Source organism: Streptomyces sp. NPDC028635 (assembly GCF_040637635.1).
Taxonomy (GTDB): Bacteria; Actinomycetota; Actinomycetes; order Streptomycetales; family Streptomycetaceae; genus Streptomyces.
Genome location: NZ_JBEZWX010000026.1, coordinates 7,728 through 63,597, shown reverse-complemented (window position 1 = coordinate 63,597; position 55,870 = coordinate 7,728). Strand labels below are relative to the sequence as shown.

50 protein-coding genes and 1 pseudogene (1 of these 51 running past the window's edge) are annotated in these 55,870 nt (G+C 72.3%); 21 read left to right on the top strand and 30 right to left on the bottom strand.

Annotated features, from left to right (window positions below):
- The 4 genes from AB0E88_RS24960 to AB0E88_RS24945 all read right to left on the bottom strand — a co-directional run.
- Window positions 1-864, bottom strand: partial view of an AAA family ATPase gene (locus tag AB0E88_RS24960; RefSeq protein ID WP_361634365.1) — the 5' portion only. The gene continues 420 nt to the left of window position 1, outside the view; only the first 864 of its 1,284 coding nucleotides appear in the window; the start codon lies at window positions 862-864; its stop codon lies off the left edge, out of view.
- A gap of 6 nt (window positions 865-870) precedes the next feature.
- Window positions 871-1,575, bottom strand: coding sequence for a Flp pilus assembly protein CpaB (gene cpaB, locus AB0E88_RS24955; RefSeq protein WP_361634362.1), 705 nt, complete (start codon window positions 1,573-1,575; stop codon window positions 871-873).
- A 355-nt stretch (window positions 1,576-1,930) separates the two neighbouring features.
- On the bottom strand, window positions 1,931-2,215 hold the full coding sequence (locus AB0E88_RS24950; protein WP_361634359.1) for a DUF3592 domain-containing protein: 285 nt from the start codon (window positions 2,213-2,215) through the stop codon (window positions 1,931-1,933).
- A gap of 191 nt (window positions 2,216-2,406) precedes the next feature.
- The gene (locus AB0E88_RS24945) at window positions 2,407-3,255 is read right to left on the bottom strand and encodes a hypothetical protein (protein WP_361634356.1); all 849 of its coding nucleotides are present in this window, start codon (window positions 3,253-3,255) and stop codon (window positions 2,407-2,409) included.
- Window positions 3,256-3,411: 156 nt separating this feature from the next.
- Between AB0E88_RS24945 and AB0E88_RS24940 the strand changes: the two genes are divergently transcribed.
- Window positions 3,412-5,106 carry a glycoside hydrolase family 18 protein gene (locus AB0E88_RS24940; RefSeq protein WP_361634353.1) on the top strand — a complete coding sequence of 565 codons (1,695 nt, stop codon included), beginning with the start codon at window positions 3,412-3,414 and terminating at the stop codon, window positions 5,104-5,106.
- 60 nt (window positions 5,107-5,166) lie between these two features.
- On the opposite strand, the gene AB0E88_RS24935 is transcribed toward AB0E88_RS24940, so the two are convergent.
- Window positions 5,167-5,838 carry a DUF4097 family beta strand repeat-containing protein gene (locus tag AB0E88_RS24935; protein WP_361634350.1) on the bottom strand — a complete coding sequence of 224 codons (672 nt, stop codon included), beginning with the start codon at window positions 5,836-5,838 and terminating at the stop codon, window positions 5,167-5,169.
- 222 nt (window positions 5,839-6,060) lie between these two features.
- Here AB0E88_RS24935 and AB0E88_RS24930 point away from each other — a divergent pair, with 222 nt between their 5' ends.
- The 3 genes from AB0E88_RS24930 to AB0E88_RS24920 all read left to right on the top strand — a co-directional run bounded on the left by AB0E88_RS24930 (window position 6,061) and on the right by AB0E88_RS24920 (window position 8,735).
- Complete coding sequence (locus AB0E88_RS24930) at window positions 6,061-6,780, top strand: helix-turn-helix domain-containing protein (RefSeq protein WP_361634347.1); 720 nt, start codon at window positions 6,061-6,063, stop codon at window positions 6,778-6,780.
- A gap of 90 nt (window positions 6,781-6,870) precedes the next feature.
- Window positions 6,871-7,377 (top strand): SigE family RNA polymerase sigma factor, encoded by a 507-nt coding sequence (locus tag AB0E88_RS24925; RefSeq protein ID WP_361634344.1) that lies wholly within the window; start codon window positions 6,871-6,873, stop codon window positions 7,375-7,377.
- A 95-nt stretch (window positions 7,378-7,472) separates the two neighbouring features.
- On the top strand, window positions 7,473-8,735 hold the full coding sequence (locus AB0E88_RS24920) for a hypothetical protein (protein ID WP_361634342.1): 1,263 nt from the start codon (window positions 7,473-7,475) through the stop codon (window positions 8,733-8,735).
- A 338-nt stretch (window positions 8,736-9,073) separates the two neighbouring features.
- Here AB0E88_RS24920 and AB0E88_RS24915 read toward each other — a convergent pair whose 3' ends face one another.
- From AB0E88_RS24915 to AB0E88_RS24895, 5 genes are all read right to left on the bottom strand, one after another.
- Window positions 9,074-9,715 carry a hypothetical protein gene (locus AB0E88_RS24915; RefSeq protein ID WP_361634339.1) on the bottom strand — a complete coding sequence of 214 codons (642 nt, stop codon included), beginning with the start codon at window positions 9,713-9,715 and terminating at the stop codon, window positions 9,074-9,076.
- Between the two features lie 54 nt (window positions 9,716-9,769).
- Window positions 9,770-11,311, bottom strand: a complete 1,542-nt coding sequence (locus AB0E88_RS24910) for an SLC13 family permease (RefSeq protein WP_361634336.1) — start codon at window positions 11,309-11,311, stop codon at window positions 9,770-9,772.
- Window positions 11,312-11,466: 155 nt separating this feature from the next.
- Window positions 11,467-11,877, bottom strand: a complete 411-nt coding sequence (locus AB0E88_RS24905) for a RidA family protein (protein WP_361634333.1) — start codon at window positions 11,875-11,877, stop codon at window positions 11,467-11,469.
- 16 nt (window positions 11,878-11,893) lie between these two features.
- Complete coding sequence (locus AB0E88_RS24900) at window positions 11,894-12,655, bottom strand: IclR family transcriptional regulator (RefSeq protein ID WP_361634330.1); 762 nt, start codon at window positions 12,653-12,655, stop codon at window positions 11,894-11,896.
- On the bottom strand, window positions 12,652-13,731 hold the full coding sequence (locus tag AB0E88_RS24895) for a sugar kinase (protein WP_361634327.1): 1,080 nt from the start codon (window positions 13,729-13,731) through the stop codon (window positions 12,652-12,654). The genes AB0E88_RS24900 and AB0E88_RS24895 overlap by 4 nt, the downstream gene beginning before the upstream one ends.
- Window positions 13,732-13,861: 130 nt before the next feature.
- On the opposite strand from AB0E88_RS24895, the gene AB0E88_RS24890 reads away from it, so the two are divergent.
- Both AB0E88_RS24890 and AB0E88_RS24885 read left to right on the top strand, forming a co-directional pair.
- Window positions 13,862-15,130, top strand: a complete 1,269-nt coding sequence (locus tag AB0E88_RS24890) for an amino acid deaminase (RefSeq protein ID WP_361634324.1) — start codon at window positions 13,862-13,864, stop codon at window positions 15,128-15,130.
- A gap of 10 nt (window positions 15,131-15,140) precedes the next feature.
- A complete protein-coding gene (locus AB0E88_RS24885; protein WP_361634321.1) occupies window positions 15,141-16,751 on the top strand; it encodes a D-aminoacylase in 1,611 nt (536 codons plus the stop codon).
- A gap of 22 nt (window positions 16,752-16,773) precedes the next feature.
- Here AB0E88_RS24885 and AB0E88_RS24880 read toward each other — a convergent pair whose 3' ends face one another.
- Window positions 16,774-17,613: a serine protease gene (locus AB0E88_RS24880; protein WP_361634318.1), complete on the bottom strand. Its 840-nt coding sequence runs from the start codon at window positions 17,611-17,613 to the stop codon at window positions 16,774-16,776.
- Window positions 17,614-17,902: 289 nt separating this feature from the next.
- Entirely contained in the window at window positions 17,903-18,970 is a 1,068-nt protein-coding gene (locus AB0E88_RS24875; protein WP_361634315.1) for a hypothetical protein, read from the bottom strand.
- Window positions 18,971-19,096: 126 nt separating this feature from the next.
- Between AB0E88_RS24875 and AB0E88_RS24870 the strand changes: the two genes are divergently transcribed.
- Both AB0E88_RS24870 and AB0E88_RS24865 read left to right on the top strand, forming a co-directional pair.
- On the top strand, window positions 19,097-20,308 hold the full coding sequence (locus tag AB0E88_RS24870; RefSeq protein WP_361634312.1) for a pyridoxal phosphate-dependent aminotransferase: 1,212 nt from the start codon (window positions 19,097-19,099) through the stop codon (window positions 20,306-20,308).
- Between the two features lie 99 nt (window positions 20,309-20,407).
- Window positions 20,408-20,839, top strand: coding sequence for a hypothetical protein (locus AB0E88_RS24865; protein WP_361634309.1), 432 nt, complete (start codon window positions 20,408-20,410; stop codon window positions 20,837-20,839).
- Window positions 20,840-21,226: 387 nt separating this feature from the next.
- Here the strand turns inward: AB0E88_RS24865 and AB0E88_RS24860 are convergent, their stop codons facing one another.
- A complete protein-coding gene (locus tag AB0E88_RS24860) occupies window positions 21,227-23,047 on the bottom strand; it encodes a phosphoenolpyruvate carboxykinase (GTP) (protein ID WP_361634306.1) in 1,821 nt (606 codons plus the stop codon).
- A 282-nt stretch (window positions 23,048-23,329) separates the two neighbouring features.
- Here AB0E88_RS24860 and AB0E88_RS24855 point away from each other — a divergent pair, with 282 nt between their 5' ends.
- The 3 genes from AB0E88_RS24855 to AB0E88_RS24845 all read left to right on the top strand — a co-directional run bounded on the left by AB0E88_RS24855 (window position 23,330) and on the right by AB0E88_RS24845 (window position 25,758).
- Entirely contained in the window at window positions 23,330-24,088 is a 759-nt protein-coding gene (locus AB0E88_RS24855) for a hemolysin III family protein (protein ID WP_361634303.1), read from the top strand.
- A gap of 62 nt (window positions 24,089-24,150) precedes the next feature.
- Window positions 24,151-24,789, top strand: coding sequence for a TetR family transcriptional regulator (locus AB0E88_RS24850; protein WP_361634300.1), 639 nt, complete (start codon window positions 24,151-24,153; stop codon window positions 24,787-24,789).
- Window positions 24,790-25,029: 240 nt separating this feature from the next.
- Window positions 25,030-25,758 (top strand): Mut7-C RNAse domain-containing protein, encoded by a 729-nt coding sequence (locus tag AB0E88_RS24845; RefSeq protein WP_361634297.1) that lies wholly within the window; start codon window positions 25,030-25,032, stop codon window positions 25,756-25,758.
- Between the two features lie 44 nt (window positions 25,759-25,802).
- Here AB0E88_RS24845 and AB0E88_RS24840 read toward each other — a convergent pair whose 3' ends face one another.
- Together AB0E88_RS24840 and AB0E88_RS24835 are read right to left on the bottom strand one after the other, a co-directional pair.
- Window positions 25,803-26,984 carry a glycosyltransferase family 2 protein gene (locus AB0E88_RS24840; RefSeq protein WP_361634294.1) on the bottom strand — a complete coding sequence of 394 codons (1,182 nt, stop codon included), beginning with the start codon at window positions 26,982-26,984 and terminating at the stop codon, window positions 25,803-25,805.
- A gap of 867 nt (window positions 26,985-27,851) precedes the next feature.
- A complete protein-coding gene (locus AB0E88_RS24835; RefSeq protein WP_361634291.1) occupies window positions 27,852-29,885 on the bottom strand; it encodes a thioredoxin domain-containing protein in 2,034 nt (677 codons plus the stop codon).
- A gap of 321 nt (window positions 29,886-30,206) precedes the next feature.
- Between AB0E88_RS24835 and AB0E88_RS24830 the strand changes: the two genes are divergently transcribed.
- Window positions 30,207-33,413 carry a tetratricopeptide repeat protein gene (locus AB0E88_RS24830; protein ID WP_361634288.1) on the top strand — a complete coding sequence of 1,069 codons (3,207 nt, stop codon included), beginning with the start codon at window positions 30,207-30,209 and terminating at the stop codon, window positions 33,411-33,413.
- Between the two features lie 118 nt (window positions 33,414-33,531).
- Here AB0E88_RS24830 and AB0E88_RS24825 read toward each other — a convergent pair whose 3' ends face one another.
- Complete coding sequence (locus tag AB0E88_RS24825) at window positions 33,532-33,789, bottom strand: hypothetical protein (RefSeq protein WP_361634285.1); 258 nt, start codon at window positions 33,787-33,789, stop codon at window positions 33,532-33,534.
- Window positions 33,782-34,642, bottom strand: a complete 861-nt coding sequence (mca, locus tag AB0E88_RS24820) for a mycothiol conjugate amidase Mca (RefSeq protein WP_361634460.1) — start codon at window positions 34,640-34,642, stop codon at window positions 33,782-33,784. The genes AB0E88_RS24825 and mca overlap by 8 nt, the downstream gene beginning before the upstream one ends.
- Window positions 34,643-34,898: 256 nt before the next feature.
- Between mca and AB0E88_RS24815 the strand changes: the two genes are divergently transcribed.
- Window positions 34,899-35,297 (top strand): DUF4307 domain-containing protein, encoded by a 399-nt coding sequence (locus AB0E88_RS24815; RefSeq protein WP_361634282.1) that lies wholly within the window; start codon window positions 34,899-34,901, stop codon window positions 35,295-35,297.
- Window positions 35,298-35,527: 230 nt separating this feature from the next.
- Window positions 35,528-36,025: a transcription elongation factor GreA gene (greA, locus tag AB0E88_RS24810; protein WP_361634279.1), complete on the top strand. Its 498-nt coding sequence runs from the start codon at window positions 35,528-35,530 to the stop codon at window positions 36,023-36,025.
- Between the two features lie 69 nt (window positions 36,026-36,094).
- Here greA and AB0E88_RS24805 read toward each other — a convergent pair whose 3' ends face one another.
- From AB0E88_RS24805 to ilvA, 3 genes are all read right to left on the bottom strand, one after another.
- The gene (locus tag AB0E88_RS24805; RefSeq protein WP_361634276.1) at window positions 36,095-36,952 is read right to left on the bottom strand and encodes an ABC transporter permease; all 858 of its coding nucleotides are present in this window, start codon (window positions 36,950-36,952) and stop codon (window positions 36,095-36,097) included.
- Window positions 36,949-37,926: an ATP-binding cassette domain-containing protein gene (locus tag AB0E88_RS24800; RefSeq protein WP_361634274.1), complete on the bottom strand. Its 978-nt coding sequence runs from the start codon at window positions 37,924-37,926 to the stop codon at window positions 36,949-36,951. Before AB0E88_RS24800 ends, AB0E88_RS24805 begins: the two co-directional genes overlap by 4 nt.
- A 195-nt stretch (window positions 37,927-38,121) precedes the next feature.
- On the bottom strand, window positions 38,122-39,351 hold the full coding sequence (gene ilvA / locus AB0E88_RS24795; protein WP_361634271.1) for a threonine ammonia-lyase: 1,230 nt from the start codon (window positions 39,349-39,351) through the stop codon (window positions 38,122-38,124).
- 163 nt (window positions 39,352-39,514) lie between these two features.
- Between ilvA and AB0E88_RS24790 the strand changes: the two genes are divergently transcribed.
- From AB0E88_RS24790 to AB0E88_RS24780, 3 genes are all read left to right on the top strand, one after another.
- Window positions 39,515-40,021, top strand: a complete 507-nt coding sequence (locus AB0E88_RS24790) for a MarR family transcriptional regulator (protein ID WP_361634268.1) — start codon at window positions 39,515-39,517, stop codon at window positions 40,019-40,021.
- Window positions 40,022-40,161: 140 nt separating this feature from the next.
- Window positions 40,162-40,668: a sigma factor-like helix-turn-helix DNA-binding protein gene (locus AB0E88_RS24785; protein ID WP_361634266.1), complete on the top strand. Its 507-nt coding sequence runs from the start codon at window positions 40,162-40,164 to the stop codon at window positions 40,666-40,668.
- A 13-nt stretch (window positions 40,669-40,681) separates the two neighbouring features.
- Window positions 40,682-40,930 carry a hypothetical protein gene (locus AB0E88_RS24780; RefSeq protein ID WP_361634263.1) on the top strand — a complete coding sequence of 83 codons (249 nt, stop codon included), beginning with the start codon at window positions 40,682-40,684 and terminating at the stop codon, window positions 40,928-40,930.
- 47 nt (window positions 40,931-40,977) lie between these two features.
- Here the strand turns inward: AB0E88_RS24780 and AB0E88_RS24775 are convergent, their stop codons facing one another.
- Window positions 40,978-42,132 (bottom strand): cystathionine gamma-synthase, encoded by a 1,155-nt coding sequence (locus AB0E88_RS24775; RefSeq protein WP_361634260.1) that lies wholly within the window; start codon window positions 42,130-42,132, stop codon window positions 40,978-40,980.
- Between the two features lie 131 nt (window positions 42,133-42,263).
- Between AB0E88_RS24775 and AB0E88_RS24770 the strand changes: the two genes are divergently transcribed.
- Window positions 42,264-43,382: a hypothetical protein gene (locus tag AB0E88_RS24770; RefSeq protein WP_361634257.1), complete on the top strand. Its 1,119-nt coding sequence runs from the start codon at window positions 42,264-42,266 to the stop codon at window positions 43,380-43,382.
- An 89-nt stretch (window positions 43,383-43,471) separates the two neighbouring features.
- Here AB0E88_RS24770 and msrA read toward each other — a convergent pair whose 3' ends face one another.
- Complete coding sequence (gene msrA / locus AB0E88_RS24765) at window positions 43,472-43,984, bottom strand: peptide-methionine (S)-S-oxide reductase MsrA (protein ID WP_361634254.1); 513 nt, start codon at window positions 43,982-43,984, stop codon at window positions 43,472-43,474.
- 61 nt (window positions 43,985-44,045) lie between these two features.
- Between msrA and AB0E88_RS24760 the strand changes: the two are divergent.
- Window positions 44,046-44,237, top strand: a pseudogene (locus AB0E88_RS24760) (hypothetical protein); the annotation flags it as partial.
- A gap of 6 nt (window positions 44,238-44,243) precedes the next feature.
- On the opposite strand, the gene AB0E88_RS24755 reads toward AB0E88_RS24760, so the two are convergent.
- Window positions 44,244-45,290, bottom strand: coding sequence for an NAD(P)-dependent alcohol dehydrogenase (locus AB0E88_RS24755; protein WP_361634251.1), 1,047 nt, complete (start codon window positions 45,288-45,290; stop codon window positions 44,244-44,246).
- Window positions 45,291-45,474: 184 nt separating this feature from the next.
- Between AB0E88_RS24755 and AB0E88_RS24750 the strand changes: the two genes are divergently transcribed.
- Entirely contained in the window at window positions 45,475-46,440 is a 966-nt protein-coding gene (locus AB0E88_RS24750) for a helix-turn-helix transcriptional regulator (protein WP_361634248.1), read from the top strand.
- 54 nt (window positions 46,441-46,494) lie between these two features.
- Here AB0E88_RS24750 and AB0E88_RS24745 read toward each other — a convergent pair whose 3' ends face one another.
- From AB0E88_RS24745 to AB0E88_RS24715, 7 genes are all read right to left on the bottom strand, one after another.
- Entirely contained in the window at window positions 46,495-47,007 is a 513-nt protein-coding gene (locus tag AB0E88_RS24745) for a hypothetical protein (RefSeq protein WP_361634246.1), read from the bottom strand.
- A 105-nt stretch (window positions 47,008-47,112) separates the two neighbouring features.
- The gene (locus AB0E88_RS24740; protein ID WP_361634243.1) at window positions 47,113-50,436 is read right to left on the bottom strand and encodes a S8 family serine peptidase; all 3,324 of its coding nucleotides are present in this window, start codon (window positions 50,434-50,436) and stop codon (window positions 47,113-47,115) included.
- Between the two features lie 131 nt (window positions 50,437-50,567).
- Entirely contained in the window at window positions 50,568-51,251 is a 684-nt protein-coding gene (locus AB0E88_RS24735) for an ABC transporter ATP-binding protein (RefSeq protein WP_361634241.1), read from the bottom strand.
- 154 nt (window positions 51,252-51,405) lie between these two features.
- Window positions 51,406-52,845 carry an ABC transporter permease gene (locus AB0E88_RS24730; RefSeq protein ID WP_361634238.1) on the bottom strand — a complete coding sequence of 480 codons (1,440 nt, stop codon included), beginning with the start codon at window positions 52,843-52,845 and terminating at the stop codon, window positions 51,406-51,408.
- Between the two features lie 75 nt (window positions 52,846-52,920).
- The gene (locus AB0E88_RS24725; RefSeq protein ID WP_361634235.1) at window positions 52,921-53,403 is read right to left on the bottom strand and encodes a GNAT family N-acetyltransferase; all 483 of its coding nucleotides are present in this window, start codon (window positions 53,401-53,403) and stop codon (window positions 52,921-52,923) included.
- A gap of 79 nt (window positions 53,404-53,482) precedes the next feature.
- Complete coding sequence (locus AB0E88_RS24720; RefSeq protein WP_361634232.1) at window positions 53,483-54,730, bottom strand: Ig-like domain-containing protein; 1,248 nt, start codon at window positions 54,728-54,730, stop codon at window positions 53,483-53,485.
- A gap of 220 nt (window positions 54,731-54,950) precedes the next feature.
- On the bottom strand, window positions 54,951-55,298 hold the full coding sequence (locus AB0E88_RS24715) for a hypothetical protein (RefSeq protein ID WP_361634229.1): 348 nt from the start codon (window positions 55,296-55,298) through the stop codon (window positions 54,951-54,953).
- Window positions 55,299-55,432: 134 nt separating this feature from the next.
- Between AB0E88_RS24715 and AB0E88_RS24710 the strand changes: the two genes are divergently transcribed.
- Window positions 55,433-55,759 (top strand): hypothetical protein, encoded by a 327-nt coding sequence (locus tag AB0E88_RS24710; protein ID WP_361634226.1) that lies wholly within the window; start codon window positions 55,433-55,435, stop codon window positions 55,757-55,759.
- The last annotated feature ends 111 nt before the right edge of the window (window positions 55,760-55,870 follow it).

Genomic DNA, 55,870 nt, shown 5'->3' with positions numbered 1-55,870 from the left:
CAGGAGCGCGGCGTCGGCCATCTCGACGGCGGCGGCGTTGGCGGTGTTCATCTGGGCGCCGCAGTCGATGACGACGACGGCGTGCCGCGACCGCAGGGAGCTGATGACCTGCCGCACGGAGCGGTCGGTGACCTCCTCGCCCCGTTCCCCGTCCTTCGGCGCGAGCAGCAGCGACAGACCGGACTCGTGGCCGAAGACGGCGTCCTGCAGCACCCTGGGCGTGATGTCCTGGATGCCTGCGAGGTCCACGATCGAGCGGCGGAACTGCACATCCAGGTAGGAGCCGATGTCTCCGGTCTGCAGGTCCAGGTCGACGAGGGCGGCGCTCTGCCCGGACGCCTGGGCGGCGAGCGCCAGCTGGACGGCGGCGAGCGTGGTGCCGACACCGCCCTTGGCGCCGGACACGGTGACGACGACGCCACCGGGGCCGGCCATGACCTCGCCGCCTGAGCCGAGATGGCGGCGGACCCCCGCGGCCCACTGGGACGCCGACTGCACGCGATTGGCGAGCTCCTCGTAACTGAGGGGCAGGGTCACCAGTCCCCGGGCTCCGGAGTCCATGGCCGCGGAGAGCAGGCCTGGACCGGCGTCCGCCGTGACGAGCACCACTCCGACGGCCGGGAAGCGCAGGGCGACCTCGCGGATCAGCTCCAGCGCGGGAACCGGACCGATGCTTTCATGGACGAGAACCACTTCGGGCAGCTCGTCCAGTGCCTCACCGGCGAGCCGGGCCAGCATGTCGATCAGCTGGGTGGAATCCGGCACCGGGGCGGCCGGCTCGGCGTCGGGAAGCTGGCTGAGCAGGGTGGTGACAGCCCGGGCCGCGTCGATGTCACCGACGGCGGGCAGGATCCTCGTGGTCATCCGGCCTCACTTGTCCTTGGAGAGCTCATAGGTGCGCTCCCCCGGCTTGAGCGAGGCGTCGCTGCCGGGAGCGATCAGTGCGAGGCGGACGTGCTGCGCGAAGGACTCGGCGTACGCGACGCGCTGGGCGTCGAGCGTGTTGAGTGCGAAGGTGATCGGCACCGCCTCCTTCACGCTCGCCCCCTTGTCGTCGTTGCCGTCCAGTGCGGTGAGCCGGCCCACGTCGATGACCTTGGCGTTGGAAACGATGATCTTGGACTGGGCCGGCGTGGACCGGTCGTCGCCGGCGAACGTGGCGAAGATGTTGACCTTCGAACCGGGCCTGATCTTGCCTGCCACACCCGTGGCCGCGTCGATCATGATCGCGATCTCCTGCTCACCCGGCGCCAGGGCCGGACGCTTGACGATCATGTCGCTCTGCAGCAGCGACCCCTTGCGCAGACTGGTGACCGCGATTTTTCCGTCGATTTCCGACAGATCGGTGACGGCGTTCTCCGACAGCCACCGCTTGGGCATCCGCACCTTCTCGAACTGCGCCGCGGAGAGCTGGGTGTACGGGGCTATGTCCGTCTTCACCTGATAGGCGGAAACCTCAGGCCCCACCTTGGAGTTCGCGTCGCTGATGACGGAGAACACGCCGGCGAAGGCGACGAAGGCGAGGAGGACGGAGAGGAGCAGCAGGATGACGCCGCGGCGCTGACGGGAGTTCATGTACCGGACAACCTCGGAAGGGGACGTGGAAGCGGACACGGGCGGGAGCGCGCACACCCTGTAGGCCACCGAATACGGGGCGCCACGGTGGACATGACACCGCTGAGCGACGTGTGGTTCCCGTACGGGCTCGATAAAGGAGCGCAGCAGCGCGCAGCACTGGTCAACGCGATCGCTGTCACCACGTCAGAATCCCCGTCTCATTCTCCGGCCCGCCCTCCCCGAGCGGGCCGCAGATCGTCAACTGTCAGCTCAGTCGCACAAGCACCATATCCGTGTCCAAGGCCGGGCGACACCCAAAAACTGCTGCTGGTGCAGGGGCTCCTGGCGTCCCCGGCACGCGCTCCGATGAGCGTCAGCCGAGTGCGAGCGCCAGCAGAGCCACCGACGAGAACATCGCCAGCGGTACGCACATCAGGAGCCGGACATACACCGGCCCCCAGGTGTCCGGACCGGCGATGGCCGCCCGCCGGTCGGGGCGGTCCGGGTCGTAGCGGACCCGTACGGTGGCGCCTTCCTCGAACCCGGACATGCCGGGCCGGTCAGTGAATTCGACGGTCCGGCCGTCGGCGGTACGGAAGGCGAAGGTGAACTGCGGATGGCTGTGGCTCATGCGGTCCCGGACGAAGGCACGCCGCACGCACCGGCCTTCGCTCGCCGGCACAGGAGGCCCACGACCAGGAAGAGCAGTTCCACCCCAGGCCTCCGATCGCCTCACAGCTCCAGGGCTACATGGGCCCGTAGACCCAGGCGCGGGCCAAAATCGGCCAGGACGTCGCGGGGACGGGCGCTGACGGGGTCGTCATGGCGGCGATCCGGTCCGTCTCCGGGTCAGGACACCGGGGTGGAGTCCCTGCCGTCGCCGGCCGTCGGGGTCAGCGAGCAGAAGACGCAACGGTCGCCGATGAGTTCCAGCCCGCACCACCGGCACCGGTCCTGACGTACCGAGGACACGAGCTGGTAGAGCACCGGCAGATCGGGCAGGAACGTCGCGAACTCGACCAGCTTCCCGGTCCCCCACCACCGCGCCGACTCGGCGGGCAGTGGTGCCTCCAGCAAACCCTGGACCTGCCAGGCCTCGGCCAGCGTGGAGTTGACCCAGTCCGTCTGGAGCTGGCCCTTGGCGACGAGCAGCCAGGTCCCGAACTCCGGTCCGGTGAGGCTCGCCTGAGGGCCGATCTTCACGAGCTGCGGGGCGGGGTGGGCGACCACGCCGAACTGGCTGCCGGGAACCCAGGACTTCGCGTGCGACTTGAGGCTGACCGGGACCCTGTCCAGCTTCGCCACGGAGCCCAGCACCGCGCCGGCGTGGATGTAATGGGTGAGCAGGCGACCGGCAGAGGCGACCACTCCGGCACTGAGGTCGGTGACCGACAGCTGCCGCAGCTGACGGATCAGCACAGCCAGGCCGAGCGGGGGGAGGTCGGACTTGAACAGGGCGATGCGGTCGCTCTCCATGATGGAGCGCATGGCGTGCAGTCGCTGCTCCGTCGCCAGCGGCGTCGCGGACGAGTAGACGATGATCACATAGCCGTGCTGTTCCAGCAGGACCTGCAGGTCGGCCAAGGCCTGTTCCAGCGGTTGCTCCTCCGGCGCCTTCAGGATGAACGCGTGCGGCGTCTGCTGGTCGTGCGGCGGCAGGACCATGTCGGCACTGGTCACTGCGATCGCGGTCGGCATGTCGAGTTCCCCGTTCCTCAAGCTGCGACGGCCCGTCAGCCGTGGAGCTCTCGCAGCCCTGCACGGCTACCGGAGCACCCTAACCGCGCATCGGAGGACGGAGAAATACCCGTCGGACCCCTTGACGGCCTCATTGGTCTGGACCAACTTATGCCCATGTCCCCACACAACCGATCGGCCCGGCTCTGGTCCGGTGCCGTCACCGCCGCCCTCGCCCTCTGTCTCGCCGGCGCGGGCCAGGCCTCCGCAGCGGACGTCAACAACGTCAGGAACGCCGGCTTCGAGGCCGGGCTCGGCAACTGGAGCTGTTCCGCGAGCAGCGGGGCCACCGTCTCCTCGCCCGTGCACGGGGGTGCGGCCGCGTTGAAGGCCACGCCCGCCGGGCAGGACAACGCCCAGTGCGTCCAGACGGTCGCCGTCAAGCCCAACTCGACGTACAGCCTGAGCGCGTGGGTCCAGGGCGGGTACGCCTACCTGGGCGTCACGGGCACGGGCACGACCGACGTCTCGACCTGGACGCCGGACTCGCCGACGTGGAAGCAGCTGACGACGACGTTCACCACGGGCTCGTCGACGAGCTCGGTGAGGCTCTACCTGCACGGCTGGTACGGCCAGGCGGCCTACTACGCCGACGACGTCCAGGTGTACGGCCCCGACGGCGGCGGTGGCACCGACCCGGCCCCGACCGTGCCCGCCGCCCCCGCGGGCCTGGCCGTCTCCGGTACGACGTCCTCGTCCGTCTCCCTGTCCTGGAACGCGGCCTCGGGCGCGACGGGGTACACCGTGTACCGCGACGGCGCCAAGGCGGCCTCGGTGACGGGCACATCGGCCACGGTCTCCGGACTCGCGGCCGCCACGTCGTACTCCTTCCAGGTCACGGCGTCCAACGCGGCCGGTGAGTCGGCGAAGTCGGCGGCCGTGTCGGCGACGACCGCCGGCACCGGTGGCGGCGGTGGCGGTACGGGGCTGCCGAAGCACGCGGTGACGGGCTACTGGCAGAACTTCAACAACGGCGCGACCGTGCAGAAACTGTCGGACGTGCCCGCCGCGTACGACATCATCGCCGTCGCCTTCGCGGACGCGACGACCACACCGGGCGCCGTGAGCTTCACGCTGGACTCCGCGGGCCTGGGCGGCTACACCGTGGACCAGTTCAAGGCGGACATCCGGGCCAAGCAGGCGGCCGGCAAGAAGGTCATCGTCTCGGTGGGCGGCCAGAACGGCACGGTGTCGATCAGCGACTCGGCGTCCGCGACGAACTTCGCCAACTCCGTCTACGCGCTGATGCAGACGTACGGCTTCGACGGCGTGGACATCGACCTGGAGAACGGGCTGAACCCCACCTACATGACGCAGGCGCTGCGGGCGCTCGCGGCGAAGGCGGGGCCGTCCCTGATCCTCACCATGGCCCCGCAGACGATCGACATGCAGTCGACGTCCGCCGGCTACTTCCAGACGGCACTGAACGTGAAGGACATCCTCACGGTCGTCAACATGCAGTACTACAACAGCGGTTCGATGCTCGGCTGCGACGGCAAGGTCTACAGCCAGGGCACGGTCGACTTCCTCACGGCCCTGGCCTGCATCCAGCTCGAGGGCGGCCTGTCGCCGTCCCAGGTGGGCCTCGGCCTCCCGGCGTCCACGCGGGGGGCGGGCAGCGGCTACGTCTCCCCCACCGTGGTGAACAACGCCCTGGACTGCCTGACGAAGCTGACCAACTGCGGCACCTTCAAGCCGTCGAGGACGTACCCGGACCTGCGGGGTGCGATGACCTGGTCGACCAACTGGGACGCGGCCGCGGGCAACGCGTGGTCGTCCTCCGTCGGCGCGCACGTGCACGCCCTGCCGTAGGGCGGTACGCGCATGAGCCCCGCCCGCGTCGTCGCGGGCGGGGCTCATGCAGTGCCGGTGTCACAGGCTGCGCGCCGTGATGTCCCCGTAGGCGGTGGTCGCCCGGATGTCGAGGGCGGCCTCGGTGCCGTCGGCGTTCTTCAGGGCGTTGCTGATCCGGCCGTAGCCGGTGCCGGCGTCCAGGGTGGCGGAGACTCCGCGGGCGGCGTCGATCGCGATGTCGCCGGACTCGGTGCGCAGGGTGACCGTGCCGCGCTGCGCCTCGGCGACGCGGATGTCGCCCTTCTGGACGGTGATCTCCGCCGGGCCGCTCAGGCGCCCGACGAAGACGTCCCCGGCTGCGACGGTGAGGCGGGCGCTCGCGGCCTCGTCGAGCTTCACCGGGCCCTGGGCGCCCTCGAAGACGACCTCGCCGAGCCGTCCGACGCCCCGGAACTCGGCGGCGGCGGCCTTGGCCTCGACGCGGGAGCCGGCCGGCAGCTGGACCGTCACCTCCACGCTCCCGGACGGGCCGAGGATCCGGTTCTGCGCCGGGGAGGCCGCGATCCGCAGGACGCCGTCGCCGTATGCGACGGCTGTCTCCTCCGCCGCCTTCACGTCGCGGCTCTTCGCGGCGTTCGCGGGGAGTACCTCGACCACCGTGTCGGTCCGGTCGGCGGCGATGAACTGGATGCGTCCGGCGGGGATGTCGAGGACGACCGAGACGGGGGCGGTGGTGTCGAACTTCTGCATCGTGCTCTCCTTCGAATCACTGTTTCCGATGAAGGAAACGCTACGTTGCATTCATGGTCTCGGCAACGCGTTCATCGCGCGGTCATCGTATTTATGTAGGTCAAATAGGCTATTTCGTTGCAACGGTTCTGACAGCAATGCAACGGACCGTCAGATTCCGTTGCAATGAGGTCGCGGTGAACGCTACGCTGGGGCCTTCATCGGAGCACGGAGGAGGGCGCGATGCCGGGAGGCAGACTCACCCAGCGGGAGCGGCAGCAGATCGCACTGGGACTGGCCGACGGCCTCGCCTACGCGGAGATAGCCCGCCGCCTCGAGCGTCCGACCTCGACGGTCACACGCGAGGTCATGCGCAACGGCGGCCCCAGCGCGTACCGCGCCGACCTGGCCCACCGCGCCAGCGAGCAGCGCGCGCACCGGCGCAGGCAGGCGCCGCCCCGCGTGCCGCAGACGCCTCCTCAGGTCCACGGCCGTGACGCCGGGGCCGTGCGCGCGTACGAGGAGATGTTCACGGCCCTCCTCATGTCCCAGGGCCTGCCCCGGATGATGGCCCGGGTGCTGACCCGTCTCTACACCACCGACGCGGGCAGCCTCACCGCCTCCGAGCTGGCCCGGCACCTCCAGGTCAGTCCGGCGTCCGTGTCGAAGGCGATCGCGTTCCTCGAGGGCCAGGGCCTCGTCCGCCGCGAGCGCGAGGAAGGCCGCCGTGAGCGTTACGTCGTCGACGACGACGTCTGGTACCAGTCGATGATGGCCAGCGCCCGCGGCACCGCCCAGCTCGCCGACACCGCGCGGCAGGGTGTCGGCATCCTCGGGCAGGGCACACCGGCGGCCACCCGTCTGGAGAACATCGCGCGTTTCGTCGACTTCGTCTCCGAGGCCATCGCCCGCGCCGCGGAGCAGGCCCGCGAGGTTCTCCACACGAAACCGGAAGAGGGGTGAAACATTTCCGCTCCCCACCGCATCGATGGGGTGGAGGCACCTGCACAGCACACGCCTCACCATGAGTGACACCAGGACCAGGGGGAGCAGATGAGACAGGCCCGCGCTGAGGAGTACGCGGAGTTCGCGGCAGTGCGGGCCGGTCATCTGTACCGCTCGGCGTGTCTGTTCACCGCCGGGGACACGCACCTCGCGGAGGACCTGGTCCAGGAGACGCTCGGGCGGATCTACGTCCGCTGGGGACGCGTCAGCCGCGCCGACAACCCGGCCGCCTACGCCCAGACCGTGCTCACCCGGGCCTTCCTCGCCCATCAGCGGCGGCGCAGCAGCGGGGAACGGGTGACCGCCCTGGTGCCGGAGACGGCGTACACCGCGGGCGACACGCCGTTGCGGCTGACGCTGCTCGACGCGCTCGCGCGGCTGCCCGCCAAGGACCGGGCGGTCGTCGTCCTGCGCTACTGGGAGGACCGGTCCGTCCAGGAGACCGCCGCGGCGCTGGGCGCCAGTTCGGCGTCCGTGCGGACCCGGTGCGTGCGGGCCCTGGCCCGGCTGCGGGAGCTGCTGGGCGAGGACATCGGCGCGTACGCCCGGCCCTGAGCCTCCCTTCCGACCCGGCTTTCGCCCCCCTGCCTCGCACCCGCCTCCCCTCTCTCAGCCCTTACCTCCTACCTCGCGGAAACGGTGGTTCTGCCATGCCCTTCGACCAGCACAGCGATCCGCACAGCGACCCCTTCGAGGACCAGCTCTCCGCCGCCCTGCACCAGACGGGCGGCACCTTCGAGACCGACCGGACCGCCCTCACCGCGGGCGGCGCCCGGCGGGGCCGGCGGCTGCGGCTGCGGCGCCGGGCGGCCGTCGCCGGCGGCGTGGCCGGTGTGGCGCTCGCCGGGGTGGGCGGGGTGCTCCTCGTGCCGTGGGGGCAGGGGTCCCCCGCGGCCCCGGCGCTGTCCGGCGTCGCGACGAAGCCGCAGCCGGCGAAGAGCACGGCGGCCCCGGGCGTCACCAAGCAGCAGGTGATCCGGACCCTCGAACGGCTGCTGCCCAAGGGCCAGTTCAGCCAGGAGACGGGGCGCGGGTCGGAGGAGGGGGCCGCGGTCTACCCCTTCGCCTCGGTCGTCTACGACGACGGCAAGGGCGCCGCCGCCCTCTCCGTCAGCATCAACAAGGTGGAGCCGGGCGGGCTCGACGCGCGGCAGGCCGTCCAGTGCCCGGACAAGGTCGCCATCCCGTACGACTCCTGCGTGACGAACCACCTCGCGGACGGCTCTTTGATCAGGATCTTCCAGGGGTACGAGTATCCCGACAAGCGTGTGGACACCAAGAACTGGACCGCCGACCTGGTCACGCCGACCGGACAGCACGTCTCGGTGATGGAGTGGAACGCGCCCGCCGAGAAGGACGCTGCGGTCAGCCGGGACGAACCTCCGCTGGACCCGGCCGCGTTGACCCGGCTCGCGTCGGCGCGGGACTGGCGGCCCCTCGTCGACGCCCTCCCGCGCGATCCCCGCCGTCCCTCCGCCGACCCGACGGATCCGGGGGCCGAACTGCACGCCCGCACCAAGCTGCTCGCGCTGCTGCCCAAGAAGCTGAAGGTCGTCGGCAAGAGCAGTGAGGACGGCGACTTCGCCTACGCCGTCGTCGACGACGGCAAGGGCAGGAGCCTGGTGCAGGTCAACGTGCAGCCGGACATGAACGACGTGCGCGGTGACCTCTTCGGCTCCGGCGACGAGACGCTGCCCGACGGCACCCGGGTCGCCGTGCACCAGGGGCCCGGGGAGAAGGGCGGCGAGGGCGTCGTCATGTGGACCGTCGACACCCTGCGCAAGGACGGCTTCCGGGTCGTCATCAGCGCGTTCAACTCCGGCTCCCAGCACGACGCCGCCACCCGCGCCACCCCGGCGCTGACCGTCCGGCAGCTGAGGGAGATCGCGCTCAGCCCGAGCTGGCGCGGCTAGCCCGGCGACAGCGGGGGGAGTCGGCCGGGCCGCCGGTCGGCCGGTGACCCGGCCGGGCCGGCTGGCCCCGGTCGGCCGGTGGCCCGGCTGGCCCCGGTCGGCCCGGTGGTCCGGCTGGCCCGGGTCGGCCCCGGCTGGCCCGGTGGCTGGGCGGCCCCGGTCAGCCCGGTGGCCGGTCGGCCCGGCTGGCCCCGGTCGGCCCGGTGGTCCGGCTGGCCCGGGTCGGCCCCGGCTGGCCCCGGTCGGCCCGGTGGTCCGGCTGGCCCGATGGCCCGGCTAGCCCGGTGGCCGGTCGGCCCCGATCGGCCCGGTGGCCGATCGGCCGACCGGCGTACGGATCAGTCGTCGCCGTCCGCCGTCGCCCCGGCCCCGGCTTCCGCCCCGGCTCCGGCTTCCGCTTCCGCTTCCCCTTCCGCGCCCTCTTCGAAGTACGCGTCGAGGACCGCGTCCAGTTCCGCCTCCCATGTCGGGAAGTCGGAGCGGGACTTGGCCTCGATCTCGATCGGGTACCAGCGGCGCTCGGGCGTGTGCACGGTGACCGTGAACCGCTTGCCGAAGCGGGCCGTCTCCGTCTCCACCGCGCCGATCTCGTCCCAGCGGAACTCGCAGGCCTGGTCGTCGAGCGACAGCCGTACGCCCCGGTGGTCGGCGACGATCCGCGCGCGGCGGTCGGCTGCCTCGAAGACGGGCCCCTCGGCGGGGACTTCGGAGCCCGGGGCCTCGGCGTCGTCCGCGGCGGTGTCGCCGGAGGGGTCCGCCGAGAGGTCCCCGGAGGCTTCGGCGGAAGCCTCACCGGACGGCACCGCCTCCTGCGGCTCGGGGGTCTCGTCCACGGCGTCCTGCGCCTTTTCGGCGTTCACGGACACCGGCGACGTGAGGCCGGGGACGAAGGCCGGGTCGAACCCGGCGCCCCTCACGGGCTCGGCCTTCAGGGCCTCGGCCTTCAGGGGCCGGCTGCTGTCACCTATGCGCTGCTCCACAGCGCAGCAGTATGGTCGACGTTCCTGTGTCGCACACAGTCAGCCCCTGCATCGTTATACGAAGACGCTCACGCCGGCGGCCACCGCGAACCCGGCGAGCGACAGCACCGATTCGAGCACCGTCCACGATTTGAGCGTGTCCCGCTCGCTGATGCCGAAGTACTTCGCGACCATCCAGAAGCCGCCGTCGTTGACGTGCGAGGCGAAGATGGAACCGGCCGAGATCGCCATGATGACGAGGGCCACGAACGCCTGGCTGTGGTGGCCGGTGGACAGCAGCGGGGCGACGATGCCCGCCGTGGTCACGATCGCGACCGTCGCCGAGCCCTGGGCGACCCGCAGTACGAGCGAGATCAGGTACGACAGGACGATCACCGGCAGGCCCACGCCGTGGAAGGTGTCCGACAGCGCCTGGGCGACCCCGCTGGCCTTCAGTACGGCGCCGAAGACGCCGCCGGCGCCGACGACGAGCAGGATGTTGCCGACCGGCTTCAGCGAGGCCGTCGAGACCGTCTCCAGTGACTTGCGGGACCAGCCGCGGCGGACGCCGAGCAGGTAGTACGCCAGGAGCAGGGCGATCGTGAGCGCGACGAAGGGGTGTCCGAAGAACTCGATCACCGAGCGGAGGGTGGAGGGGTCCAGGGCGATCGAGGAGAACGTGGCGGCGAGGATCAGCACCAGCGGCGTACCGATGATGCCGAGGACCGTGCCGAGCGGGACGGGGTCCTCGCGCGGCTCGACGCCCTGCCCGAGCTGCTCGACGCCCTGCCCGCGCGACTCGACTCCCTGCCCCCGCTGCTCGCGGCCCCGCCCGCGCTGTTCGGCCAGCACGGCCGCCCTGGCCTCCTCCGCGGCCTCCAGCATGTCCTGCGGCACGGGAACGAAGAGGCGGTGGCCGATCCACGCGGCGTACGCCCACGCGGCGAGGACCGCCGGGACGCCGCAGACGACGCCCATGAGGATGATCCAGCCGAGGTCGACGTGGAGCAGTCCGGCCGCGGCGACCGGGCCGGGGTGCGGCGGCAGGAAGGCGTGGGTCATGGACAGGCCCGCGAGCAGGGGCAGGCAGTACAGCAGGATCGACTTCCCGGACCGTTTCGCGGCGGCGTAGACGATCGGCGCGAGGACGAAGATGCCGACGTCGAAGAAGACCGGGATGCCGAAGATCAGGCCGGTCAGGCCCATCGCGAGCGGGGCGCGGCGTTCGCCGAACAGGCCCAGCAGGCGCGAGGCGAGCACTTCCGCGCCGCCGCTGACCTCGAGGACGGCGCCCAGCATGGTGCCCAGGCCGATGATGATCGCGACATGGCCGAGGATGCCGCCCATGCCGGTCTCGATGGTGGAGACGGCGTCGGAGCGCTGGACGGTGCCGAAGAGTTCGGTGACGGACAGGCCGGCGAGCAGGCCGACGGCTATGGAGACGGCGAGGAGCGCGACGAACGGCTGGAGTCTGACCTTGATGATCAGGAAGAGCAGCAGGGCGATGCCCACGGCGGCGACCGTGAGCAGCCCGGTCGTGCCGCCGATCAGGAGGAGGAGGCCGCCGGTGTGGGGTGGCGTCGCGGCGGGTGCGGAGGCGGCGAGAGGAAGGGACATGCGGGCTGGTCCTCTACGGGGGCGGGGGCGGGGGACGGGGTAAGTGCATGGTGCTTTCGGGCAGGGGGCATCGCGGCGCGGCGCCCGTGGGGGCGCCGTACCGGGTGCGGGTGTGCGGGTGGTGAGGGGGCGTCAGCGCCCCGGCGGTCGGCGGCTCAGCCGAGGACGGCGAGCGCGTCGATCTCGATGAGGAGCCCGGCGGGCAGGCCGACGTACACCGTGGTGCGCGCGGCGGGCGGCTGGGTGAGGCCCTGCTCCTCGAAGTAGGCGTTGTAGATCTCGTTCATCTCGGCGAAGTGGTCCACGTCGGTGAGGTAGACGCGGATCATCATCACGTCGTCCCAGCTCGCGCCGCCCTCTTCGAGGATCGCCTTGACGTTGGCGAGGGTCTGCAGGGTCTGCTCGCGCAGGGTCGGGCCGGCCGGCGTCGGGGCCTTGCCCTCCTCGGCGGGCAGGAAGCCCACCTGACCGGCGACCTGGAGGATGTTGCCCTTCTTCACGCCGTGCGAGAACTTCGCCGGCGGGGTGGTGTGGGTCTTGGGGGTGAGGGCGATCTTGTCGGTCACGTGCGGTCCTTTTCCGTCATTCGGGGTCGCCTACGGGCGTTCTTCCGGAGTACTCGCCGCTGATGGCGTCGGCGGTACGGCGCACCAGCGGGAGCAGGGTGAGGAGTTCGTCGGCGGTGACGACGACGTTCGGCGCGGACACCGACATCGCGGCGACCACCCGGCCGTCGGCGCCGCGGATGGGCGCGGCGACGCAGTTGATGGACTCCTCGTGGCCACCGAGGTCGGTGGCCCAGCCCTGTTCGCGCACCTTGGCCAGTTCCTTGAGGTAGGCGTCGGCGTTCGGTGTCGAACGGGCCGTGTACAGGGGGTAGTCGAGCTTCTCGGCGACCGCGCGGCGCTCGTGCTCGGGCAGGTCGGCGAGGAGCAGTTTCGCGACGGCGGCGACGGTGATGGCGACGGGCTTGCCGATCCGCGAGTACATGCGCACCGGGTAGCGGCTGTCGACCTTGTCGATGTAGAGGACGTCTCCCTCCTCGTACACGGCGAGGTGGACGGTGTGTCCGCAGCTCTCGTTCAGGCGGGCGAGATGGGGGTGCGCGATCTCGCGGATGTCGAGGTTCTCCATCGCCTCCTGGGCGAGGGCGAAGAGGCGGGCGCCGAGCCGGTAGCGCTGGTCGGACTGGCGGTAGACCAGGCCGTGCTCGTGCAGGGTGCGCAGCAGGCGCAGGGCGGTCGACTTGTGGACGCCGAGGCGGTCGGCGACCTGTCCGAGGTCGGCGGGGCCCTCGGCGAGCAGCGGCAGGATGCTCAGGGCGCGGTCGACGGTCTGGCTCATGGGGCGGGTACCTCCTCTTCGGCCTGCTCGGCTTGCGTCCAGCCGGGGCCGAGTCGAAGTGTCCCCCATGTCCCGTCGTCGACGGCGGCGAGCCGGTCGGCGTGTGCGCGGGCGGGGGGCGTGCCGAGGTCGCCGGGGGTGGTGAGGGCGGCGGCGGCCCAGAGGTGGGCGTGGCGCAGGCGGGTGCGGAGGGGCAGGCCGCGCAGGGTGGCGTGCAGGAAGCCGGCGGCGAAGGCGTCGCCGGCGCCGGTGGTGGCCACGACGTCGACCTGCGGCGGGCGGACGAGGGTGGCGGTGCCGTCGGCGTCCTCCATGCCGTCGGTGTTCTTGTCGAAGGCGATCGCGCCCCCCTTGCCCAGCTTGACGATCACGAGGGCCGGTTCCGGCAGCGCGTCCACGATGGCACCGGTGCTGCGCAGCCCCCAGGCGTCCCGTGCCTCGTCGGCGCCCACGAACACGACGTCCGCCCTGCGCGCCAGCTCCAGGAGCACCCGCGCGTCCTCGGGGGTCCGGCACAACCCCGGCCGGTGGTTGACGTCGAACGACACCAGGGGCCGGCCGGCGGCCGGAGCGGTCAGCTCGCGCAGCAGCTCCCGGCAGCCGTCCGACAGCGCCGCCGTGATCCCCGACAGGTGCAGGACCCGGCACGAGCGGACCGCCGCCGGGTCGACCGTGGACACGGACATCGCCGATGCCGCCGACCCCGCCCGGTAGTACGCCACCTCGTGCGCGTCGGTGCCGCGCTCCCCGGCGGTGCGGAAGTAGACGCCGGTGGGGCGGTCCGGGTCCCGCTGGACGGAGGCGATGTCGACGCCGTAGGAGCCGACGGCCTCGACCAGGTGGTCGCCGAAGCCGTCGGCACCGACCCGGCTGATCCACCGCGTGGAGTGTCCGGCGGCGGCCAGCATGCAGGCGACGTTGGACTCCGCGCCGCCGATGGCGCGGTCGAAGGACGGGACGTCGGCGAGGCGGCCGTGCCGGGTGGGCAGGAACGTGACCATGGACTCGCCGAGCGCGGCCACGTCGACGACGTCGGTGCCGACGTCGGGGGCATGGCGGGGTGCGGTCCTGGTCACGATGGTCGTAGCTCCTCCGTCGGGGGGTCCGCCGTCGTTGACCCCGCGTTGGCCGAGATGTTAGACAGCGGTAAGCGACATACGCAATGAGCGTTGCAATAGATGCAACGCACCTGATCAGGGAGATCACATGAGCAGCAGCGACGCTCTCGCTCGCCTGGCCGACGACCGGGTCGACCACCGCTTCAAGGGCCTCCCGCCGGACGCGGACGGCCTGACCGTGGGCGAGCTGGCAGCCCAGCGCCGCAACCTGTTCAGCGGCGGTTTCGCCACGCCCGTGCTCGCGCTGTCGGCCGAGCGCCTGGAGCACAACCTGAAGCTGATGGAGACGTACGCGGCCCGGCACGGCCTGGCGTTCGCGCCGCACGGCAAGACCTCCATGGCGCCGCAGCTGTTCCAGCGGCAGATCGAGCACGGCGCGTGGGGCATCACGCTGGCCGTGCCGCACCAGGTGCGGGTCGCCCACGCCTTCGGTTTCAAGCGGGTGTTCCTCGCCAACGAGCTGGTCGACCCGGCGGCCCTGCGCTGGATCGCGGAGCGGCAGGACGAGGACCCGGACTTCCGCGTGATCTGCTACGTCGACTCCGCGCGTGGCGTCGAGCTGATGGACGCGGCGCTCACCGGCGCCGTCCGCCCCCTGGACGTCGTCGTGGAGCTGGCCGCCGGGGACGGCGCCCGCACCGGCGTGCGCACGGAGGCCGAGTGCGCGGCCGTCGCGGACGCGGTGGCGGCCGTGCGCACGCTGCGGCTGGTCGGGGTCGCCGGGTACGAGGGCGAGGTGCCGCAGGCGAGCCACGAGCGGGTGACGGCGTGGCTGCGGCGGCTGGTGGCGCTCGCCGCAGGCTTCGACAAGGCGGGGCGGTTCGCGGGACTGGACGAGATCGTGGTCAGCGCGGGCGGCAGCGCCTGGTTCGACGCCGTCGCCGAGGTGTTCGCCGAGGTCCCCGGCCTGTCCGCGCCGGTGCTGAAGCTGCTGCGCTCCGGCGCGTACGTCTCGCACGACGACGGCCACTACCGCCGCCTCACCCCGTTCAACCGGGTCCCCGAGGAGGGCGCGCTGGAGCCGGCGTTCCGGCTCTGGACGCAGGTCGTCTCCCGCCCGTCGCCCGAGCAGGCCTTCGTCAACGCGGGCAAGCGGGACGCGGCGTACGACCTGGACCTGCCCGAGGCGCAGGTGGTACGCCGGAACGGTGCGGAACGCCCGGCGACCGGGATCGAGGTGACGGGCCTGTCCGACCAGCACGCCTGGCTGCGTACCGCCCCCGGGGCGGAACTGGCCGTCGGCGACTGGGTGGGCCTGGGTCTGTCGCACCCGTGCACGTCGTTCGACAAGTGGCCGCTGATCCCGGTGGCCGAGGCGGACGGCACGGTCGTCGACTACATCCGCACGTTCTTCTAGGGAGGCCGGCGTGGAAAACCTCGTCATCCGGGACGCGGACGTCGTCGACGGCTCCGGCGCCGCCTCCTACCGCGCCGACGTCGTGATCGACGACGGCCGGATCGTGTCCGTCGTCAAGGAGGCGGCCGCCGCCGGGTGCCAGCGTCCGCAGGCCATGCGCGAGCTGGACGCGGAGGGTCTGGTCCTGGCCCCCGGCTTCATCGACATGCACGCCCACAGCGATCTGGCGCTGCTGCGCGACACCGACCACAGCGCGAAGGCCGCCCAGGGCGTGACGCTGGAGGTCCTCGGGCAGGACGGCCTGTCGTACGCGCCCGTCGACGACCGCACCCTCGGCGAGGTCCGCCGTGCCATCGCCGGCTGGAACGGCCCCGGCGACGACATCGACTTCGACTGGCGCTCGGTCGGCGAGTACCTGGACCGCCTCGACCGCGGGATCGCCGTCAACGCCGCCTATCTGATCCCGCAGGGCACCGTGCGGGCGCTGGTCGTCGGCTGGGAGGACCGCGAGGCGACGCCGAGGGAGCTGGACCGCATGCGGCAGCTGGTCGCCGAGGGGCTGGAGCAGGGCGCGGTCGGACTGTCGTCGGGACTGACGTACACGCCGGGCATGTACGCCAAGGACGCCGAACTGACCGAGCTGTGCCGGGTGGTGGCCCGCTACGGCGGCTACTACTGCCCGCACCACCGCTCCTACGGCGCGGGCGCGCTCGAGGCGTACGCGGAGATGGTGGAGCTGACCCGTCAGGCGGGCTGCGCGCTGCATCTCGCGCACGCCACCATGAACTTCGGCGTGAACGAGGGGCGCGCGCCGCAGCTGCTGGCGCTGCTGGACGACGCGCTGGCCGCGGGCGCGGACATCACGCTGGACACCTATCCCTACACCCCCGGCTCGACCACGCTCGCCGCGCTGCTGCCGAGCTGGGCGAGCGAGGGCGGCCCGGAGGCGGTCCTGAAGCGGCTCGCGGACGACGACACGGCCGAGCGGATCCGCCACCACCTGGAGGTGGAGGGCTCGGACGGCTGTCACGGGGTGCCGGTGGAGTGGGAGACGATCGAGGTCTCCGGGGTGGGTGAGGCGTCGCTCGCCCCGTACGTCGGCCACACGGTCCGCGCGGTGGCCGCCCGGCGCGGCGAGGAGCCGTGGACGGTGGCCCGCCGGCTGCTGACGGCCGACCGGCTCGCCACGACGATCCTGCAGCACGTCGGCCACGAGGAGAACGTGCGGACGATCATGCGGCACCGCGCCCACACCGGCGGCTCGGACGGCATCCTCCAGGGCACCAAGCCGCATCCCCGGGCCTACGGCACCTTCCCGCACTATCTCGGCCACTACGTGCGGGAGTTGGGCGTGCTGTCACTGGAGGAGTGCGTCGCGCATCTCACGGGCCGGCCGGCGGCCCGGCTGCGTCTGCCGGACCGGGGCCTGGTCCGCGAGGGCCACCGGGCCGACCTCGTCCTCTTCGACCCGGCGACGGTGGCGGCGGGCGCGACCTGGGACGAGCCGCGCCGACTGCCGCAGGGCATCCCGTACGTGCTGGTCGACGGCCGGTTCGTGATCGAGGACGGACGCCGTACGGACGTGCTGGCGGGGCGGTCGGTGCGCAGGACCGCGCTCTGAGCGCACCGGCCGCCCCGTGCGGTCACGGCTTGGGCAGGACGCAGCCGCTGCGGCTGAGGTCGAGCTTGTTGCCGATGCCGAAGCAGGCCGGGATCTGGTAGGTCTCCTCGGCGTAGTTGATGCCCTGACGGACGGTGACGTTGCCGCTCTGGTCGACCTCGCACGGGTTGTTCTCCGTGCACCGCTGGCCGTCCTCGTTGCCGGTGTTGTTGACGGCGACGACCTTGCCGGTGGCGGTGTCGATCACGGGCGAGCCGGAGGTGCCGCCGATGGTGTTGCAGGTGGAGGTGTAACGGACCGAGTCCTTCCAGGTCCAGTCCCCCTCCTTCAGCCGGTACACGAACCCGTCGATGTTGCAGGAGTACGTCCGCTTCCAGTAGCCGGAGACGACCTTGATGGCGGTGCCGGCGACCGGGTGGGTGTCCTGGACGGTGAGCGCGTTGATGCCGTAGGTGCTCTTGATCTGCGCGTAGGTGCGCGTCAGCTGATAGATCGTCACGTCCGTGTCGGTCATCGTGGAGTACGCGACCTTGCTCGCGCGCAGCGTTCCGACGCCCCGGCCGGAGGAGTTCAGCAGGGTGAAGGAGCGGGACGAGGGCTGGTCGACGATGACCTCGCCGGGCGCCGGGAAGCCGGTCTCCAGGCAGTGACCGTTGCTCATCACGAGCGCCGGGTCGGTGTCCTGGGAGGCCGGGAAGCGGACGACGGAGCCGGAACAGTTGCTGAGCGCGACGGTACCGGCGAAGTCGACGGCCTTGAGCGTGGGCGCGGGGGCGCTCCGCGCGGGAGCGGCGATCGCGGGCGCCGCGCCGGCTGCGGTGACGGCCAGCGCGAACAGCGCGGCGACGAGAGGCTTCTTCATGTGGGGGTCCCCTCTTACGACGGGGGCGACCGGAGTTCTTCCGGTCGCCCACTCAATTGTCATGCGCATTGTGATCGCCGAGGTGCGGGGGGAACAAGGTGCGGGTTTGAGCCATGAGGGTTTCCCTGCGTGGCACTGCGGGGCTTGGGCGGGGGGCTGCGGAGGGGGGTGCTTTCGGCTGACCACCGGGCGCGGGGGGATGGATCGCTGGTCGCGCAGTTCCCCGCGCCCCTGGGGGAGTTGCGCGCCCGTCGGTGAGTTGCCGTGCGATCCGGCGGGTGGGGCTCGGCTACCTGGGGTGCTTGGGGCCGCCGGGGCCGTGGCCGGGTTTGCCCCAGGGGGTGCCGGAAGGCGACGCCGTGGGGCTCGGGGGCGTCGACGCGGGGGTGGGGGTGGGCGTGGGGGTCGGGGACTGCGGCCGGGTCGGTGAGCCGGACGTGCCCGCGCCGGTCGCCGGCGCCTTCGCGGTCGGCGGGGCGGCCGCCGGGGCGCTCGTGGTTCTGGGCGCCGGAGCGTGGGGCGCCGCGTCCGTCGCCTCGGCCGTCGCCGTCGGGGTGGCCTCACCGGTGCCGCCCGGGTCGCTCGGGTCGCTCGGGTCCCCCGAGGCGCCGGCCGCGCCCGGAGAGCCGTCGGTCACGGTCGGGGCGGGGTCCTGGCGGCTGCCGGTACCGCCGGAGGGCGAGCCGGAGAAGGAGAACGCGGCGAGCAGCGCAGCGGCGGACACGGCGGTGACCGCGCCGACGGCCATCACCGCCCGGCGCCGGCCGCCGCCCCGCTTGCGCTCCGCCCGCCGGGCTGCGGCACGGCCGCCCTCCCGGGCGCCCACGCGACCGGAGGGGTCACCGGCCCCGGGTCGGTCACCGGCCTCGACGGCCCCACCGGCCCAGGCGGCGTTCCGGCCCCCGTCGGCGGCAGCCTCCCATCCGGCCTGCGGAGCGGCGCCGGCCGCGGTCGGCCGGCCGGTGCCATGGTGGCCGTAGGCCCCGGCGCCCGCGTCAGCGCCGGCGACGACCTGCCCTCCCGGCGCGCCGTCGCCGTGGACCCCGCCGTCGTAGACCCCGCCGCCGTCGTAGATCGCACTGTCGTCGTAGATCGCACTGTCGCCGTAGGCACCGGCGTCGTCATGGGTCCCGTCGGCGCCGTAGGCACCGGCCGGGCGGGGTCCGGGCGTGGGGGTGAGCCACGGGACCTGCGGCAGTGGGGCCGTCGCGTCGTACTCGTTCTGCCAGCCGTGGGCGGCGGCCGGGTCCGCGTACTGGTCGTACGCGGGGGTGGGGGCGGCGTTCGGGTGATACACGTTCGGCGGTCCCTGCGGCGCGTCGTGCGCCCCGCTTCCGTACTGACCCTGGCTGGACATGGGCGCGAATTGTAGGGACGCAAGAGGCCTGTGGGACAGTCGTCGGCGATATCCGGTCAAACCACCTCGTCTCACGTGGCGGAAAACACGACCCATGGCGCGTTACGCGGCCGTAAGCTCCTTGACATGCAGGTGATCCAGTCGACCAAGCTCGCCAACGTCTGTTACGAGATCCGGGGCCCGGTTCTCGAGGAGGCCATGCGGCTTGAGGCGGCGGGTCACCGCATCCTCAAGCTGAACACCGGCAACCCGGCCGCCTTCGGCTTCGAGTGCCCGCCCGAGATCCTGGAGGACATCCTCCGCAACGTCTCCACCGCGCACGGGTACGGGGACGCCAAGGGGCTGCTGGCGGCCCGCCGTGCGGTCGTCATGCACAACCAGACCCTCGGCATCGAGACCGACGTCGAGCACGTCTTCATCGGCAACGGCGTCTCCGAGCTGATCGTCATGGCGATGCAGGGGCTGCTCGACGACGGCGACGAGGTACTCGTCCCCGCGCCGGACTACCCGCTGTGGACCGCCGCCGTGTCCCTGTCCGGCGGCACCGCCGTGCACTACCGCTGCGACGAGCAGTCCGACTGGATGCCGGACCTCGCCGACGTCGAGCGCAAGGTCACCGACCGCACCAAGGCGATCGTCATCATCAACCCCAACAACCCCACGGGCGCCGTCTACGACGAGGCCGTGATCAAGGGGCTCACGGACATCGCCCGCCGGCACAACCTGCTGGTCTGCTCCGACGAGATCTACGACAAGATCCTCTACGACGGCGCCACGCACACCCCGACCGCCGCGGTCGCCCCCGACCTGCTGACCCTCACCTTCAACGGCATGTCGAAGGCGTACCGGGTGGCCGGCTACCGCGTCGGCTGGATGTCGATCTCCGGGCCGCGCGCCCACGCCGACTCCTACATCGAGGGCCTGACGATCCTCGCGAACATGCGGCTGTGCGCCAACATGCCGGGCCAGCACGGTGTGGTCGCCGCGCTGAGCGGACGGCAGACGATCAACGACCTGGTACTGCCGGGCGGCCGGCTGAAGGAGCAGGTCGACACGGCGTACGAGCTGCTGACCCAGATCCCGGGCGTGACATGCGTCCGGCCGAAGGGGGCGCTGTACCTCTTCCCGCGCCTCGACCCCAAGGTCTTCAAGATCAAGGACGACCGGCGGATGGTCCTCGACCTGCTGCGCCAGGAAAAGATCATGGTGGTGCAGGGCACCGGCTTCAACTGGCCCGAGCCCGACCACTTCCGGGTGGTGACCCTGCCGTCGGTGACCGACCTGAGGGACGCCGTGGGGCGCATCGGACGCTTCCTCGACGGCTACGGCCAGCACTGACGTCACCCTGGGTGTGCACAGCGTCCGCTTTTGTGAACGACTCAACTTTAGACAGAATCTAAGCTAGGATGGCTTCCCGAAGCACTCGGGAGGCCATCCATGTACGAACCGATCCGCACCACTTCCTCCAGTCGGTCCGTCCACGGCACGATGGCCGGCACGCCCTCGGACTTCCCCCACCGCTCCCGCGAGGAGGAGCTGGAGTTCCAGCTCGCGGGCCATCTCGCCGCGCTGCTCGCCGTCACGGACGAACTGCGCGCGCTGACGCCCTCGACCGACCTGGACGCCGCCGCTGAGCGGCTCGCCGCGCAGGTGGCCCGGCTGCGGGGAAGCGGTGCGCCGGTGCGCGCCGTGTCCGCGGAGGCGGGCGCCGGTGACGCCCGGGCCCTGCACGAGCGGGCGCACACCCTCGCCGGGCGCGCGCTGGTCGTCGCCGCGTCGCGGGCCGACACGGCCGCGGCGATCCTGGCCGCCCAGCAGATGGACTTCCACGCGGCGGCGCTGGAGCCGCGCGAGCTGGCGTCCCACTGAGCCCTCCGCGGCTCCCCCTGATCGGCCCCGGTCCGCGTGCCATTGCAGCGACGCGCGGACCGGGAGCCACATCACTGCGTCGGCTTGCCGCGGGGCGCCTGTTCGCCGCGGGGCCCGATGGCGTCTCGCACGGGCGGGTACGGGGTGGTTGCTCGCGCAGTTCCCCGCGCCCCTTCGGCTTGCGGACGCCGAGGACGTCAAAGGGTGGGGGAAACAGCGAGGGCCTGCCGTCTTCGCCGTCGTCGGGGCGGACGGGGCGGTGACGGCAGGCCCGGGGCCGCGCACGCCGTTGTGCGCTGCCTCGCCGGTGTGCTCCGCGGCCGGCCGTGACGATGCAGATGGTCAGGGCACAGTCGGTTCAGCCGGCCGCGGGGTCTTGGAAGGGGCTCAGCCCAGGCGCTCGACCAGAGCGCGGTGCTGGTCCCACAGCTCCTTCGGGGTGTGGTCGCCGAAGGTGTTCAGGTGCTCGGGGACCAGGGCGGCCTCCTCGCGCCAGACCTCCTTGTCGACGGTGAGCAGGAAGTCCAGGTCCTTGTCGGCCAGGTCCAGGCCGTCGGTGTCCAGGGCGTCCTTCGTCGGCAGGATGCCGATCGGCGTCTCGACGCCCTCGGCCTTGCCGTCCAGGCGCTCCACGATCCACTTCAGGACGCGGGAGTTCTCACCGAAGCCGGGCCAGACGAACTTGCCCTCGTCGTTCTTGCGGAACCAGTTGACGTAGTAGATCTTCGGCAGCTTGGACTGGTCCTTGTCCTTGGCCACGTCGACCCAGTGGGCCATGTAGTCGCCCATGTTGTAGCCGCAGAACGGCAGCATCGCGAAGGGGTCGCGGCGCAGCTCGCCGACCTTGCCCTCGGCGGCGGCGGTCTTCTCGGAGGCCACGTTGGCGCCGAGGAAGACGCCGTGGTTCCAGTCGAAGGACTCCGTCACCAGCGGGACGGCGCTGGCGCGGCGGCCGCCGAAGAGGATCGCGGAGATCGGGACGCCCTTGGGGTCCTCCCACTCGGGCGCGATGATCGGGCACTGCGAGGCCGGCACGGTGAAGCGGGCGTTGGGGTGGGCCGCCGGGGTCTCGGAGGCGGGCGTCCAGTCGTTGCCCTTCCAGTCCGTCAGGTGGGCCGGGAGCTCCTCGGTCATGCCCTCCCACCACACGTCGCCGTCGTCGGTGAGCGCGACGTTGGTAAAGACGGCGTTGCCCCACAGGGTCTTCATCGCGTTGGCGTTGGTGTGCTCACCGGTGCCGGGCGCGACGCCGAAGAAGCCGGCCTCGGGGTTGATCGCGTACAGGCGGCCGTCCTCGCCGAAGCGCATCCAGGCGATGTCGTCGCCGATGGTCTCCACGGTCCAGCCGGAGATCGTGGGCTCCAGCATGGCGAGGTTGGTCTTGCCGCAGGCGCTCGGGAAGGCGGCGGCGACGTACTTGGACTCGCCCTGCGGCGGGGTCAGCTTGAGGATCAGCATGTGCTCGGCGAGCCAGCCCTCGTCGCGGGCCATGACGGACGCGATGCGCAGGGCGTAGCACTTCTTGCCGAGCAGGGCGTTGCCGCCGTAGCCGGAGCCGTAGGACCAGATCTCACGGGACTCGGGGAAGTGCGAGATGTACTTGGTGGAGTTGCACGGCCACGGCACGTCCTCCTGGCCCTCCTCCAGCGGGGCGCCGAGGGTGTGGACGGCCTTGACGAAGAAGCCCTCGGAGCCGAGCTCCTCCAGGACCGGCTGCCCCATGCGCGTCATCGTGCGCATGGAGACGGCGACGTAGGCGGAGTCGGTGATCTCGACGCCGATCGCGGACAGCGGGGAGCCGAGCGGGCCCATGCAGAAGGGGACGACGTACATCGTGCGGCCGCGCATGGAGCCGCGGAACAGGCCCTTCTCACCGCTGAAGATCTCCCGCATCTCGGCGGGGGCCTTCCAGTGGTTGGTGGGGCCGGCGTCCTCCTCCTTCTCGGAGCAGATGAAGGTGCGGTCCTCGACGCGCGCGACGTCGGTCGGGTCGGAGGCCGCGTAGTAGGAGTTCGGGCGCTTGATCGGGTCGAGCTTCTTGAAGGTGCCCTTGGCGACCAGTTCCTCGCAGAGGCGGTCGTACTCGGCCTCGGACCCGTCACACCAGACCACGTTGTCCGGCTGCGTCAGTTCGGCGATCTCGTTCACCCACGAGATCAGTTCCTGATGGTTGGTGGGAACGCTGGAAGCCGAGTTGTCGCGCGCCACGGTTGCTCCTAAGTGAGGGATTTTGTCCTTGTGGCCCCGTGGGGGCTGCGACCCGGACGCTTGAGTGCTGCTCATCCGGTGCCGACCGCACTCATTTGATCGTATCCGACCCGACCGCCCATATGTCCAGGGGACCTCACAGGTGAGCGGCGTGAGGAATGCCACGGTTATCCGGCGGGTTTACGTTCCCTTTGTGTGCGTCTTGGCTTAACCTGAAGGACTTTTTGCCCGCACCGGCCCAGGACCCCGCGCTGACGCCTGACTTACGGGCGCGTGGGTACCATGCGGCCCATGACTCCGTCCGCCTCCGACGCGCCCACGGACGCGCAGGCCGCCGGCCGCGGTCCCGCCCCGCACTCATCCGTGCCCTCGATGGCACACCAGCTCGCGCACTCGCTCGCCCAGCCGCTCAAGCCCAAGCTGCGCGGCTGGCTGCACCTCGGCATGTTCCCGGCCGCCCTGATCTCAGGTCTCGTCCTCACCGCCCTGGCCCACTCCACCCGCGGCCGCATCGCCTGCGGGATCTACGCCCTGACCGCGTGCCTGCTCTTCGGCGTGAGCGCGCTGTACCACCGGGGCAACTGGAGCCCGCGCATGGACGGCGTCCTGCGCCGGCTGGACCACGCCAACATCTTCCTGATCATCGCGGGCACCTACACGCCGCTCACCATGCTTCTGCTGCCCGGCGCCAAGGGCCAGTGGCTGCTGTGGGGCATCTGGGCGGCGGCCGCCGCCGGCATCGTGTTCCGCGTCTTCTGGGTGGGCGCGCCACGCTGGCTCTACACCCCCTGCTACATCGCGATGGGCTGGGCCGCCGTCTTCTTCCTGCCGGACTTCATGCGCGCGGGCGGCATCGCCGTGCTGGTCCTGGTCGTCGTCGGCGGCCTGCTCTACAGCGCCGGCGGCGTCATCTACGGCATCAAGCGGCCCAACCCGTCCCCGCGCTGGTTCGGCTTCCACGAGGTGTTCCACTCCTTCACCCTGGCCGCGTTCATCACGCACTACGTGGGGATCTCGCTGGTGGCGTACCAGCACGCGTGACGTGACCCGACGTCCGGACCACGGCCCGCGGGCGGGTATCCGCCCGCGGGCCGTGTCCGACAATGGCGACCATGACGGCCGCACCCTCCCCCACCCCCGCCGACCGCCCACGACCGGGGCTGCGCGAGCGCAAGAAGATCAAGACCCGCCGGGCGATCCGCGCCGCCGCCTACGGGCTGATCCGCGAGCAGGGATACGAGGCCACGACGGTCGAGCAGATCGCCGAGCGCGCCGAGGTCTCCCCGTCGACCGTCTCCCGCTACTTCCCGGCGAAGGAGGACATCGTCCTCACCGACGAGTACGACGCGGTCCTGCTGGAACAGCTGCGGGCCCGCCCGCTCGACGAGCCGCCGATGGAGTCCCTGCGGTCGGTGATCCACACGGCCGTCGGCACGGGGCTTCGCGAGGAGCCCGAGGTCACCCGCCTGCGGACGGCGCTGATGGCCGAGGTGCCGGCGGTGCGCGCCCGCATGATGGAGAACGCCTCCGCCACCGGCCGGCTGCTGTGCCGGGCCCTCGCCGAACGCACCGGCCTCGCCCCGGACGCCCTGGAGGTGCGGGTCTTCGCGACGTCCCTGATGGGCGGCCTGATGGAGGCGTCCCTGCACTGGGCCGAGAACGGCTTCCACGGCGACCTCACGACCCTCGTCGACCGCGCGTTCGACGTCCTGGAACACGGGCTGCCGGCGCGCGCGAGATGAGGTGCGGGGCGGTCTCCGGCCCGGGGACGGTCCGGGTCCGCCCGCCTCGCCCCGGCCCGCGCCGGCTCGTCGCCCGGCCCGCGCCTTCTCGTCGCCCCGGTCCGCACCGGCTCGTCGCCGGGCCCGGGGCGCGGGTCCGCCGGATGCGCGAGCCGGCCGTCGCCGGTCGCCGGACGCGCGGGCGGCCGTCGCAGGAAAATCCGCGGGAGGCGGCCACGCCCTCCATGCCATCCTGACCAGGTGAACACAGCCGAGATCCACGTCGAGTTCGCCCCCGAGCTGCATCTGTTCGTCCCGCAGGCACGGCGCCGGGGAGCCAGCGCCGCCTCCGTCGACGGCGTCTCGTCGCTCGGCCATGTCGTGGAGTCGCTCGGCGTTCCGCTGACCGAGGTCGGCGCGCTGGCCGTGGACGGCCGTGAGGTGCCGGTGTCGTACGTCCCCTCGCCGGGCGACCGGGTCACGGTCCGCGCCGTCGAACGACCCCAGCGGGTCCCCGGCGCCCCGCTGCGTTTCCTGCTCGACGTGCACCTCGGCACCCTCGCCCGCCGGCTGCGTCTGCTCGGCGTGGACACGGCGTACGAGTCCACCGACATCGGCGACCCGGCGCTGGCCGCGCGTTCCGCCGCCGAGCAGCGGGTGATGCTCAGTCGCGACCGGGGGCTGCTGCGCCGCCGCGAGCTGTGGGCGGGCGCGTTCGTCTACAGCACCCGGCCCGACGACCAGCTCCGCGACGTGCTCGACCGCTTCCGCCCCGAACTGCGGCCCTGGACCCGGTGCACCGCGTGCAACGGCCTGCTGCGCCGGGCCACCAAGGAGGAGGTCGCCGACCAGCTGGAACAGGGCACGCATCGCACGTACGACGTGTTCGCGCAGTGCGGGGAGTGCGGGCGCGCCTACTGGAAGGGCGCGCACCACGAGCAGCTGGAGGCCATCGTGGAGCGTGCCCTGGCGGAGTTCAGCCGCGGCTGAACGCCCTGGCCCGGTTCAGTCGCGGCTGAAGGTCCTGGCCGGGTTCAGCCGCGGCTGCTGTGCGGGGCGCGTCGTCCGGAGCGGCGGCGCGGCAGGTACACCAGGGCCTCGGTGCCGGCGAACCGCAGGACGAACGTCGTGAGCAGCGCGAGCGCGGTCGCGGTCAGCGGGCCCATGCCGAGGTGGCGTACGAACAGCGCGATGAGCGGGATGCGCAGCACCAGGTCGGCGTTGGCGAGCAGCGCGAACCGGCCGAGCCGGTCCCACCAGCGGCGGTGGGCGCGCCGCTCGCGGAACAGCAGGTGCTCGATGAGCAGGAAGTTCCAGGCCACGCCGAACTGGTTGGCGATGATCTCCGCCGGGACGTAGTGCACGCCGAGCGCGGTGAGCGCCCACAGTCCGGCGAGGTTGGGAACGAAGCCGCTCGCCCCGATCAGCCCGAAGCCGATCATGCGGGCCAGCGGTGCGTCGGTGCGCAGCCCGGCGAGGTGGCGCAGGAAGCGCAGGCCCTCGCGGGCCGTCGACTTGGACTCGCCCGCGAAGCGCTCCTCGAAGACGAACGGCACCTCGGCGACCCGCTCGGGGCGGCTGCGGACGGCGAGTTCGAGGAGGATCTTGTAGCCGAGCGGCTTCAGGACGTCGGCGGTGACGGCGCTGCGGCGGATGGCGAAGAAGCCGCTCATGGGGTCGCTGATGCCGCGCAGGCGGCGCGGGAAGAGACCCTTGGTGAGCCACGTCGCGCCCCGTGAGACGGCCACGCGGTAGCCGCCGGCGAGTCCGGCGCGGCTGCCGCCGGCGGTGTAGCGGGAGGCGACGACGAGGGCGGCGCCGGTCCGCTCACCGGTGGCGACCAGCTCCGGCACCAGGTGCGGGGGGTGCTGGCAGTCGCCGTCCATGACGACGATCCAGTCCGCGCCGGCCGCCTTGATCCCTTCCACGACCGCGCCGCCGAGCCCGCCGGCCGGGTCGTCGCGGTGCAGCACGGTCACCGGGAAGGGACAGTCGCGGGCCGCGTCGGCGATCACCTGCGGGGTGTCGTCGGTGGAGTCGTCCACGAAGACGACCTCGCAGGGCAGGCGGGCGGGCACGGACTCGGTGATGCGGTGCAGCAGCTGCCGGATGTTCGCCGACTCGTTGAAGGTCGGTACGACGATGGTGACGGCGCCGGGCTCGGGCAGTTCGGCCGCGCCGAGATCAGGGGCGGGCACGGTGTACTCATGGGTCATCGGACGCCTCCCGGGTCGTCGTGAGGAGGAGCGAGCCGTGGCCGCGCGTACGGCAGCTCGCCCTTGGGCAGGGCGATCTCCCGAATCCCTGAACCCCCGGTACGCGACAGCGGTCACTTCCATCGCGCCCAGCCGCCGAAGCTAACGGCGGCCCCTGACGACCGAGGGCCCTGTCGATGGGCCACAGATGAACACCCCCCGACGCGCCAGTGACGGACACACGCGCGTGCGCAACGGGGCGGGTTCCGCCCCGGCGGGGCGGGCGGCGGGGGTTTCTTCGGCGCGTACGCCGAGGACGGGCGGGCGGCTCGGAACGGCGGGCGGCGAGCGCCCGCGCGTGCGGAACGGGCCGGGCTCCGCCCTCCCAGGGCGGCGGGGCTTCTTCGGCGGGTACGCCGGGGACGGGCGGGCGGCTCGGAACGGCGGGCCCGCCTCGGGCGGGCGGCGAGCGCCGGGCGGCGCGTACGCCCGGGGGCGGGCCGGGGGCCCGGAGCCGCTCGCCGCGGGTGGCGCAGCGCACGCCACGGTCGGACGGGAGCGCGGCGCGCGCCGAGGCCTCCGGACGGGGGGGCGGTGGCTCGGCGCAGCGCACGCCAGCGGCGGACGGAAGCACGGCCGGCTCCGAGGCCGCCGGGCGGACGGCGGTACGGCGGCGGCTCGGCGCCGTGGGGGCACGCACGCGCGGGCGTTGCCGAGCGCCGGGCGGGCGGCGCGGCGGTCCCGGGCGCCCCTCGTGCACGCGTGCCATTGCGTCCGCGCTCCGGGAGCGGGGGCGCCGAGGGCACGCGCGCGTGCTGTTGCCGCCCGCGCCGCGGCAACGCTCGCGGAACCCCGCTCCGGGCCGCCCGCCGCGAGCGTGCGCGTCGTTCAGCCGTTCAGGGTCGCTCGCAGGCGGGCCGGGTCGGTGGTCGGGGCGTCGCAGGTGAAGTTGCGGCAGACGTACGCCGTCGGGGCGCCGTCCCTGAGGGGGCGGTCGGCGAGGAGCGGGAATTCGTCGCTGCCGGGGGTGCCGTAGGCGACGACCGCGCCCGGGGCCGTGCCGAGCAGGGCCGTGCGGTGCAGGGTCCGGGCGTCCGCGTCGTCGGTCGAGGCGCCGACGACCGCCACCTCGCGCGGGCCGTCGAGGCGTGCCTCGGCGACGGCGAGGCCCCAGCCGATGAAGCGGGGCACGCGCGGGCCGAGCGCCTTCACCACGCCGAGGGCCTTCTCGGCGGCGGCCCGGTGCGGCTCGGAGCCGGTGTGAGCGGCGTAGCTCAGCAGGGCACCGGTCGCCGCGGTCCAGCCGGAGGGCGTCGCGTTGTCCGTCGGGTCCTGCGGCCGGCGGATCAGCTGTTCGGCGTCGGAGGCGGTGTCGTACAGGGAGCCGGTCTCCGGGTCGGTGAAGCGGGCCAGCACGTGGTCGAGGAGGATGCCGGCGAAGTCGAGCCAGACGCCCTCGCCGGTGACGGACGCGAGCGCGAGGAAGCCCTCGGCGACATCGGCGTAGTCCTCCAGGACGCCGGTGTGCGCGCCGGCGCGGCCGTCCTTGCTGGTGCGGGCGAGCCGGGCATGGTCGTCCAGGTGCAGCCGGACCAGCAGGTCGGCGGCGCCGAGCGCGGCGTCGACGAGGTCCGGGCGGTCGAAGTAGGCGCCGGTCTCGGCGAGCGCGGCGATCGCGAGGCCGTTCCAGGCGGCGACGACCTTGTCGTCCCGGCCGGGGGCGGGCCGCAGGGCACGGGCGTCGAACAGCCGCCGCTTGATGCCGTCGATCCGCCCGGCGTCGAACACGCCCTCCGTCTGCGGGAGTTGCAGGACGGAGGAGCCCTGTTCGAACGTGCCCTCCTCGGTGACGCCGAAGTACTGCGCGGCGGCTTCGGCGTCCTCCTCGCCGAGCACCTCGCGCAACTGCTGCGGCGTCCACACGTAGTAGGCGCCCTCGACGTGCTTGCCGGTCCCGTCGTCGCTGTCGGCGTCGAGCGCGGAGGCGAAACCGCCCTCGGCGGTGCGCAGTTCGCGGACCATGAAGTCGGCGGTCTCCAGGGCGACCCGGCGGGCCAGCTCGGAGCCCGTGGCGCGCCACAGGTGGGCGTACACCCGGCACAGCAGGGCGTTGTCGTACAGCATCTTCTCGAAGTGCGGCACCGTCCAGTCCCGGTCGACGGAGTAGCGCGCGAAGCCGCCGCCGAGCTGGTCGTAGATCCCCCCGCGGCCCATCCGTTCGCAGGTGTCCTGCGCCATCTGCAGGGCGCCCTCGGAGCCGGTGCGCGCGTGGTGGCGCAGCAGGAACTCGATCACCATGGACGGCGGGAACTTCGGCGCCCCGCCGAACCCGCCGCGCTGCGGGTCGTACTCCCGGGTGAGCCCGAGCAGCGCCTGTGCCAGCTCCTGCTCGCCGGGCGCGTCGACGGCGTCGTAGGAGATCTCCCGCGCGGACAGGTCCCGCACGATCTTCCCGGCGACCTCGGCGACCTCGTCGCGGCGGTCGGTCCACGCCTGGTGCACGCCCTCCAGCACCTGCACGAAGGACGGCATGCCGTGCCGGGGCGCGGGCGGGAAGTAGGTGCCGAAGTAGAACGGCTCGGCGTCGGGGGTGAGGAACACGGTCATCGGCCAGCCGCCCTGCCCGGTGGCCGCCTGCACGGCCTCCATGTAGACGGCGTCCACGTCGGGGCGTTCCTCGCGGTCGACCTTGACGTTGACGAAGTGCGCGTTGAGGTAGTCGGCGGTGGCCTGGTCCTCGAACGACTCGTGCGCCATGACGTGACACCAGTGGCAGCTGCTGTATCCGACGCTCAGCAGCACCGGGACGCCCCGTTTGCGCGCCTCTTCGAAGGCCTCGGCGGACCAGGGCCACCAGTCGACCGGGTTGTCGGCGTGCTGGAGGAGGTACGGGGACGTCTCATGCGCCAGTCGGTTCGGCATGGTGTCCATCCTGCCGCAGTACCCCGGGCGGGGCGCGCATCACGAGGTCCTGCCGTATCGCGCTGACCGGCGCGCGGACAGGGCGTGCACATGTCAATCCACGGCACTCTGCGCGAGCTGCGTCCCGTCCTGCTGCGCACAGACGCCTCCGGCCGGACCTCCGGGCGCGGGGCCCGGACGGCCGACGGCGGCGCCTCGGTCCGCCGTGCGGCCGGGCGCGTCATGGCCGGGCCGGCGCGTGATCGGCACCACCCCTCGCGCTGACGGCCGCCGCGAAGGACACTCATGGGCAAGGGAGTTGCCGTCGGAGGGGGACGAGGCATGCGTGACGCGCACCGCGCGGAGGCCGAGCGGCTGCTGGCCCGGGCCGTGGAGGAGGAGGTACGGCGCTCCGGAGGGCGCACCGACGGCCAGGTGCTGCTCGGGCGGGCGCGGGCCTCACTGGAGGCCATGGCCCGGACGGCGGGCGAGGAGTACGCGGCCTACACCCGCGCCCTGGACGAGGCCGAGGCCGGACGGCTGGGCTTCAGACAGCGCTACGCCCAGCAGGGCGGTACAACTCCCCTGCTGGTGGCGGCCGTTGCCGCAGTCGCCGCGGGGGTCGCCGACCTGGCCCTGGGCACCGACGCCGGCACCGCCCTCGGCGCCGGCGTGACCGCCGGTGTGGTCGGCGCCGCGGCGACCGTGGTCAAGGCGGCCGGCGCGCACCTGCCCGCCGCCCATCACCGCGCCGGCGCCGTCGGCCAGCCCGGCGGGCCCGAGCAGCTGCGCCTGCAGTGGCTGACGGCGCTGGAAGTGCGCGGCATCCGCCCCTTCCTGGACCAGCAGCGGGTGCTGGCCGCCTCCACCGGCCCGGTCGGCAAAACGGCCGGCCCGCAGCTGCGCGGCGCCGACAAGAGCGCGGCCGCCCGCGGGCGGACGGCGCTGGAGCAGTCCTTCGGCCACCTCCCGGACGCGGACGGAGCCTTCGCCGGGCGCCGGGCGGAGCTGGCGCGGATCCGGCAGTGGGTGCAGGCGGCCCGGGCCGGCACCCGGACCAGGCCGGTCGTCGTCGTCCTGCACGGCGTGCCCGGCAGCGGCCGCACCACCCTCGCCGTACGCGCCGCGCACGATGTCCGCGACCAGTTCCGCGGGGCGTGCGTGGTCGACCTGCGCGGGGACGGCGCGGGCGAGCCCCCGCTGCCCACCCGGGACGCGCTGCTGCATCTGCTCAACCGGCTCGGCGCGCCCCGCGAGCAACTGCTCTTCCGCGAGCGCTCCTCCCCCGACCAGCAGATCAAGCGGCTCGGCGAGCTCTACCACCGGCATCTGACCGGGGTGCCCGTCACCGTGATCCTGGACGACGCCGGCGACCCCGAGCAGGTGCGCGCCCTCGTCCCCGAGCACTCCGACAGCCTCGTCCTGGTCACCGCACGGCAGCCCCTCCAGCTGCCCGCCGGTCTCGACGCCTGGGTGCACCACCTGCCCGTCGAGGCGCTCGACGCGGCCGGCGCGGAGGAGCTGCTCGGCGCCACGGCCGAGGACAGCTCCGGGCCGTACGACGCCGAGTCCACCGACCGGATCCGGCAGCTGTGCGGCGCGCTGCCGCTGGCGCTGCGCGTCGCCGGCTCCGCGCTCGGCCCGCGCTCACCGCGGCAGCTGGCCGGCGACCTCGGCGCGTACGGCCCGGTCGAACCGGTCGAGCGGGCCCTGTGGCTGCGCTACACCGACCTCGACGAGCAGCCGCGGCGGCTGCTGCGCCGCCTGGCGCTGGCCGGCCGGGCCTCCCTCGGCGCGGCCGCGGCCGCCGCGCTGCTGTCCACCGACCGCACGGAGGCCACCCGGCATCTGACCTCCCTCGCCCGGGCGGGCCTGATCGACCATGTGCGCGGCAGCCGCTACCGGCTCCACGACCTGGTGCGCTCCTTCGCGCAGGCCCGCCTCATGGACGAGGAGGACCCCGCCGAGCGCGCGGCCGCGCAGGAACGGCTGATCCTCAGCTACGCCGACCTCGCCGACTCGGTGCTGCGGCTGGTCGACGGCAACGTCTCCACCCGCTCGGACCGGTTCAGCCCGCACGGCTTCACCTCGCTGGACGAGGCGCTGCGCTGGCTGGACGACGAGTCCAGCTTCATCACCGCCACGCTCCGGCACGCCGAGGGCGTCGACCAGCGGGCGGTGCTGAACCTGCTGGGCGCGCTGTGCGACTACTGCCTGCTGCGCGGCGACCTGTACCGGCTCGGCGAGATCAGCGAGCTGGCGCAGAGCGTCGATGAGGGGCTGCTGATCCGTTCCGTGCAGTGGCGCACCGGCATCGCGGCCCGCCAGCTCGGCGAGCTGGACAAGGCGCGCACCACGCTGACGTCCGTGGTCGACCTGTACCTGGAGGCGCACCACGACGCGGGTGCCGCGCGCGCCCTGTGCTCCCTCGGCATCACCCTGCACCACCAGGGCAACCTCACCGAGGCCGCCGCCAAGCTGCGCGAGGCGCTCCAGATGCAGGAGGCCCCGGACCTGGCGACGGACCGGGCCTGGACGATGCACGCGCTCGCCGCCGTCGAACGCGACCGGGGCCGGCTCGCGGAGGCGCTGGCCCTGCTGGAGGGCTCCCTGGTGCTGCACCGCGAGGGCAGCTCCGTGCACGGCGAGGCGTGGGCCCACTTCCAGCTCGGCCAGCTGGGGCTGCGCATGGGGGACGTACCGCGCGCGGACGGCGACCTGCGCCGGGCGCTGGAGCTGTACGGCCGGACCCGCGACGCGCGCGGCGAGGCGTGGGCGATGACCCAGCTGGCCCGCGCCCGGCTCGTCGACGGGGACGCCGCCGAGGCGGTGGACGCGCTGCGCCGGGCGGCCTCCCGGCACCGGGACAACGAGGACGCCCGCGGCGAGGCGTGGACGCTGTACTACCTGGGCCAGGCGCTGGAGGAGTCCGGCGACCTGGACCGCGCGGTACGCGAGCTGGAACGGGCCCGGACGATGTTCTCCCGGATGCGGGACGTGTACGGCCTGGCGTGCGCCCGGCACCACTCGGCGCGGGTCACGCGGGACCAGCGGGCGGCGCAGACGGGCAGCCTGCGCAACTCCGGGTTCGCCCGGCAGCTGCTGGTGGACGCCCGCGCCGACTTCCAGCGCATCGGCGTCGCCCACGGCGAGGCGTGGACGTGCCTGGAGCTGGCGGTGGTGGACGCGGGCAACGCGCGCACCCCGCAGGCGCTGGCGCTGTGCGACGAGGCCGCCGCCCTGTTCGCCTCCTACGGTGACCGGCGCGGCGAGGACTGGGCGCGCTTCCTGCGCTGCACGCTGCTGCCGTACGCCGCTCCCGGCGGTGTGGAGGTCGGTACGGCGGTCGCGCAGGAGGAGCTGGCCCAGCTGGCCCGCGCCACCCATCCGGGCCGGGACGGGAAACTGGACGACTACCTGGAGGCGTACCAGCTGCTGCTGGAGCGCGGCATCACCCTGGAGGCGGGCTGGCAGGCCTGGCGCCTGGGCATGACTCCGGACCGCCACGCCCGTGAGGTGATGGGCGTGACGGTCCCGACGGAGAACTGACCGAAGCCGGCCGGGGGCGCCTCTCCCGGCCGGGCTGTCGTGCGCGGCCCGGCCGGCCGGGGCTGCCGTACGCAGTCCGGTCGGCCGGGCTGCGACCGGCCCCGCCGGCGGCGCCCGCTCAGCCCTGCTGCGGCTCGATCTTCCCGGAGGGCGTGCCCTTGGTGCCCGAGGAGTCGCTCTCCGGCGCCTCCTGGAAGTCCACCTTGCGCATGTGCTTGCTCATGGACTTCATCAGGGCCCACACCGCCAGCGCCATCGCCGCGAAGACGATGAAGCCGAGGACGCCGGGGGTCACCTTGTCCTTGTCGAAGCTGTCGGCGGCGACGGGCAGCAGGTGCGTCACGGCCAGGCTCATGCTTGCGCTCATGTCAGGCATTGTCGCGGATGCCCGCAAAGAGGTCGTCCTCGGGGAGGGAGGTATCGACGAGCGACTTCGCCAGCTCGTACTCCTCCGTCGGCCAGACCTCCTTCTGCAGCTCCAGCGGCACCCGGAACCATCCACCGTCCGGATCGATCTGCGTACGGTGCGCGATCAGCGCCTTGTCGCGGATCTCGAAGAACTCGGCGCACGGAATGTGCGTGGTCAGCGTGCGCTCGGGCCGGTCCGACTCGTCCCACCGCTTGAGCCACTCGCCGTAGGGGGACTCCAGCCCCCGGTCGAGCAGCGCCTTGTGCAGCGCCTCGGTCCGCTGACGGTTGAAGCCCTGGTTGTAGTACAGCTTCAGCGGCTGGTACGCCGGGCCGTACACGTCCTCCGGGAACTTCTCCGTGTCCGCCGCACCCTCGAACGCCACCATCGAGATCTTGTGGGTCATGATGTGGTCGGGGTGCGGGTAGCCGCCGTTCTCGTCATAGGTGGTGATCACCTGCGGACGGAAGGCGCGGATCTGCTTCACCAGTTCCCCGGCCGCGTGGTCCACGTCCTCCAGGGCGAAGCAGCCCTCCGGCAGCGGCGGCAGCGGGTCGCCCTCCGGCAGTCCGGAGTCGACGAAGCCGAGCCACTCCTGCTTGACCCCGAGGATCTCGCGGGCCTCGTCCATCTCCTTGCGGCGGACCTCGTGGATGTTCTCCTCGATGTACGTGTCGCCCTGGAGCTTGGGGTTGAGGATGGAGCCGCGTTCCCCGCCGGTGCAGGTCACCACCAGCACGTCCACCCCCTCGGACACGTACTTGGCCATGGTGGCCGCGCCCTTGCTCGACTCGTCGTCGGGATGGGCATGGACGGCCATCAGTCGCAGCTGGTCAGTCAAGACTCGATCCTCGGTTGGTCGGCGCCCCCGGGGTCCCCGGTGTCCTCGGGCGCAAGTGAGCTGGTGTCGTCCCGTGGGACGTCGTTCAGGGGCGGTGGTCGGGTGGCAGGCGGGCGGCTTCTATAGTGACCGAATCGGGCGGCGAATAATTCCGGCTCCCCCGCGGGCGTCCGTTTCCGGACGTCCGGCCGCCCCGGTCCGCCCGTCCCGCCGAGGGCCTGCCGAGAGGACGATCATGAGTACGGCGAGCACACAGCTGCCGCAGGAGCGCTACGGCCGCTCCTCGGACGTGCGCAGCGACCGCACCCTGAAGATCGTCGGGGCGGTTCTGGGCGCCGTGCTGCTCGCGGTGATCGGCTGGTTCGGCTACCACTACGTCGCCGGCAGCGGCATCAGCGCCCAGGTGATCACCTTCGACACCTCCGACCACGCGGTCAAGGTGCACCTGGAGGTCCACAAGGACTCCGGCGCCGACGGCTACTGCACCCTGCGCTCCCAGGCGGCGGACGGCACCGAGGTCGGCCGCGCCGACTTCCGCTTCACCGGACCGGACACCCGTATCGACCGGGTCGTCACGCTGCGGACGACCGCTCGCGGGTCGACCGCCGAGCTGCTCGGATGCCACCGGAGCTGACCCCCGCGTCCCAGCGGTCACACCGGACACGCGTGACCCGGCCGATGCGCCTGACACGTCCACTGTCACCCGGAATACCGATGGCCTGACCTGCGTTGACGCAAATTAGATGGCTTATGTCCTCCCCCTGCGGCCGCTGAATTGTTAGGCTCGTGGTTTCGCCCTTCCATGAGGGAACATTCTTCTGGGTAGGGCGATGCTTTGTATCCCAGTACCTACGAGGAGCACCTGTGACCCAGACCAGCGAGAACGTCACCTGGCTGACCCAGGAGGCGTACAACAAGCTCAAGGCTGAGCTTGAGTACCTTACTGGTCCCGCGCGTGCGGAGATCTCGGCGAAGATCGCGGCCGCGCGCGAGGAGGGCGACCTGCGTGAGAACGGCGGGTACCACGCGGCCAAGGAGGAGCAGGGCAAGCAGGAGCTCCGCGTGCGGCAGCTGACCCAGCTCCTCGAGAACGCCAAGGTCGGCGAGGCGCCGGCCTCCGACGGCGTGGTCGCGCCGGGCATGGTCGTGACGATCGCCTTCGACGGCGACGAGGACGACACGCTGACCTTCCTGCTCGCCTCCCGCGAGTACGCCAGCTCCGACATCGAGACCTACTCGCCGCAGTCCCCGCTCGGCTCGGGCGTGATCGGCCACAAGGTGGGCGACGACGCGGAGTACGAGCTGCCCAACGGCAAGAAGGCCTCGGTCCGCATCCTGACGGCCGAGCCGTACAACGGCTGAGCGCCCCCACCGGCTGTACCGCGAAGCCCCCGGCGTCCGCACGACGCCGGGGGCTTCGCCGTGCCGGGGTCAGGCCGTGGCCGAGCGGTACTTGCGGACCGCCAGGGTGCGGAAGACGACGACGATCAGGATCGAGTAGATCAGCGACGCCCACACCGGGTGCTGCATGGGCCAGGCGCCGGAGTGCGATTGGCCGGGGTTGGCGAACAGCACGCGGGCGGCCTGCACCGTGGCACTGAACGGGTTCCACTCCGCGATGTGCCGCAGCCACGGCGTCATGTGACTGGTGTCGACGAACGCGTTCGAGATGAACGTGACCGGGAAGAGCCAGATCAGCCCACCGGAGGTGGCCGCCTCGGGGGTGCGCACGGACAGCCCGATCAGCGCGCCGATCCAGGTGAACGCGTACCCGAGGAGCAGGAGCAGCAGGAACGCGGCGAGGACCTTGGCCGCGTTGGTGTCGCCGTCCGACCCGACGCGCCAGCCGACCAGCAGCGCCACCACGGCGAGCACGACGAGCGTCAGGGCCGTCTGCACCAGGTCGGCGAGCGTGCGCCCGGTGAGCACCGCGCCGCGCGCCATGGGCAGGGAACGGAAGCGGTCGATGAGCCCCTTGTGCATGTCGTCGGCGATGCCGGCGCCGGAGCTGGCGGTGGCGAAGGTGACGGTCTGCGCGAAGATGCCGGCCATCAGGAAGTTCTTGTAGTCGGTGGCGCTGGTGCTGCCGCCGATCTGCATGGAGCCGCCGAAGACGTAGGTGAACAGCACCACGAACATGATCGGCTGGATCAGGCCGTAGATCACCATCTCGGGGATCCGGGACATCCGGATCAGGTTCCGCTTGGCGACGACCAGGGAGTCGCGGATCGACTGGCCGACCGGGTTGCCCGCCGGGGCCACCCGGGCGATGTCGCTGAGGGCACTCACTTCACGGCCTCCTCGTCCGTCTCCTCTTCCTTCTTCTCGGCGACGTGACCCGTCAGCGACAGGAAGACGTCGTCGAGGGTGGGCCGGCGCAGGCCGATGTCGTCGATCTCGATGCCGCGGGTGTCGAGCTCGCGGATCACCTCGGCGAGCAGCTTGGCACCGCCCGTGACGGGCACGGTCAGCTTGCGGGTGTGCTCCTCGACCGAGGTGTCGCCCTTGCCGAAGCCGCGCAGCACCTCGGCCGCGATGCTCATGTGCTCCCGCTCGTGCACCACGACCTCCACGCGCTCGCCGCCGGTGCGCGCCTTGAGCTGGTCGGAGGTGCCGCGGGCGATGACCCGGCCGTGGTCGACGACCGCGATGTCGTGGGCGAGGTGGTCGGCCTCCTCCAGGTACTGGGTGGTCAGCAGCAGCGTGGTGCCGCCGGAGACGAGCTGTTTGATGACCTCCCACAGCAGCTGGCGGTTGCGCGGGTCGAGGCCCGTGGTCGGCTCGTCCATGAACATCACCGGCGGGGAGACGACGAGCGCGGCGGCCAGGTCGAGGCGGCGGCGCATACCGCCGGAGTACGTCTTGGTGGAGCGGTCGGCGGCGTCCGCCAGGTCGAACTGCTCCAGCAGCTCGGCGGCCCGGCCCTTCGCCGCCCGGGCCTTCATCTGGTAGAGCCGGCCGACCATCTGGAGGTTCTCCCGGCCGGTCAGGTATTCGTCGACCGCGGCGAACTGGCCGGACAGCCCGATGGAGCGGCGTACCTCGTTGGGGTGCTTGAGCACGTCGACCCCGGCGACGACGGCGCGGCCGCGGTCGGGGCGCAGCAGGGTGGTCAGGCAGCGGACCGTGGTGGTCTTGCCCGCGCCGTTCGGCCCGAGCAGGCCGAGGACGGTGCCCTCGGGGACGTCGAGGTCGACGCCGTCCAGAGCCTTGACGTCACCGAAGGCCTTGACCAGCCCTTCGGCGTAGATGGCGCCTGGCATATGGGTCTCCACGTCATGGGGGATTCTTCGGAAAGCCTAGATTCGGGCGGTTTGTTCCGCCTGGCAGGTGCGGGTGGATGCGGCCGGCGGCGGCCTGTCCCGCGACACACCATAACGCGATGTATCGCGTCTCTCAATGGATTTCCCCGAACGAGTGACACGGGGAGGTGCGGGGCGCGCTTCCGGCGGACGTCGTCAGCCGATGACCGTGTAGCCCGCCCGGCTCAGGGCCTGACCGACCTCGGCGCAGTGCGCCGGGCCCTTGGTCTCCAGGTGCAGCTCGACCTCCGCCTCCGTGAGCCCGAGCCGGGGATCGGTCCGCACGTGGCTCACGTCGAGGACGTTGGCGTCGACCCCCGACAACACCCCGAGCAGCGCCGCGAGCGCGCCCGGCCGGTCCGTCAGCCGGACCCGGACGGCCAGGTAGCGGCCCTGCGCGGACAGGCCGTGGCGCAGGATGCGCTGCATCAGCAGCGGGTCGACGTTGCCGCCGGAGAGCACCGCCACCACCGGGCCCTCGAAGGCGTGCGGCTCGCTCAGCAGCGCCGCGACCGGGCTGGCCCCGGCCGGCTCCACCACCAGCTTGGCCCGCTCCAGGCACAGCAGCAGCGCGGTGGACAGCGCGTCCTCGCTCACCGTGCGGACCTCGTCGACCAGTTCCTCGACGAGGGCGAACGGCACGTCGCCGGGCCGCCCGACCCGGATGCCGTCGGCCATCGTCGCCGGGTGCTCCACCACGACCGGGCGCCCCGCCGCCAGCGACGGCACGTACGCGGCGGCGCCCTCCGCCTGCACCCCCACGACCCGCACGTCCGGCCGCAGCGACTTCACCGCGACCGCGATCCCGGCCGCCAGCCCGCCGCCGCCGATCCCGACGACGATCGTGCGGACCTCCGGGCACTGCTCCAGGATCTCCAGGCCGACCGTGCCCTGACCGGCGATGACGTCGGGATGGTCGAAGGGGTGGATGAACACCGCTCCGGTCCGCTCCGCGTACTCCTGCGCGGCGGCCAGCGTCTCGTCGACCACGTGGCCGTGCAGGCGCACCTCGGCGCCGTAGTCCTCGGTCGCGCTGATCTTGGGCAGGGGGGCGCCCTTCGGCATGAACACCGTCGAGCGCACCCCCAGCAGCGACGAGGCGAGCGCCACGCCCTGCGCGTGGTTGCCGGCGCTCGCGGCGACCACCCCGGCGGCCCGCTCCTCGGGCAGCAGCCCGGCGATCCGTACATAGGCACCGCGCAGCTTGAACGACCCGGTCCGCTGAAGGTTCTCGCACTTGAGGTGCACCGGCGCGCCCACCAGCTGCGACAGGCGCCGGCTGCCCTCCATCGCGGTCACGCGCGCGACCCCGGTGAGCATCTTCCGGGCCCCGCGGACGTCGTCCAGGGCGACCGGCGGCAGGGTGGTGGCCGTGCGGTGGTTCATCCCCCAAGTCTCGCAGTTCACGCGGGCGCGCCACCGGTGTGACCAACCACCGAGACCCGGATCGCGCAGCGTCGGTACGGCCGGGGGCCGGGCCGCGTACCCTGTCCCCCAACCCAGCAGCCCTTCATGAAGCGAGCCCCCGGCCATGCCCACAACACCAGAAATGTCGATGGACATGACGACCGTCGGTGACACCGGTCTCCTCGACACCCTCCAGCACGAGGTGGCGGTGTTCGCCCGCCGCGCCGAACAGACCCGGCTCGGCGGGGTCGGGCAGGTGCGCAACTCCATGGACCGCGCGGCGTATCTGCTGCTCAACCGGCTCGACAAGGAAGGCCCGATGGGCGTCAAGGCGCTCGCGGCGAGCATGGGGATCGACTCCTCGACGGTCACCCGCCAGGTCGCGCCGCTCGTCGACACCGGCCTCGTCAAGCGGACCTCGCACCCCGAGGACGGCCGTGCGGTCGTCCTCCAGCTCTCCCCGCGCGGGCAGACCCGGCTGGAGGAGGTGCGCTCCTCCCGGCGTCAGCTCATGGCCGAGCTGACCCACGATTGGGCGCCGGAGGAGCGGGAGACGTTCTGCGCGCTCCTGACGCGCTTCAACGGCGCCCTCTCCGCCCGCACGGCGTCCCAGGGACTGCCCCAGACCGAGACCTCGCCGGCGTCCTGACGGCCGGCGCGCACGCGCGCACCGGGTCGTGCGCGGCTCTTGACCGAAAGGCTGCGCCTGGCCTCATATGAGACCGGGTCCCCGCGCCGGTACGGCCCCGGGGCCCGGTTTCTCTTCGGACGCCCTCAGGGGGAGGCGCGGTGCGGGAACGGCATGCGTCGCAGGGTGCCCGGCGGGCCCAGGAGTTCGAGGCGTTCGTGGCGGGGGCGGCCGGGCGGCTGCTGCACGCCGCCACCCTGCTGACCGCCGAGCCCCCCGACGCCAACCCGCGCGCCCGGCGCCTGCTCGCCCTGGCGCTCGCGCACACGTACGCGTGCTGGGACCGGCTGCGCGGCGAGGACCCCTACGACCGGGCCCGCCAGTTCCTGGCCACCAGCTTCGCCCACAGTGCCTGGCACCAGTACGGCGGCCTCCTCGACCGGACCCCGCCCCGGCCGGGGGCCGTGCTGGGCCGTCTCTCCCCGCAGGAGCGGCTGGTCCTGGTGCTGCGCCTGTTCGAGGGTGTCGGTGAGGAGCAGATCGCGGCGCTGCTGGGCTTCCCCGTGGACCGGGTGCGGGCCCTGTCCCACCGCGCCATGACGACCCTGCTGCACCCGCCGCGCGGCCCGGCACCGGCGCCCGTCGCGGCGAAAGCGGCACCGTCATGACCGGGAGGCGCGGGTGAACCGGCCGGAGCGCGAGGCGGAGGTCCGGCGGATCATGGAGCAGACGTCGGTGCGGGTGCCGCCGGAGCTGCACGCCGAGGCGGTGCGTCGCGGCACGCGTCTGCTGCACCGCCGTGCGGCGGCGCGCCGGCTGATGTGGCTGCTGCTGGCCTCGGCCGCCGTGGCGTTCACGGTGTGGGCGCTGACGGTGCAGCCGTGGGCGCAGCCGCCGTCGGACACGACTCCGCCCCTGACGGGCTGGTGAACGGCCCGGCCGGTCCGCCCGACCGGCCGGGCGCTCACGGTTCGGCTCTAGCCGAGCGCCTGCTGCAGGTCCTCCAGCAGGTCGTCGACGTTCTCGATGCCGACGGACAGGCGCACCAGGTCGCCCGGCACCTCGAGCGCGGAGCCGGCCGCCGAGGCGTGGGTCATCCGGCCGGGGTGCTCGATGAGCGACTCGACACCGCCGAGGGACTCGCCGAGCGTGAACACCTTGGCGCGGTTGCAGACCTCGACGGCCGCCTCCTCGCCGCCCTCGACGCGGAAGGAGATCATGCCGCCGAACGCCTTCATCTGCTTGGCGGCGACCTCGTGCCCGGGGTGGTCCTCCAGGCCCGGGTAGAGCACCTTCGTCACGCGCGCGTGCCGGGTGAGCATCTCGGCGACCTTGGTCGCGTTGGAGCTGTGCCGGTCCATGCGCACCGCCAGGGTCTTCGTGCCGCGCAGCACCAGCCAGGAGTCGAACGGCCCGGCGACCGCGCCCATGGCGTTCTGGTGGTAGGCCAGCTCCTCGCCGAGCCCCTGGTCGCTCACGATCAGGGCGCCGCCGACGACGTCCGAGTGCCCGCCCATGTACTTGGTGAGCGAGTGGACGACGACGTCCGCGCCGAGGGACAGCGGCTGCTGCAGGTAGGGCGTGGCGAAGGTGTTGTCGACGACGAGCTTCGCGCCGGCGTCCCGGGCGACCTGGGCGACGGCGGCGATGTCGGTGATGCCGAGCAGCGGGTTGGAGGGCGTCTCCACCCACACGACCTTGGTCTTGGGGGTGATCGCGGCGCGCACCGCGGCCGGGTCGCTGGTGTCGGCGACCGACCACTCGACGCCCCAGCGGGAGACGACCTTGGCGAAGAGGCGGAAGGTGCCGCCGTAGGCGTCGTTGGGGATGACGACGTGGTCGCCGGGGCTGAGCAGCGTACGCAGCAGGCAGTCCTCGGCCGCCAGTCCGGACGCGAACGCGAGGCCGCGGCGGCCGCCCTCCAAGGCGGCGAGGTTCTCCTCGAGGGCGGTGCGCGTCGGGTTGGCGCTGCGGCTGTACTCGTAGCCGCCGCGCAGGCCGCCCACGCCGTCCTGCTTGTAGGTCGAGACCTGGTAGATCGGCGGGACGACCGCGCCGGTGAGGGGATCCGCGGTGTTGCCCGCGTGGATCGCGAGGGTCTCGAAGTGCTGACTGATGTGCCTGTCGCTCATGGGCACCGAGCGTAGTGCGCGCGTCGGCCGAATGGCGCCCCGATGGGGGTCGCGGTGCCCGTCCCGAGGGTTTTCCACAGGTCCGCCGACCGGGTTGGCCAATTGTCGGCGCCGTCTGGTTCGCTGGAGCCATGGAGATTCTCTGGGCCCTGATGGCCGCGGCCATGCTGTCCATCGTGCTGCTGCCGGTGCTGAGGCGCCGGCGGAGCATGATCGAGCAGGTCCCGCCCGGCCACCCGGACGCGGCGGACCCCGCGGACTACGGCTTCGTGCGCGAGGAGGAGCTGGACATCCGCATGCCGGGCGCCGATCAGGACCTGCTGGACGTGCTGGACGTCGTGCAGCACACCCAGGAGTACAAGGCGGCGGCGCAGCTGCTGGCGGGCACGGAGACGCAGAGCGAGCTCCGCTGGCAGCGGGTGCAGGCGTTCGCGGGCGCGGCCGCGCTGGAGCTGCAGCAGCGGCCGGGCGGGGTCGGCGAGGTCCCGGGCGGGCAGTGGCTGCGGGTGTGGCGGGCCGAGGGACCCAAGGACGCGGGCGGCGCGGCGGTGCACGCCGAGTTCCTGGTGCAGCAGGCGTGGCGGACGTCCACGCCGGGCACGGACGACTTCCGGATCATCATGGAGGAGGCGAAGGCGGCGTGCGGGCAGGCGGCGCTGCTGGCACCGGGGGATCCGGTCCCGTACATCGTGGAGCTGTCGGTGGCGCGCGGTCTGGCGTACCCGCGCGAGGAGTTCGAGCAGCTGTGGCTGAAGATCCTGGACCGCGCGCCGAACCACATGGGCGCGCATCTGGCCGCGCTGCACTACTGGTGCGAGAAGTGGCACGGCTCGCGTGAGCTGGCGTACCGGTTCGCGGAGGCGGCGGCCGCGCGGGCCCCGCAGGGCTCGCTGCTGGCGGCGATGCCGCTGTTCGCGGTGTTCGAGCACCTGCCGGAGGTGAACCTGGTTCGCGGCTTCTATCAGAGCGAGGTCGTCACCAAGGCGATCCACGGCGCGCTGCACGCGGTGCACGCGGCCCGTCACGACGATCCGATGCTGGCGCACGTGCGTCACCTGCTGGTGTTCTTCCTGGTGCGGGCCGAGCGCTGGGCGGAGGCCATGAACCAGCTGGTGCACGTCGACGGCCATGTCGGCGCCCTGCCGTGGACGCTGTCGCCCGACCCGGCAGCCGCGTTCGCGGTCTACCGGGCGCTGGCGGTAGCGGGTTACGAGGCGAACGGCGGCAGCCCGGCGACGCTGCCCCACTGAGCGGGGGCGTCGCCGCGCGGACCGGGCCGAGCGGGGGCGTCGCCGCGCGGACCGGGGCCGAGCGGGGGCCGTCGCTGCGGGAGCTGCGGTCAGCCCTCGGCGCGGGTGGGCAGCCGCCATCCCGGGCGCGGGAAGTGGCAGGTGTAGCCGTCCGGGTAGCGCTGGAGGTAGTCCTGGTGCTCCGGCTCGGCCTCCCAGAAGGGGCCGGCCGGCTCGACCTCGGTGACGACCTTGCCCGGCCACAGGCCGGAGGCGTCCACGTCCGCGATCGTGTCCTCGGCGATCCGCTTCTGCTCGTCGTCCACGTAGTAGATCGCCGAGCGGTAGCTGAGGCCGATGTCGTTGCCCTGGCGGTTCTTGGTGCTCGGGTCGTGGATCTGGAAGAAGAACTCCAGCAGGGCGCGGTAGTCGGTCTTCTCCGGGTCGAAGAGGATCTCGATGGCCTCCGCGTGCGTGCCGTGGTTGCGGTACGTCGCGTTCGGCACGTCACCCCCGGTGTATCCGACGCGGGTCCCCGTCACGCCCGGGAGCCGGCGGATCAGTTCCTGCATGCCCCAGAAACATCCGCCCGCCAGTACGGCCCTCTGCGTCTGCGCAGCCATTGCGACCCTCCAAAACTTGTCTGCTTGCCCTCCCCCTCAACACAGGACGCCCCCGGCCGATTCCATGACGCACGCGCCGGACGCCGAGTACGGCGAGCAGGGCATCCGGTTCACGGCGGTGCAGCCCGGCTCCCTCTCCTCCGGGCAGTTCATTCACGGCACCGAGATCCGCGTCGAAGGCGGCACCCCCTGCCGACGGGCGACCGCGACGAGGAGCCCCGGGGCGGACAGCGCCCCGGGGCCCCTCGTGTGAACGACGTCAGATCGTCGCCGTGTCGATCACGAACCGGTACCGCACATCGCTGCTCAGCACCCGCTCGTACGCCTCGTTGATCTGGTCCGCGCGGATCAGCTCGATCTCGGCGCCGAAGCCGTGCTCCGCGCAGAAGTCCAGCATCTCCTGGGTCTCCGCGATACCGCCGATCATGGAACCGGCGAGTGTCTTGCGGCCGCCGATCACCGAGAAGAGGTTGAGCGAGATCGGCTCCTCCGGCGCGCCCACGTTCACCAGGGCGCCGCCGGTCCTCAGCAGCGACAGGTAGGCGTTGAAGTCCAGCGGCGCCGACACCGTCGACACGATCAGGTCGAACGTGCCCGCCAGTTCCTCGAAGGTCTTCGGGTCGCTGGTGGCGTAGTAGTGGTCGGCGCCCAGCCGCAGCCCGTCGTCCTTCTTGCGCAGGGACTGCGACAGCACCGTCACCTCGGCGCCCAGCGCGTGCGCGATCTTCACGCCCATGTGGCCGAGGCCGCCCATGCCGAGGATCGCGACGTTCTTGCCGGGGCCGGCGCCCCAGTGCTTGAGCGGGGAGTACAGGGTGATGCCGGCGCACAGCAGCGGCGCGGCGACGTCGAGGGACAGGCCGTCGGGGATACGGACGACGAAGTCCTCGTCGACGACGATCTTCTGCGCGTAGCCGCCGTAAGTGGGCTCGCCGTCCTTGCCGACCGCGTTGTACGTGCCGACCATGCCGCCGCCGGTGCAGTACTGCTCCTGGCCGGCCTTGCAGTTCTCGCACTCGCGGCAGGAGTCGACCATGCAGCCGACGCCCACACGGTCGCCGACCTTGTACTTCGTCACACCGGAGCCGACCTCCGCGACGACGCCGGCGATCTCGTGGCCGGGGACCATCGGGAAGATGGCCTCGCCCCAGCCCTCGCGGGCCTGGTGGATGTCGGAGTGGCAGATACCGGCGTACTTGATGTCGATCAGGACGTCGTGCTCACGGACCGCGCGGCGCTCGATGGTGGTGCGCTCCAGCGGCGCCTTGGGGGCGGGTGCGGCATACGCGGCAACAGGGGTGGTCATGCCGTGGTTCTCCTTGCCAGGAATTGCCAGAAACGTCCGCGCCCGGCCTGCCTTGTGGCCGGGCACGCCTTCCAGGCTGCCCCGGTCGCGGTCATCCACCCAGGCCACGGCTTTGCGTACGCACGCCGTGCCTACCACTGGCGGGGTCAGGCTCCGGTGCGTACGACCCGGAATACTGGACGACATGGACGTACACCCCGAACCCGCCCGCGAACCGGCCGCCCCACCGGCTGCCGAGGCCCTCGGTGAGACGGACAGCGGCGCCGGCGCCCCGCTCGACCGCCGCGCCGAGCTGAGCGAGTTCCTGCGCACCCGCCGGGCCCGGCTGAAGCCGTCCGACGTGGGCCTGGCGGACTACGGCCGGCACCGCAGGGTGCCGGGGCTGCGCCGCGAGGAGCTGGCGCAGCTGGCCGGGGTGTCCGTGGCGTACTACACGCGCCTGGAGCAGGGCAACGGGCGGAACGTGTCGGCGGAGGTGCTGGACTCCATCGCCCGCGCGCTGCGGCTCACGGACGCCGAGCACGCGCACCTGACGCATCTGGCCAAGCCGAAGCGGCACAAGAAGAAGCCCGCGGCGCGCCCGCAGCAGGTGCGGCCGGCGCTGCGGCAGCTGCTGGAGGTGATGGACGGCGTCCCGGCGTACGTCGTGGGGCGGCGCGCCGAGATCCTGGCGTGGAACCGGATGGCCGCCGCGCTGTTCGGGGACTGGGGGGAGCTGCCCGCGGCGGAGCGGAACTGGGCGCGGCTGACGTTCCTGCGGCCGCAGTACCGGGAGCTGTTCGTGGACTGGGAGCAGAAGGCGATCGACATCGTGTGCGCGCTGCGCATGGACGCCGGCTGCTACCCGGACGACCCGCGGCTGTCCGCGCTGGTCGGCGAGTTGTCCGTGAAGAGCGAGGACTTCCGCCGGCTGTGGGCGACGCACGACGTGAAGGACAAGACCCACGGCGTGAAGCGTCTGCACCACCCGCTGGTGGGCGATCTGGCCCTGCAGTTCGAGTCGTTCCGGCTGACCGACGGCAGCGAGCAGTCCCTGATCACCTACCACGCCGAGCCGGGCTCGTCGTCGGCGGAATCCCTGCGCCTCCTGGCCAGCTGGGGCACCGACGCCACCCTCGCCGGCACGGAGTCGACAACCCAGCGGGGCTGACACCGGCCGGCCCGGCCGACACGCCCGCTGTCCTCAAGTCCCCCTCGCCGCGTCTCAGTCCACCACACCCAGGTCCTGCCGCATGGCCCGCCGCATCGCCGTCAGCCGGGGCTCGGCCTCCTTCAGGTCGAGCAGGGCCTGTTCCGGGCTCTCCCCGTCCCGCGCCACGCCCCGGTCGAGCCGCTTGACCACCGCGTCGCTGCCGGCGAGGACCGTGTTCACGGCCCGCGAGGCCTCCAGGATCCGCTCGGGCACCAGCATCTGCGCCTCGGCGTACCGGTCGCGGTAGTCACGGCGGGCCTCTTCGAGACGCGCGCGCTCCTGCTCGTCGTAGACACCGTCACGCAGGCGGTGCAGGGCGTCCTTGAGCAGGGTGTGGAACTGCCGGGAGGCCCTGTTCATCGCCGTGTACGCCGCCCTGCGCTCCTCGAAGCCGCGGCGCCGCTCCTCGGCGGCGCTCTCCGCGGCCCGCTGCCGGGCGGAGACCCGCTGGCCGAGCACGGGGGCGAGGAGGGTCCCGAGGACCCCGACGACTGCGGTGATCATGGCGGTCACGGCGGCGGTCATACCGCGACCCCAGCGGCCCGGCGCGGCCCGGAACACGGCACCGCCCGCCGCGGCAACTCCCCGCGGCGGGCGGTGCGTTCGTGACCGTGGGTCAGCGCCCGTGGCTCACTTGCCGTAGTACGCGTTGTAGAGCGTGATCGTCGCTGTGTCGCCCTTCTTGTCGCTGACGGCCGCGCGCAGTGAGACGGACCTGCCGGCCGCCGGGTTCTTCAGGGTGACCTTGCCCTTCGTCACCTGGATCCGCTTCCAGGTCTTGCCGCCGTCGTAGGACGCCCACACCGTCAGGGACTTCAGATTGCGGCCGGCGGCCGCGCCCTCCACGACGACGGGGAAGGTGGCCGTGCGTCCCGCGGCGACCTTGCTGTCCAGCGTGGTCGCGGCGTTGAAGCGGACCGTGGAGACGGGCAGCCTGGCCTGCCGGCCGGATGCCGGCTTGGCGGAGCGGAAGGTCCAGCTCGCGTCGATCCGCGTGGACACGCCCGCGACCTTCGCGCTGCGGCTGACCGACGTCGACAGCCGGTACGCCGCGTCGCCGGCCGGGACCGTGAACACGCCGTCACCGGTGAGGGGGTCCTGGTTGGAGCCGGCCTTCCTGCCGTTGCGGTACAGCGTCGTGGTCGCCTTGGTGAGGAGCGACGACCCGGCGTGCGCGCCGCCGTCCGCGAACAGCGGCAGCACGCCGTAGAGCGTGTTGCCGTCACGGAAGACGCCGTAGTCGGCGTCGACGTGCGGGGCGAAGACCGCGGTGTTGAAGGTTCTCGTGTACGTCTTGCCCGCGCCGAAGGTCTGCGGGGCGCCGAGGCTGTAGGCGGCGTCCACGACCGGGAGGCCGTCGGCGTCCTTGCCGGCGTACTGCTCGAAGTCGAACGTCCACTGGATCTTGTCGGCCGTCGACAGGTACAGCGTCCGGGTGCCCGGCAGCTTCTGCGGCACCGACACGCCGACGGCGACGTCGTCGGCCAGGAAACCGAGCGCGGTCAGGCCGCCGGACTTGCCGGGGGCGGAGGCACCGAGGCCGGCCCGCACCGAGGTGAGTTCACGGGCCGAGAAGTGGCGGACCTTGTCGCCCTGGACCCGCTTGACCTTGGCGCTGGTGGCCACGTCGTACTCGGCCGTGGCGCCCTTGGTCCACTGCCCGTTCCAGGTCTGGCTGAGGCCGGTGACGTCCGGGCCGAGTGCGGCCATCCGCACGGCTGCGAAGGAGGTCTGGCTGAACCCGGCGAGCACGCCCGCGGCGTCGTAGGAGTAGTCGATCGTCGCGGACAGCGGCTTGGCGGCGCGGTCCGGGACGGTGATGTCCGCCTTCTTCGCGGTACGGGCGTCGAGGGTCAGCGTCAGGTTCCGCGTGACGTCCAGCTTGGGCTGGACCAGCCAGTCGATGCCGCCCTTGAACTCCTTGAAGTCCTTCGCGAGCCATGCGTCCAGCAGGTAGGTGCCCTTGGGCACGCGCACCGTGGTGGTGCCGGAGGCGGCGACGGGGGCCTGGTAGTGCCGGCCCGCGGCGAGGCCGGTGTAGCCGAACAGGTCGGTGAGGTAGCCGTCGGTCGCCTTGCCGTCCCGGCCGATGTGCCGGACCGTGACGTCGTACGACTCGATCTCGCGCTGTACGGCCGCGGCGGTCCGCACGTTCTGCCCGCCGCCGCTCGCGGTCACGTAGGCCGAGTAGGCGCCGTCGAGGGTGCCGCCCAGCCGGGTGTCGACGGTGAGGGCCACGGACGCCTTGCTGCCCGCGGGGATGGTGACACTGCTCGCGCCGAGCGTGAAGAAACCGGCCGGGGCGGCCTTGCCCTTGGGGTCGGTGGCGGACGCGGACAGCTTCAGCGTGACGGCGCTCTTGCCGAGGTTGCGGTAGGTCACCTGCTTGGTGACCGGCTTGTCGTCGGTGTGCGGCCAGGCCTGCGTGCCGAAGCTCACCGACACCGGGTCGGCGACGACCGCCTGCTTGATGGCCCGGTCCACGGCGATACGGCCGCTGCCCTGCTGGAACGGCGTGTACGCGCCGCCCTTCGCGGAGCCGGTGAGCGCGCCCTTGAGTTCGGCGTACCCCCAGTCGGGGTGCTCCTGCTTCAGCAGCGCGGCGGCGCCCGCGACGTGCGGCGTCGCCATCGACGTACCGGAGATGGTCAGGTAGCCGGCCGGGTTCTCGCCGACCTCCTGGTCGATGACGCTGCCCTTGGCCGCGGCGGCGGTGATGTCGACGCCCGGCGCGGTCACGTCCGGCTTGATGGCGCCGTCGCCGACGCGCGGACCGGTGGAGGAGAAGTCGGCCAGCTTGTCCTTGCCGTCGACGGCGCCGACGGTGAGCGCGGCGTCCGCGCTGCCCGGCGAACCGATCGACTCCGGGCCCTCGTTGCCCGCGGCGATCGCGAACAGGATGCCCTTGTCGGCGGAGAGCTTGTTGACCTCGGCCTCGAGCGGGTCGATGTCGGGCGTGTCGTAGCCGCCGAGGCTGAGGTTGACGACGTCGGCGCCCTGCTGGGCCGCCCACTCCATGCCGGCGAGGATGCCGGAGTCGTCGCCGGAGCCGCTGTCGTCGAGGACCTTGCCGTTGAGGATGCGCGCGCCGGGCGCGACACCCTTGTACTTGCCGCCCGACTTGGCGCCGGTGCCGGCCGCGATGGACGCGACGTGCGTGCCGTGCCCGAAGTGGTCGGTGGCGTCCTTGGCGGTGGAGAAGTTCTTCGCGGCGACGACCTGGCTCTTCAGATCGGGGTGGGAGGCGTCCACGCCCGTGTCCAGCACGGCGATCTTGACGCCCTTGCCGGTGTAGCCGGCGGCCCACGCGGCCGGTGCGCCGATCTGCGGCACCGACGTGTCGAGGCTGGCCCGGCGGACGCCGTCGAGCCAGACGTGTGCGATGCCGGAGGCGGTACGGCCGCCGTCGGTGACCGCGTCCCACAGTTCGGGGGTGTCGGCCTGCGGGGTCTGCACGGCGTCGGCGTTGAGGGCCGTCAGGGTGCGGCGCAGGGTGCCGGCCTCGCGTACCTCCGCGCGGGCGGTGGCGGCGGCGCCCCGGTAGCCGACGATGACCTTCAGGCCGTTCTTCTGGGCCTTGAGGGTCGCCGACCGGGTCAGCTCGGTGACGTCGAACAGGCGTTGGTCGACCACGCCGGTGGCGACCAGGCGGGCCGCGTCGGCGGGCAGCACGACGGTGTGCCCGCGGACGGTGCGGATCTGGACGGGTATGTTCTCGCGGCCCTTCGCCCGCTCCAGGCCGACGACGCGCCCCTTGGCGTCGACGGCGACCCGGTCACCGGTGATGAGGGTGACGCGGTGCTGGGCCGGGAGCGAGGGCTGGACCCGGGCGGCGCCGGTCGCGCGCTGCCCGGTCGGGGCGGCCGCCGCCGGGCTGGTCATACCCGCGGCGAGCGCCACCGCGGCCGCGGCGGCGACAGCGGCCGCGCCCGCGTTCTTCACTTGTCTGCGCAAAACTCCCCCTTGCTGGGTACCGGGTGATTTCCCCTGTCACCCGGCCGGGGGCAGTCCCGTACGTCTGCACGTCAACCCCCCGGAGTGCGCAGTATGCCGAGGGGTGATCAGTGCCTCAATACGGCGCTGGGTCACGAGTCGGCGTTTTCCGTCACCGTGATCCGCCCCTTGCGAAGGGTCGCGAGCCGGGGTGCTTTCCTTGCCAGCGCGGAGTCGTGAGTGACCATCACGAACGTCAGCCCGTGCTCCTTCCACATGCGTTCCAGCACTTCCATCACCTCGTCGCGCATGCCCTCGTCGAGGTTGCCGGTCGGCTCGTCCGCGAGCAGCACCCTGGGCCGCTTGACCAGCGCCCGGGCGATCGCGACGCGCTGCTGCTGACCTCCGGACATCTCGCCCGGCAGATGCCCGAGCCGCTCCCCGAGCCCCACGGAGGCGAGCGCCTCGGCGGCCCGCTCACGCCGTTCCCCCGCCTTCACCCCGAGAGGTACGAGGGCGGTCTCGACGTTCTCCTGCGCGGTCAGCGTGGGGATGAGGTTGAAGGACTGGAAGACGAAACCGATGGTCTCGCTGCGCACCCGGGTGAGCCTGGCCTCCGGCAACTTGGCCAGATCGACACCGTCGAGGACGACGTCGCCGGAGGTCGGCCGGTCCAGCCCGCCGAGCATCTGCAGCAGCGTCGACTTGCCGCCGCCGGTCGGGCCCTGGATGACGAGCCGGTCACCGTCGTGGATGGTGAGGTCGACGCCGTCGAGGGCGTGGACGGTGTCCTTGCCGCGGGTGTAGCGCTTGGTGACGCCGTTGAGTTCGTACATGGGGTGTCCCTGGGTCGGGTGGGCGATGGGGCCGAGGGTTCGCTCGGCGGGTGGCGTCCGGACCGGCGGTACGGGGCCCGGACCGGCGAGGCGGCGTCCGGACCGGCGGTACGGGGCCCGGACCGGCGGTACGGGCTCCGGGCCGGCGAGGCCGCTACTCGACGCGGCGCAGCGCGTCCGCCGGCCGCAGGCGTGCGGCCCGCCAGCCGCCGAACGCCCCGGCGATCAGCCCGCCGGCCACGGCGAGGCCGACGGCGAGCGCGACGGTCGTGAGGGAGACGGGCGCGGTGAGCGCGACGTCGAGCGTCCGCTCGGCGAGGCGGCGCCCGGGCCCGCCGAAGCCACCGCCGTTGCCGTTCCCGCTGCCGCTCCCGCCGCCCAACTGGGCCTGCAGCGTGGGGCTGACGGCGGAGACGGCGTACGCCCCCGCGAGGCCCAGCGCGATGCCGAGCGCCCCGCCGAGCAGCCCGTTGACGACGGCCTCCCCGACGACCTGCCCGGTGACGCGCCCCGACGTCCACCCGAGCGCCTTGAGCGTGCCGAACTCCCGCACCCGCCGCGACACGGCGGAGGAGGTGAGCAGCCCGGCGACGAGGAAGGCGGCGACGAGCACCACGAGGGACAGCCATCTGCCGACCCCGGCGGCGAGGGAGGAGGCGGTGGACAGCGACCCGGAGACGGTGTCGGCGAGGTCGGCGGAGGTGGTGACGGTGGTCCCGGAGACGTTCTTCTGGATCGCCGCCTTGACGCTGTCGATCCGCTGCGAGTCGGCGGCCCTGACGTAGATGGTGGTGACCTTGTCCGCGGCGCCGGCGAGGGTCTGCGCCCGCTTCAGCGGAACGTACACATCGGCGGCGGCGTCCCCGCTGTCGGCGGTGGCGACGCCGATGACGGAGAACGTGACGCTCTTGACGGTCAGGCTCGAGCCGACGGCGAGCTTCTTCTCCTTGGCGTACCCGGAGTCGACGACGGCGACGGCGGCATCGGTCTCCGAGGTGCGGAAGGTCCGCCCGCTGCTGATCTTGGAGGAGGTCAGCGGCCCGAGGGCGGCCTTGGTGACGTCGGTGCCGTAGACGGAGTAGGAGTTGACGTCGAAGTCGGCACCGCCGCCCGTGACCTCCCCGCCGCTTCGCCCGTACCCACGCGACCCTGCGCCCTGACCGCCCTCCTGCTGGAACTGCCCCCGGCTGAACTGCCCGCTGACCTTGAGCACTTGGAGGCTCAGCCCGCCCACGGCATCGGCGACCCCGCTCTGCTGTCCCACCTTGGTCACGGTCGAGGACGCCAGCGTCTGGAACCCCTGGACCATCACCCGGTCACTGCTCTGCTCGGTGCCGTCCCCGCTGTCCCTCGCCCCGAACCGGAACCGCGGCCGCTGCGCCCCGTCGGCGGCCGGTGCGGCGGCCTTGGTGACGGTCATGTCGGTCCCCAGCCCGTACAGCGACTGCAACACCGTGTCCTGCGCCTTCCCCATGCCGGCGGACACGGAGTTGACGACGATGACCAGCGCGATCCCGAGCGCAAGTCCGGAGGCGACGACGAGCGCCGCCTTTCTGCGGCGCCGCAACTCGCGCCTGAGATAGGTGAAGAACATGCGGGGGAAGCTAGGCGGGGCGCGTGATGGCGCCATAAGCGCGCCATAAGAGAAGGATGAGAACGCGGGGCCGGGTCAGTGCAGCCGGCGTTCGAAGCGCCGGCCCGGCCGCCCGCCGACGGTCGTCTCCCCCAGGGGCGTGAAGCCCGTCGCGGTCAGGACGGCCATGGACGCCGCGTTGTCCAGGGTGGTCCGGGCCGTCAGGGTGGACAGGTCGTACGTGTCGGACGCCAGTCGGCACATCTGCCGTACCGCCGCCTTCGCCACCCCCCGCCCCGTGAAGCGTTCGCCTACCCGGTAGCCGAGTTCGGCCGTGCCGGCGGCCGCGTCCATCAGGTTGATGCGGCCGACGAGGGTGCCCTCGGCGTCGAGGATCACGTGGAAGTGGCAGATGCCCGCCTCCTGTTCGGCCAGGAGGGCCGCGTGGCGGGCCGGGAAGTCCGTGAAGTACGCGTCGCCGCGGTCGGGGACCGTGCGGGCGAAGTACGCGCGGTTCTCGCGCTCGAAGGACAGCAGCGCGTCCGCGTGGCCGGGGCGCAGGCGTTCCAGTCGGATCATGGGCGGGAGCGTACGGAACGACGAGGGCGGCCGCCCGGGATTTCCCGGGCGGCCGCCCTCGGCTCGTTCGAAGGGGGCGTCAGATCGCCGAGCCGGCCTTCCACTCGGACCAGCTCATGTTCCAGCCGTTGAGGCCGTTGTCCGGGGCGACCGTCTTGTCGCCGGTGTTCTGGACGACGACCACGTCACCGACGAGGGAGTGGGTGTAGAACCAGGCGGCCGGGGTCGACGGGTCGTTCGCGCCCTTCGTGTCGGACAGGCCCACACAGCCGTGGCTGGTGTTGACCGAGCCGAAGATGGACTTCGCGCCCCAGTAGTTGCCGTGGATGAAGGTGCCGGAGTTCGACAGGCGCATGGCGTGCGGCACGTCCTTGATGTCGTACTCGCCCTTGCCGTCGTCGTCGGTGAAGCCGACCGTCGCGCCGTTCATCCGGGTCTCCTTGAACTTCTCGGAGATCACCATCTGGCCCTGGTACGTCTTGTGGTCGGGCGCGCCGGCGGAGATCGGGATGGTCTTGACGACCTTGCCGTCCTGCGTGACCTTCATCTGCTTGGTCTTCGCGTCGACGTACGAGACCTGGTTGCGGCCGATGTGGAAGGAGACCGTCTTCTGCTGCACGCCCATGACACCGGACGCGCCCTCGACGCCGTCCAGGGCGAGCTTGAGGGTGACGGTGGAGCCGCTCTGCCAGTACTGCTCGGGGCGGCAGTCCATGCGGTTGGCGTTGAACCAGTGGCAGGCGACGTCCTGGCCGCTGCTGGAGGTGACCTTGATGCCCTTCTGGACGGCCGCCTTGTTGGTGATCGCCTTGTTGAAGTTGATCGACACCGGCATGCCGACGCCGACCGTGGCGCCGTCCTCCGGCGTGAAGTTGGCTATGAAGCTGTTGGCCGGGGAGACGGTGGTGAAGGAGGCGTTCTCGTGCGCGACCCGGCCGTCCTTGTCGGTGGCCTCCGCCGCGACCTTGTAGGTGGTCGACCGCTGGAGCTGGACGCTCGGCTTCCAGCTGGTCTTGTCCGCGGACAGCCGGCCCTCGACCTGCTTGCCGTCGGCCGACGTCATCGTCACGGTGGTGAGAGTGCCCTTGCTCACCGTGACGGCCGCGGAGTTGTTGATGGAGGCGTTGTCCGAGCCGTCCTTCGGTGTGATCGTGATCTGCGCCTCGGACGACTTCTGGGCTGCCGCCTCGTCGACCTTGGCCGAGGTGTCGTTGCCGCCGCCACCGGCGGACGCCTTGTCGCCGCCGGAGCAGCCGGTGAGCACCAGCACCCCGCCGAGCAGTGCGGACGCGGCCATCAGGCCCTTGCGCCGCTTACCCTCCGTCATCACACGCTTCTCCATCGTTGCCGAATCCCGAAAACCCCGAGTGTCCCCGTAAGAACGTTCAACGCTACGACCGCTTCGTCCCGTTCCGCATTCCCCCGCGGTGTGGGACACACCACGTCCGCCGGGCAGGCCGGTACGGGGTCGGTCCATGCGCCCCCTGGGACGACGAAACCCCGGACGGCGGTTGCCGCCCGGGGTCATGACACCCCCCTGCGCGGCCTCAGCCGGTGCGCTCGTCCTCGTCCTCGTCCTCGTCGCCATCATCCTCGTCCAGGTCCCAGTCCGGCGAGTCCGGGTCGTAGTCGATCCGTTCACTGGACCAGGACGCCTGCTGCAGCTCCACCCCGGGCACCTCGCTGACCAGGCCGAACGGATCGACGAGATAGGCGAGTGCCTCGGCGGTGTCTTCCGTCACAGCCCCCTCGGCCTGCGTGCGCTCCGCTTCCGGCATCTCCCGGTCCTCGGCCAGACGCCGCAGCGCCGCGGCGGTCACCGCCTGCTCGTCGTCGACCTCCAGCACGAGTTCCACGCGAAGCCGCACAAAACGTGATGTCTCTTCAGTGGTCATGCCGGGAGCGTAAGGCTCCCCGCTCCCACAACTTTCCCGCGACCCGCGCCTTTCATTAGCATCGCCCCCAAGCATTGGCCCGCGCGGCCAATTCGCCGGCCAATTCGCCAGCGCCACAAGGGGATCGATAGTCCGTGTCATCCGCCCGCCGCTCGTTGCTGACCGCCACCGCCGCGGCGACCCTTCTGGGCGCCCTGTGGTTCGTCCCGTCCGCCAACGCGTCGTCCGAGACTCCGGCGAGAGCACAGGACACGACCACGACACAGGTGCAGACGGCGGCCGACACGACGGACACCTCCGGCGTGGACGCCTCGGGTGTCTCCGGCACCGGCATCGGCACCCAACTCGCCGACACCGGCAGCTTCGACACCACTCCGTACGTCATCGGCGGCAGCGTCTTCCTGTCCCTGGGCGCCGGCTTCGTCGTGTACTCGGTACGCCGGGAACGCCTCGGCTTCTGAGCCGCGGTCGGCGTCGCCGCCCCGCCGCCCACGCGGCGCCCGCCCCTCCCGGAACGCGTCGGGGCCCCGCCCCCCCCGGGGGGGGCGGGGGCCCCGGGGGGGGGGGGTCGC

Bases quoted from the DNA above. Each gene is read 5' to 3' on its own strand.
- cpaB (WP_361634362.1), bottom strand. From the start codon at position 1,575: ATGAACTCCCGTCAGCGCCGCGGCGTCATCCTGCTGCTCCTCTCCGTC.
- AB0E88_RS24945 (WP_361634356.1), bottom strand. From the start codon at position 3,255: ATGCCGACCGCGATCGCAGTGACCAGTGCCGACATGGTCCTGCCGCCG.
- AB0E88_RS24940 (WP_361634353.1), top strand. From the start codon at position 3,412: ATGTCCCCACACAACCGATCGGCCCGGCTCTGGTCCGGTGCCGTCACC.
- AB0E88_RS24935 (WP_361634350.1), bottom strand. From the start codon at position 5,838: ATGCAGAAGTTCGACACCACCGCCCCCGTCTCGGTCGTCCTCGACATC.
- AB0E88_RS24930 (WP_361634347.1), top strand. From the start codon at position 6,061: ATGCCGGGAGGCAGACTCACCCAGCGGGAGCGGCAGCAGATCGCACTG.
- AB0E88_RS24925 (WP_361634344.1), top strand. From the start codon at position 6,871: ATGAGACAGGCCCGCGCTGAGGAGTACGCGGAGTTCGCGGCAGTGCGG.
- AB0E88_RS24920 (WP_361634342.1), top strand. From the start codon at position 7,473: ATGCCCTTCGACCAGCACAGCGATCCGCACAGCGACCCCTTCGAGGAC.
- AB0E88_RS24910 (WP_361634336.1), bottom strand. From the start codon at position 11,311: ATGTCCCTTCCTCTCGCCGCCTCCGCACCCGCCGCGACGCCACCCCAC.
- AB0E88_RS24900 (WP_361634330.1), bottom strand. From the start codon at position 12,655: ATGAGCCAGACCGTCGACCGCGCCCTGAGCATCCTGCCGCTGCTCGCC.
- AB0E88_RS24890 (WP_361634324.1), top strand. From the start codon at position 13,862: ATGAGCAGCAGCGACGCTCTCGCTCGCCTGGCCGACGACCGGGTCGAC.
- AB0E88_RS24880 (WP_361634318.1), bottom strand. From the start codon at position 17,613: ATGAAGAAGCCTCTCGTCGCCGCGCTGTTCGCGCTGGCCGTCACCGCA.
- AB0E88_RS24875 (WP_361634315.1), bottom strand. From the start codon at position 18,970: ATGTCCAGCCAGGGTCAGTACGGAAGCGGGGCGCACGACGCGCCGCAG.
- AB0E88_RS24870 (WP_361634312.1), top strand. From the start codon at position 19,097: ATGCAGGTGATCCAGTCGACCAAGCTCGCCAACGTCTGTTACGAGATC.
- AB0E88_RS24865 (WP_361634309.1), top strand. From the start codon at position 20,408: ATGTACGAACCGATCCGCACCACTTCCTCCAGTCGGTCCGTCCACGGC.
- AB0E88_RS24855 (WP_361634303.1), top strand. From the start codon at position 23,330: ATGCGGCCCATGACTCCGTCCGCCTCCGACGCGCCCACGGACGCGCAG.
- AB0E88_RS24850 (WP_361634300.1), top strand. From the start codon at position 24,151: ATGGCGACCATGACGGCCGCACCCTCCCCCACCCCCGCCGACCGCCCA.
- AB0E88_RS24840 (WP_361634294.1), bottom strand. From the start codon at position 26,984: ATGACCCATGAGTACACCGTGCCCGCCCCTGATCTCGGCGCGGCCGAA.
- AB0E88_RS24835 (WP_361634291.1), bottom strand. From the start codon at position 29,885: ATGCCGAACCGACTGGCGCATGAGACGTCCCCGTACCTCCTCCAGCAC.
- AB0E88_RS24830 (WP_361634288.1), top strand. From the start codon at position 30,207: ATGCGTGACGCGCACCGCGCGGAGGCCGAGCGGCTGCTGGCCCGGGCC.
- AB0E88_RS24825 (WP_361634285.1), bottom strand. From the start codon at position 33,789: ATGCCTGACATGAGCGCAAGCATGAGCCTGGCCGTGACGCACCTGCTG.
- mca (WP_361634460.1), bottom strand. From the start codon at position 34,642: ATGGCCGTCCATGCCCATCCCGACGACGAGTCGAGCAAGGGCGCGGCC.
- AB0E88_RS24815 (WP_361634282.1), top strand. From the start codon at position 34,899: ATGAGTACGGCGAGCACACAGCTGCCGCAGGAGCGCTACGGCCGCTCC.
- AB0E88_RS24800 (WP_361634274.1), bottom strand. From the start codon at position 37,926: ATGCCAGGCGCCATCTACGCCGAAGGGCTGGTCAAGGCCTTCGGTGAC.
- ilvA (WP_361634271.1), bottom strand. From the start codon at position 39,351: ATGAACCACCGCACGGCCACCACCCTGCCGCCGGTCGCCCTGGACGAC.
- AB0E88_RS24790 (WP_361634268.1), top strand. From the start codon at position 39,515: ATGTCGATGGACATGACGACCGTCGGTGACACCGGTCTCCTCGACACC.
- AB0E88_RS24775 (WP_361634260.1), bottom strand. From the start codon at position 42,132: ATGAGCGACAGGCACATCAGTCAGCACTTCGAGACCCTCGCGATCCAC.
- AB0E88_RS24770 (WP_361634257.1), top strand. From the start codon at position 42,264: ATGGAGATTCTCTGGGCCCTGATGGCCGCGGCCATGCTGTCCATCGTG.
- msrA (WP_361634254.1), bottom strand. From the start codon at position 43,984: ATGGCTGCGCAGACGCAGAGGGCCGTACTGGCGGGCGGATGTTTCTGG.
- AB0E88_RS24755 (WP_361634251.1), bottom strand. From the start codon at position 45,290: ATGACCACCCCTGTTGCCGCGTATGCCGCACCCGCCCCCAAGGCGCCG.
- AB0E88_RS24750 (WP_361634248.1), top strand. From the start codon at position 45,475: ATGGACGTACACCCCGAACCCGCCCGCGAACCGGCCGCCCCACCGGCT.
- AB0E88_RS24745 (WP_361634246.1), bottom strand. From the start codon at position 47,007: ATGACCGCCGCCGTGACCGCCATGATCACCGCAGTCGTCGGGGTCCTC.
- AB0E88_RS24735 (WP_361634241.1), bottom strand. From the start codon at position 51,251: ATGTACGAACTCAACGGCGTCACCAAGCGCTACACCCGCGGCAAGGAC.
- AB0E88_RS24730 (WP_361634238.1), bottom strand. From the start codon at position 52,845: ATGTTCTTCACCTATCTCAGGCGCGAGTTGCGGCGCCGCAGAAAGGCG.
- AB0E88_RS24725 (WP_361634235.1), bottom strand. From the start codon at position 53,403: ATGATCCGACTGGAACGCCTGCGCCCCGGCCACGCGGACGCGCTGCTG.
- AB0E88_RS24720 (WP_361634232.1), bottom strand. From the start codon at position 54,730: ATGACGGAGGGTAAGCGGCGCAAGGGCCTGATGGCCGCGTCCGCACTG.
- AB0E88_RS24715 (WP_361634229.1), bottom strand. From the start codon at position 55,298: ATGACCACTGAAGAGACATCACGTTTTGTGCGGCTTCGCGTGGAACTC.